The organism is Marinobacter gudaonensis (assembly GCF_900115175.1).
GTDB lineage: Bacteria > Pseudomonadota > Gammaproteobacteria > Pseudomonadales > Oleiphilaceae > Marinobacter > Marinobacter gudaonensis.
Genome location: NZ_FOYV01000001.1, coordinates 2,462,855 through 2,519,985, shown reverse-complemented (window position 1 = coordinate 2,519,985; position 57,131 = coordinate 2,462,855). Strand labels below are relative to the sequence as shown.

Genomic DNA, 57,131 nt, shown 5'->3' with positions numbered 1-57,131 from the left:
ATGCCCATGCGAGCATCTACCAGCCCAAACCAAACGCCGAAGGGGTACCCTACGACCGATGGCTGGGCAAAGTCCCTGCCCTTATCGGCCCCATCAAGGCCAATGGGCGGCTGGTCGGCTTGTTCTATGCCGACAATGCGGGGGGCGGCTATGTGCCCTCGAATGAGCAGCTGTCCGCCTTCGGCCACTTCCTCCAGAACGCCCAGCTTTGCCTGACCCTGATTTCTGGGCGGTAACCGGCCTAGAGATCGTAGAGTTTGGCCACGTGGAGTATCGGACCGCTTGGAGCGCCGGTTGGCGAACCGCCTGAGGGTTCAAGGCTGATGGCCAACGTCCTGCTACGAACAAGCTCCCTCATGGCCTGATCGGACAAGCGGATCCGGTGTGTGCCGCCTACCGGCACCACCCCGAGGGACAAAGGCGCTCCGTTCTCCGGCACGACCCACAGTTCATAGTCTTTGCTGGCACCGGCCGCTGTTGCCGAGACCGGTCTCAATCTGAGCAGGTTATCGCGACCTGCTTCGCTAATCAGCCACAGGGGGACATCGCTGCCAGACTGGACAATGGCCCCCGCCAGCTGCTGTTGGTCAACATCGGGTAAGGGCCGCTGAACCAACAATACCGCAAGCACCAGTGCAGCCGCAGTCGCCAGCAATCCCCATCCGGGCCAGAGCCAGTGTGTTCGGCTCCGGCGCTCTGCCGCCTTCGGTGCCTCTTCGGGCCACAACCGCCGGGTCACGGCCGACCAAATCTCCGCAGGCGGTTGCTCCGGTTCGGCGGAATTCGACAGCGGCCCCAGGGTATGCTCCCAGAACCAGACCTCCTGACGAACCCGGCCAGACTCCATCATCCAGCCCTCGAAACGTCGGCGCGCCTGGCCCTGCAAAGAGCCCAGCACGTATTCCGCCGCCAGTTGTTCAATGCGCTCAGCAGATTTTTTCATGGTTCCAGACACCGTTTCAGAGCAGCGAGCCCACGCCTTACCCAACTCTTGACCGTACCGATCGGTTTACTCAGTGCCGCCGACAGTTCGTCGTGCGTCAAACCGCGGTAGTACACCAACAGGATGCTGTCCCGCTGAACGTCGCTCAGCTGCTCGAGGCAGCCTGTGAGCTGGTTCGCACCGTCGCGGCGAAGGGACTCATCAAGGGGGCCGTGCCGGCCATCCTCAAGCTGCGCAAGCTGATCATCGCTGTCAGACAGCCTCGCCCTGCGTGCACGGATCAGATCCAGAGTCCGGTAGCGCGCAATGGTCATCATCCAGGCCAGTGGTGCCCCGCGGTCGCTGTGATATTCCCCCGCGTGATGCCATATCTGGATAAAACTTTCCTGAAGCGCCTCTTCGGCCAGCTCCCGCTGGTTGGCAAGCTTCAGGCACAACCCGAACATGCGTGCCGCAACCTGCCCATAGAGTGCCTCAAACGCCTGCCGATCCCTCGCCGCGACCCGTCGCAGCAAACGCATCAGCTCGTCCTGGTTCACGCTCCCGACTGACATACTTTCTCCCGGATAACAGAGCTCTCTACCTAGTACGGTCGAGGGCCAATATTAGTTGCATCCCAACTGCCAACTTTCTTTCAACGTGGCTGCATCTTTTTGCAAACCTGGCTCGTTCCCTCCAGTGCAACACCTCAGACCTTCATGAAAGGAGTTTGGTATGAACACGATTTTCAACCGCGCCGGTCTGGCCGCAGCCGTGGCGGGAGCCTGCCTGACGGCGGGCCTTGCCCATGCGTCAAGTCACCGGGAGGCACCGTTTATCACGGAGATGCCGAAAGTCGACGGCACCGATTTCTACATGTTTCGTAGTTACGAAAGCGGTCGGGAAGGCTTTGTCACACTCATTGCCAACTATCTGCCATTGCAGGATGCCTACGGTGGCCCGAACTACTTCGATCTCGACGATGATGCCATCTACGAGATCCATATCGACAACACCGGGGATGCGGTCGAGGACCTGACCTTCCAGTTCCAATTCTCCCCCGTCGAGAATCCGATCGTGCTGAACGTTGGCCCGGCAGGCGACCAGAAAGCGGTGGCCATTCCGTTGAAAGGCGCCTCGGCTGGCGTTGGCACCACACCTCAAGAAGGCGACAAGTTCCAGGTCAGCCAGGAATACGAGCTGACAGTGATCTCTGGCGACCGCCGGACTGGCACACGTCAGGCGGCCATGAATGCAACGACCGGCCAGCCCACCTTCCGCAAGCCCATCGATAACATCGGTGCGAAAACCTTCAGCGATTACGAAGCGTACGCCAACAGCCATATCTACGACGTTGCGATTCCCGGATGCTCGCCTAACGGCCGGGTGTTCGTGGGTCAGCGCAAAGAGGCGTTCGCGGTCAACCTGGGTGAGGTTTTCGACTTGGTGAACACCGACCCGATTGCGGAAACCGAGATTGAACGCAACGACGAGCAAAACGATCTGGCCGACAAAAATGTCACCAGCTTCGCTCTGGAAGTGCCCGTCGCCTGCCTCACAGGCTCTGCCATGACGGGCACCGGTGACCCGGTTATTGGCGCCTGGACCACCGCGAGCATTCGCCAGGCCCGTGTCATCAACCCGGCGCCCAAGTCAAACGACAAAGGCGCAAGCATCGAAGGTGGTGCCTTTACACAGGTTTCCCGCCTGGGCATGCCACTGGTGAACGAAGTGGTGATCGGCCTGCCGGACAAGGATGCCTTCAACGCCAGCGAACCGAAGGACGATGGCCAGTTCGCCACCTACGTCACCCATCCGACATTGCCTGAGCTGCTGGAAATCCTGTTCAGTTCAGCCGGCGCTACGGCCCCGAACAATTTCCCCCGCAACGACCTTGTTTCCGCCTTCCTGACCGGTCTGACAGGCCTCAACCAGCCCAGCGGCGTTACCGCCTCGGAAATGCTGCGACTCAACCCTGCCATTCCGGCGGTTGCTGAGAGCAGCCAGGATGATCTGGGCGCCCTCGCGGGCGACAACGCCGGCTTCCCGAACGGACGCCGTCCCGTTGACGATGTGGTGGACATCGCGCTTCGGGTTGCCATGGGCGCATTGACCACGGATGCACCGAATCGGGACGTACCCTTCACCGACGGTGTACGCGTTGATCCCCTGAACCTGCAGGAAACCTTCCCATACCTGGCAACACCGATTGCCGGTTCACCGAACGGTACGCCGTAAGCGCGGGAGGACACCATGAAAACCACCATCCACGTTCTGGCATCCACGCTGGCCGTCATGGCGCTGGCCGGCTGTTCGGACAACAGCCGTGCGCCCAGGGAGGCCTTGCCGGTCGACTTCACCTCGTTCGTAAAAACCGAGGTGCAGAAACAGGCGGTCGACCTGCAGCCGGTCAACATCAATCGGTTGGAGTTCACCTTCAATGACCAGAGCAATGAACAGGCCTACGACGATCTGTTCTTGCAATAAAAGCCACGGGCGGCACTCCTGTCTGGAAACTGCCGCCGTCGACGCTCCTGCCCGCTCGGGCAGGAGCGTTCGTTGTGGTTTTGTATTGCTCATCGGTTTGATAACTGTCGGAGCCGGCGTCAACGCGGCGCCGGCACCGATTGACACCCACTTTGCTGACAGTGAGGTGCTGATAGCACTGCCGGATGCCGCCCTGACCACCGGCGACCTGCCATCAAACCCGGAACAACTGGCCGATCGGGTCAGGCAACAGATCGATGAGGCCCGAGCCACGGGCGATCCCCGCTTCTACGGCTATGCCACCCGCGCACTGCAGCAGTGGCAAGGGCCCATGACGGATCGTCTGCTGGTACTCAGGGCCACGGTTCAGCAGAGCCTTCATAACTTCGACAATGCCCGCCGTGACCTATCCACTGTCATCAGCCGGGCCGCCAACGCCCGCCAAACCGCGCAGGCCATACTCTTACTGGCAAACCTTGAGACCGTCCAGGGCAATTACGGACGCGCCCGACAACACTGCGAAGACCTGCAAAACCGCATGCCTGGCCTGATTGCCGCGAGTTGTCTCGCCCAGGTTGACGCACGCACTGGCAATGCGCCCGGCGCCTACCGGGCTTTGGCCGGATACATGGTAACGGTGCCGTCCGACCGCACATCGCAGCTCTGGGCTGAAGGAACTCTGGGGGAAATAGCGGCGCAGCTGGGTATGCCGGAAGCCGTGGAACACTGGCAAAACGTACTGGAGGCTGACCCGGACGACCTGTACACAAGGGCTCAGTTGGTCGACTGGCTGATCCGTCAGCAACAGTTTGATCGGGCATTGGCGCTCACCAGCAACTACGAGCAAGTGGATGCATTGGCAGTGCTACGGGCCATTGCCATGCGCCAGTCTGGTCATCCGGAAGCAGACGACCTGACAGCCAGTCTGGATGAACGCTTCGCCGAAGCTCGCTGGCGGGGGAATTTGCTCCATGCCAGGGACATCGCGCGGTTCGAGCTCGACGTCAAGGGCAACGCCCAGGCCGCCGTTTCCCTGGCACTGGACAACTGGCAGGAACAGCGCGAACCGGCGGACACTCGCCTGTTGCTTCGCGCGGCAGAGGCCGCAGGCAGCCCATCCTCCGCACGTTTGGCGAGGGCCTGGCTGGCAAAGCAACACCAGGCCGACGTTCGTTATCCGGAGGAACAGCCATGAGAGGCTTCTCGCACGTACTGCGCTTTATGGCCTTCGGACTGTTACTGTCGCTAATCGCTAGCCTGGCCTACGGGCATAAGGCCAGCGACAGCTTCGTATACTACGATCAGGACGAATCGACCCTGCGTGTCGACGTGGCATTACGTGATCTGGCCCTGGTGCTTCCGCTGGATCGGAACCACGATCAGCTGCTCAGTGGCGCTGAATTGCGGGCGAGCCGAGGGAAGATCACGGGCTGGACTGAACAGGGCCTCCGGCTATCGAATGACAGCGGAGTCTGTCGCCTGAAAGGCCAGCAATGGGGGCTCTCCAGCCACAGTGACGGGCCCTACGCGGCTGCCCTTTACCAGGTAATCTGCCCAGACAACGGGATGCCCACCACGCTTCAGTACAATCTTCTTTTTGAACAGGACCCCTTGCACCGCGGCTTGCTCAGTATCGATACCGGAGCGGCAACAACACTCAAGGTGGCGACTCCGGATCAGAAAACTGTCGCACTTGCCGTCAACGGAGACGGCACAGCCCTGGCCCTGTTTGGCACGTTCCTGTACGAGGGGGTTCTGCACCTGCTGATCGGGCTCGACCACATCCTGTTCCTGCTGGTTCTGATCCTCCCGGCAACCCTCCGGAAAGGCAACGGATTTCCGGGGAGCAGACCAGGCGACACATTCCGCACGCGGCTCTGGAGCCTCGCGGGTATTGTCACGGCCTTCACGGTGGCCCACTCGATTACCCTGGGCCTCGCCGCATTCAATGTGGTTGCACTGCCGATTGCCTGGGTAGAAACCTTCATTGCCCTGTCCATCGCGCTGGCAGCCCTGAACGTGGTGTGGCCCGTGCTCGGCCGGAAGACCTGGAAGCTGGCTTTTGGTTTCGGCCTCGTACACGGCTTCGGATTTGCGAGCGTTCTCGGCGACCTGACGAATGGTGTGAGTGACCTGGCGCTGGCTCTCGCCGGCTTCAATATCGGTGTCGAGCTGGGGCAACTGGCCCTGCTGGTGGTGGCGTTCCCGGCACTTTACCTGCTGGCCAGTCACCGGGTGTATGAGAGGGCAGTCGTGCCTGTGCTCCTCGTCGCCACCGGTGCTCTCAGTCTGCTCTGGGTGGTGGAGCGTGCGCCCGTTTTCTGAGCGCACGCTGTCCCAGGTTAATGCAGCGCCCGCATCTGCCGTGGGTAGAGTGCGGCACTGACCTCGGGTTCCTCCAGAAGATTGGCCAGTTCCTGATCGACCTCGGTCTCGGCACCTTCCTCCGGCAGTGGCTCGAACAGGGTGCTGAGCCAGGACGCTACGGATGGCGCTTCGTCGCGCTTGTAATCCGTAGACAGCGCCTTGATCCGGCGGAAGCCGATGATGCGCTGGTGCTTGGGATCACGTATCTGTTCAAACCCGCGCCAGTAGACGTGGTCCCGGGTGTGCAGCTGTACGAACAGGGTATCGATGGGACCGTCCGCACCCTCGCTATCCTCCTGTGGGTCTTCCTGGGCAGCCTCGACTTCGAGATCGGGCTTCTTGTGGCGAATGGTGGTCCAGGCGGGGTAGAGCACCGCCACGGCGTCTGCTTCCACATGCTCGCGGGCGGCGCGGAGGATCAAACCCCAGCGGGCCTTGTCGGCATCGGTTTCAAGGGAATTGATGGGCAAGTCGTAGCTTTGTTCGCTGGACAGTACGATCGCCATCATCGGGGCATCAAGCTCCCCCATGGCCTCGGCCTGTGCTACTGATACCAGATCGTCGATTGCCATCGGTTGGTTCATAATACGCTCGCCTCCTCGATGCCATCAGGGTCTGTCAGGAAGAATGGGTCTTCCTGACTCACAGCATAGCCTGTTCCCGCTACAAAGATAAACGTGGAGTTTCGCCCGCCGGATCACAACCCCGGGATGGATAGTCAAAAGGCGTTGTCGAGTTTCTCGTACTGGCCGAACCAGGGACTGGCCTCTTCCAGCTGCGCCGCCAGTTGCAGCAACCGGGCCTCGCCACCATGGGGCGCGCCAAACTGCACACCCACCGGAAGCCCCGCTTTGGTCCAGTGCATGGGTACCGACATGGCTGGGGTCCCGGTCAGGTTGGCCAGCTGGGTGAAAGGCGTGCGCGCCAGGCTCTCGAGCGCCATCTGATCTACCTGGCCAGTGCGATGCACCAGCCTGCCGGCCTTCAGTTTGAGCATGATGCTGGCGGCAAACTTCAGGTGGGCCGGTGTTTCCAGTTGTCCGATGGCAGCTGGTAACTGGCCGGTGGTCGGGCACAGGTACAGATCGTACTGGCCAAAGTACGCGCCCAGGGCTCGGGCAAAATCGTTCCACTGCTGCCGGCGGCGTACGTAATCAGCCAGGGGCATGGTGTCACCCAGCATGCCGATCAGCCGGGTATCCAGCTCAAAGTCCTGGTCGCTGGCCCCGAACTGCGCCCGGGCCCGAGCCATGAGCGCAGACACTTCACCGAAATAGAGCCCCAGGTAGCAGCGGGCCAGGGCCATACCGTCGAACTCCGGCGCCGCGTATTCCACAATATGGCCAAGGCTCTCCAGAACGCGGGCGGTTTCATCCACGGCCGCGACACACTCGGGCGCCACCTCGGTGCCGTAGGGTGACGAGGTGAACACGCCGATGCGCAGATTGCCAGGCGCCTGCTGCATGAGATCGGCGTACGCCGCCACCGGCTCGGGGATCACAAACGGATCGCCAGGCGCCGCGCCCTGGAGCACGTCCAGCATGGCCGCACTGTCCCTCACCGTCCGGCTGACCACATGATCCGTGGACGCCCCGGTCCAGGCTTCGCCCACCAGGGGGCCGGAAGAAATGCGTCCGCGCGAGGGCTTCAGCCCGAACAGCCCGTTGTACGCTGCCGGTATGCGAATGGAGCCGCCGCCATCGTTGGCTCCAGCCATGGGAACAATGCCCGCCGCCACGGCCGCTCCGGATCCACCACTGGAGCCACCCGGAGTGAGCTCGGTGTTCCATGGGTTCAGAGTGGGTCCCCAGAGTACCGATTCGGTGACCGCTTTCAGACCGAACTCGGGGGTCGCGGTACGCCCCAGGAACACCAGCCCCCCGTTCCTGGCCCGGCGCACAAACTCCGAATCCCGGGTCGCAACGTTCTGCTTCAAACCACGACTGCCATAGGTACAGGGGTGCCCAGCCTGTTCCTGGGCCAGATCCTTCAGCAGCAGGGGGACACCGGCAAAGGGAGCCTGCTGCGGATACTCTTGGCTCAGGGCCTCGGAGAACTGTGGGTGGCAGATGGCGTTCAGGGTGCCGTTTACGCGGGTTGCCCGCTCCACCGCGGCTTCACAGACTTCCCGGGAACTCACTTCGCCGCGCCGGATCAGGTCGGCCAGGGCAGTGGCGTCGTATCGAAGGTATTCGGATTGCTTCATGGCGGGTTCCATTTTGTTATTCTGGTTTGGCAAACGTCACGGGTATAACGTTTATGGTCCGATTTCTCAAGCGCTTACACTGGCTGGTTCTGTTCCTTGGCCTCAGTTGCCCCATTCTGGCCTCCGGGGCTGAGCAGTCCACCGGAAACCAGGACAGGAAGGACTGGACCGATATCGTCCGAACGTCCCCCTACTGGGTCAGCCAGGGCGTCTTCGACAACATTCTCACTATACGGCGCTGGGTACTCAAGGAAACCGGCTACTGTGCCGAGAGCGACCGCCACGTGCTCTTTGACATGCGCGGGCGGTTTCTGGCCTGGATCAGCGACGGCCTGACGCGGGAGATCACCCAGCGCCGCCTTAATGAAACCCGACAATCTCTGCACGAGCGGGGTCAGGTGGATCACTGGGTGCCTGGCGACACCGGCCAGACCGGCTACCCCTTTGCCCTGGCCTGTGACCAGCCCCACGTGAACCTTGATGAAGCGGTTGCCCGCTATCTGGGCACCCTGCCGCCCGATCGGATCTGGGGCGCCTGGGATGACCTCGTCTTTGCCTCCAGCGACGCCCCCGGCGCGCTACACGAGGCGATGGTCTATGTGGTGGAACGGCGCAACAGTCAGAACCGGCTGACACTGCCAGAAGCCCTGCCCCGGTATCTGGCCGGCCAGATCCTGATTGAGAGCGGTGGCCAGGCCCGCGCCCACTCCAGGGCCAACGCCCGCGGCATACTGCAACTGTCGCCCTCAGCTCTCGCCGATTGCCAGATTGCACCGGACAACTACTGGCACCGCCTGGCCCAGATAGATTGCGCCCTGCGCCTGATGAATCAGAACGCCCGCAACCTGCAGCCGGTGTTCAACCAGCGATTCGGCCACCTGCCAGAGGACAAGCGCAATCGCCTGTTCACTCTGCTGCTGATTCAGGCGTATCATGGCGGCGCCGGTCGGGTGCAGGCGCTGCTTGAGGATCCGCTGCTGTCGAAACCAGCCGAATATTTCGCCGACAACCACGAGCGCTTCAGCGCCGGTGACATTGCCTTCGGCCTGATCTTCCACAATCTCGGGCGCGACCGGCTGGGGCTGGCCTCCCTGTACTACGTGGCCGATGTGCAGCTGGCCACCGAAGCCCTGTGTCGCACCGCCCGACTCAAATCAACGGAATTCTGTGAATGGAGCTAGCCCTCACGCCCGCAGCCTTTCTACCGGAAAGCCTGAGCCTCCCCGTTGCACTTTTCCTGCTGGCCTGTTCCACCATCACATCCATGATTACCGCCAGCCTGGGCGCAGGAGGCGGCGTGCTGCTTCTGGTTCTGATGGCCTCCTGGATGCCGCCGGCGGCGATCATTCCGGTCCATGGCATGATTCAGCTGGGTTCCAATGTCGGACGGGCGGCCCTGACCTGGCGGCATGTGGACTGGCGGGTGATTGCAGCCTTTGCTCCCGGTGTTCTGGTGGGCGCAGCAGTGGGCGCCTGGCTACTGGTGAACCTGCCCGCCCACATCTGGCAGCTGACCATCGCGCTGTTCGTACTCTACCTGTGCTGGGGGCCGCCTTTGCCCAAGGCGGCACTCGGCACCCCCGGGGTCTTTGTGGCATCGGCGCTGACCAGTTTCATCAGCCTGTTTGTGGGCGCCACCGGGCCACTGGTCGCCGCGTTTATCAAACAGATTCACGGGGACCGGTTCCGCACCGTGGCAACGTTCGCCACCGCCATGACGCTCCAACACGCCCCGAAGGCTCTGGTTTTCGGGGCGGCCGGTTTCCTGTTCTTTGAATGGCTGCCCTTTATCCTGGCAATGATTGCGTGCGGCTTTGCCGGTACCTGGCTCGGACTGCATGTGCTCAGGTCTCTGAGCAATCGGCGTTTTACTCTGATTTTCAATATCGTCCTGACAGCCATGGCGATCCGTCTGCTATGGCAGGCCAGTGCCTCAGCCAGCTGGTGGTGAAGACACAACCACCACCGCATTCCGGCCACGGGATTTGGCAATGTAGGAGCCCTCATCCGCCCGGGAAATAACCTCCCGGGGACCGCTGTCTTCGGTCGTCAGCTCGGTGAGACCAATACTCGCGGTCACGCCGAACGAGCGTCCGTCGTGCTCAATGCGCAGCCCCTCCACGGCCGACCGTATACGCTCGGCCAGTGCCTCCGCCCGGGCCAGGCCACAGGCCGGCAGAATGATCCCGAACTCGTCGCCACCCAGGCGAGCCACGGTATCGGACTGGCGCACGGACTCCCGGAACAGCTCCGCCAGGCGCTTCAGGAGATCGTCCCCAACCAGGTGCCCACCCACATCGTTCACCGGCTTGAAGTGGTCAAGGTCGATAAGCATGAGCACAGAAGAGGCGTCCTGGCGAGAAGTCTCGCCCAGGCATTTGATAAGGGATGCGTTGAAGGCCCGACGGTTCAGGAGATGGGTCAGGCTGTCGTGAGTCGCCTCCCAGGACAGCCGCTCTTCCTGCCGGCGCCGGTCGCTGTCGTCCCGAAGCACGAACACCAGGCGCTCGTCCTCCCGGCCCCGACGAATGTGCAGCATGGTCAGATCGATGGCAAAGCTCTGGCCCAGTCTATTGGCCAGCGTTACGTAAAGACTGTCGAGATCTTCACCGGCCAGGAACCTGTCCCGATGCAACGGCCCCTCCTCGTTCTCGATGGAGACAAGCTCAAAGAAATTTCTGAGCAAACACTCGCCTTCGGTACCCAGGAACCGGCAGGCCGCATCGTTCGCGTAACGGATCACACCGGTGATATCCGCCATGAGCACCCCCTCCTGCAGCACACCAAGGATCGTCTCTGCACGTTGCTGCTCGTCGCGGAGCGCCTCCTCCACCTCCAGTTCGCGGGAGATGTCACGCACCACAGTGATGGTACCGAGGGCCTTTTCCGGCGTCTGGATCGCCGCGGTCATGACATCGCCCCAGACCACCTGATCCGGGTCGGTAGTCTCCAGCCTCAGCCGCCCGCGGAACACACTCTGGTTCCGGATGGCCATCTTCCAGCCGGCTACCGCCTGCGACCGGTCGGCTTGATGCACCCGTTTCGACAGGTAGCTGTAGGTAAGCTCCTCGGCCGGCAAGCCGATGATGGCCTCGAACGCCGGGTTGGCAAATTCGATTCGCCCCAGAACGTCGGTCTGGACAATGCCGATCGGCGCGCTCTGGGTCAGTGAACGAAAGAAGGCTTCGCGCTCCGCCAACGAACCCAGTACCTCATCACGTTCGTCCATCACGGTGTTGAATATCTCCGCCACCTGGCGGATTTCGGTGCCACCGGAGACACTCACCGGCTCCGACCGCATACCCAGGTGACGCTCGCGGATCTGCTCACCAAGGGCCGTCAGCGGTGCCATCAGTCGACTGAAGCGCCAGAGTGCCAGAGGTGCGATCAGCAGGATAACCCCCAGCAATGTCCAGACAAACGCGTCCAGCGTTCGGGTGATGGGTGCCAGCGCTTCCCGGGCCGGCCAGGAGGCTGCCACAAACCAGGGCACCTGGCTCATCTGCTGCACCGAGAGAATCGTGCGTTCACCGTCAGCAGCCCGGGTTTCCAGGGTGCCTTCAAAGCCCCCCATGGCGTCCTGAAGCACCGGATTGGCCACCCTCACTGGCGACATGATCCGGCCATCCCGCTCATCGGCCACCACTATGCCGCTGCGCGTGGCCAGGCTCAGCCGCCCGGTCTCCCCGATGCGCAGACCGATGAACTGCTTCAGGAAATTGTCGCCTTCCAGGAGGATGGCCCCACCGATCATTCCGATGAACCGCTGCCTGTGGTCAAAAATCGGTGCCGCAATCATGACCGCCGGCTTGTTCTGGTAGTTGGAACGGTAGGGCTCGCTGATTACCGGTGTGAGCATGGACGACACTCGCTGGAAATACTCCCGATCACGAACACTCAACCCCGTCTGCCGGAATGCCTCCGGGTGTTCGGCCACCACGCGGCCGTTTTCATCCACCAGATAGATACCGTCAAAGAGATGCTGCAGGGCGGTTTGCCGTCGCACCAGAACCCGCGCACGGGTCTTGAGTACCTGGTCGGACATGGTGAGGCTCTGGGCCACGTGATTGAGGGCTTCCAGCCGGAGGGCCAGCTTGTCGTCCAGTTCCTCGGCCACCAGGGCGGCAATGGTCTGGACCTGGCTTTGCGCCTGCTGTTGAAGCTCCGCCCGACTCAACAGGGAGCCGGCCACCGTCACCAGCAGCGCCGAGAGCAGAATGCCGCCAATAACCAGCGCGACCGCCCGGTTGACCAGACTGCCAAACCAGCGATGTCTCAGCATGACAGCCGCACCTCAGGGCGGACCCGACAAACAGCGATGATCTGTTCCTCCTGACTGCAACGGCTTCTTGTGATCCTGATGATGGTCCAAGTCTATCCAGCAGGCGCTTGAATGTCAGGTCACAGGCTTGCATACTTAATGATAATCGTTATTATTAATATCCATTTCCGCATTTCGAGAGCGCGTCGAAACATGAACTCCCTTTTACCCCTGACCGACGGCCCTATTGCCCAAGTTATTGATATGGGAGGCCCTGTGATGGTGGTGCTGCTCGCACTTGCCGTGTTCGGGCTGGTGACTTTCGTGTATTTGATGCTCCTGGGCAGCTGTTACGCACCGCGTCTCTCCGGACGTCTTAAAAAAACTGTAATGAACTGGCAGAGCAATCCCGACTCGGTGCGCCCCGCCGAAGTCCGTAGCCAGGCCGGGCGCTGGGGCCGGATGAATCCACTCCTGCACCTGGTGACCAACACCATTGAGGCCCTGCAAAAACGCCAGGACGACCGACAGATCCGCGAGACCGCAGCGCGGGATGCCCAGCACGCCCTGGAGCCCTTCGAAGCGCCCCTGAAGATTATTGAGGTGATCGCGGCGCTAGCGCCCCTGCTCGGCCTGCTGGGTACGGTGCTTGGCATGATGGAAGCATTCAGCGCCATGGCGGCCACCGATGGCCGGGCCAACGCCACCCAGCTCAGCGGCGGTATCTACGAGGCGCTCACCACCACAGCTGCGGGTCTGGTGGTTGCCATTCCGTTTGCCGCCCTGGCCGCCTGGATTGAATTCCGTCTGCGCCGGATTCACAAGACCATCAACAGCACGCTGGTTTCCATCCTGCACATTGTGCCGGAACAGACTCTGGACGCCCCGGAATCCAGCGGCACCGCCTCAAAAAGCCGGCTTGCGGCCGAACCGGACAGCGAGCCTGCCGACAACCCTGCCGACAACTACGCCACAGCACAGGGTCAGCGATTCGCCCATGCAACTGGTTGAACCGCGGCCCAGCCGGCCGATTCCCATCCGCATCACGCCCCTGATCGATGTGGTGTTCATCCTGCTGGTGTTCTTCATGCTCACCACCCGCCTGCTGCCGGTGGATTATCTGGAACTGGCCAACGACACGGCCAGCCGAACCTCGGCAACCGGGGAACCTCTGCCGGAGCTGACCGTTATCGCATCGGGCGAAGTCCGCTGGCGGGAGCAGTCCTTCACACTCGATCGGTTGGTCAAGAGCCTGACAAGCGCTGGCATCGGGGAGGTTAACCTGGCAACCACCAACAACACGCCGCTGGGTACCTTCACCCGGACCCTGAGCGTCCTGAATGACGGTGGCATCGAAACCCACTGGCAGAGGACCAGGCCCCCGACACCATGAGCGATCTGGTTCCACCTCCGTTCACCTCCGGCAAGACACTGATGGAACGCGTAGAGGATGCGCTTCTGCCGTTGATCAATCTGGTGTTCCTGCTGCTGATGTTCTTCATTGTTGCCGGTCAGTTGGCCGACGCGCCCCTGCCGCCACTGCCGGGCACCGGACAGACCGAGGACCGCAAGGCCCCCGAGGCCGACCTGATCGTGACTGCCGAGGGCAACTGGCAGGTGGGGGAAACACCGGTTGATCGGAACTCCCTGATTGCACAACTACCGCAACCCAATGGCCAGCAGCCTCTGAAGATTGCCGCCGCAGAGAACACCACCATGGCGGATCTGGAGTCGCTGTTCAGGCTGCTGGAGCGCGCCGGATACCGGGACATTCTGTTGCTCACGGAGCCCGGCCAATGATGCCGCGGCCACCTGCCTTTCGCTGGGTGCTTTTGCTACTGGCCGGGGTTATTACCGCGGCTGGCCTGGTGCTCGCTGCACCGGAAAAAACCGTGGAGCTCCACACCCTGGGTGAGTCTGCCGTGAACACCGCACCGGCTATCCGCATCAGATTGGCCGGAGAACCGGCACCGACACCGGAGCCCGAACCAGAGCCAGAGGTGCAGCCGAAGCCAGCGCCGAAACCAGAGCCTGAGCCAATGCCGGAACCTGAACCGGAGCCGAAACCCGAACCCGAGCCAAAGCCTGAACCCAAACCCGAACCGGACCCGGAACCGGTCAAACAGCCAGAGCCGGTGCAGGAAACCACACCCGAGCCTGAAGCATCCGAGCAGGCCGGTGAGGATCCGGCTGCCACGCGCACCGAAGAGCCTCCGTCCCAGGCAACGGTTCCGCTGCAGAATGCCGGCGTGCGGTCGGCGGTCGACAACTACCTTTCTAAGCTGAGCCGACACCTGTCCCGTTATTACGAGTACCCGCGGCGGGCCCGACGCCTTGGCCAGGAAGGTACGCCGGTGATCGTGTTCGAATTCCGCCGGGATGGCTCACTGATAGGCCACAGCCTGAGAACCGGCTCCGGGCACCAGCTTCTGGACGAATCCGCGCTCGCGATGCTGGAGCAGGCAGCCCCACTGCCCCCGGTGCCAGACGACATCAGCGGCCAGAAATTCCGCTACGCTCTGCCGGTTCGCTTCAGTCTCCGCTAACCGACAGGGCCATGCGCCAGCGTGCAGCAGCCGCCGCCCAGAGCGCACCAATCAGGTGCCTCGGGCCCTCGACCCCCATCTCCCCGAACTCTTTATCGGCAACCACAACTTCGGCAATCCATTGAATTAAATATACTTTCCAGGGCTGACATTGTTCTGGCATGGTCCCTGCACTCCACCAGGTATCGAAGCCACTGGCGGTTTCGTTCACAGCGACAGATACATTCAGACGACGGCGTCTACGTGCACCTGCACTTTGCAGGCAGCAGGTAGCGCCGTTTTTTTATGGCCGGATTAGACACGCGGCCAACGAACAGAAGTCAGGGGAAACCAATATGTCCTACATCGCGCCTTCGGAATTCGTCACCAAAATGGTCGACGCCGGCGAATCCAAGATCTACATGTCCACCCGCGACACACTCATCCGGGCCTTCATGGCCGGCGCCATCCTGGCCCTGGCTGCGGCCTTTGCCATCACCGTCGCCGTAGAGACGGGCGTCTTCCTGATCGGCGCCATCCTGTTCCCGATCGGGTTCATCATGCTTTACCTGATGGGCTTCGATCTGCTCACCGGGGTCTTCATGCTCACTCCGCTGGCCCTGCTGGACAAGCGGCCGGGGGTAACGCCGGCGGCCATTCTCCGCAACTGGGGCTGGGTGTTCCTGGGCAACCTGGGCGGCGCACTCACCGTGGCGGTGATGATGGCGTTCATTTTCACCTACGGTTTTAACACCGACCCGGGTGCGGTCGGCGCCAAGATCGCCAGCGTTGGCGAGGCCCGGACACTTGGTTACGCCGAGTTTGGCGCCGCCGGCTGGGCCACCATCTTTATCCGCGGCATGCTCTGTAACTGGATGGTGTCCATGGGCGTTGTCGGTGCCATGATCTCCACCAGCGTCAGCGGCAAGTTCCTGGCCATGTGGATGCCGATCATGCTGTTCTTCTTCATGGGTTTTGAGCACTCCATCGTCAACATGTTCCTGTTCCCGTCCGCCATCATCATGGGCGGCGAGTTCTCGGTGATGGACTACCTGTGGTGGAACGAGATTCCCACCGTGCTGGGTAACCTGGTGGGCGGCCTGGCATTCACCGGCCTGACGCTTTACACCACCCACGTGCGCACGGCACCCAAGCGCCAGATACCCGGCGCCTACAATGACGGGGCCCTGGCCCGCTCCAACTGAGCCAGAGCCTGACTGGACACTCCGGCGGCGCTGCCGCCGGAGTTGTCTTTTGAAGGAAACCACGCTGACCATGGCCTCAACACTGTCGATTACCACAGGCCAGCACTCCCAGGCCGGTCGAAAGCCGGTAAACCAGGATTTTCACGGGTTACTGGTGCCGGACAATCACCAGCTGGTTACCAAGGGCATTGCCGTAGCCCTGGCCGACGGCATCAGTTCCAGCAACGTCAGCCAGGTTGCCAGCGAGTCGGCGGTGGCGGGGTTTCTCACCGACTACTACTCCACCCCCGACAGCTGGTCGGTCAAGCAATCCGCCCAGCGGGTGCTACGGGCCACCAACGCCTGGCTCCATGCCCAGACCCGACAGAGCCAGTACCGTTACGACCGTGACCGGGGTTATGTCTGCACCCTCAGCGTGATGGTGCTGAAGTCCGCCACCGCGCATCTCTTTCACGTGGGCGACAGCCGTATCTATCGGGTTCACCCGGACCGGCTCGAACAGCTCACCTCGGACCACCGGCTCTGGCTGTCCCCGGAGCAAAGCTGCCTGACCCGGGCCATGGGTATCGGGCACCAGCTGGACATTGATTACCACCAGATTGGCATTGTTCCCGGCGACACCTTCCTGCTGACCACCGACGGCGTTCACGAACACCTGGAGGATCGCACCATGGCGGCCACGATCCATGCGGCGGGTGACGAGCTGGACCAGGCCGCACAGGCGCTGGTGGCACAGGCCCTGGAAAATGGCAGTGACGACAACCTGACCGCTCAGGTAATCCGGGTCGACTCGGTGGCCTCCGACACCGACAACGCCGAACTTTTTCGTGAACTCTCGGAGCGGCCCTTTGCCGATGAACTGCGCCCGGGACAGTTGCTGGACGGGTATCGGATTCTGCGGCAGATTCATGCCAGCAGCCGGAGCCATGTCTACCTGGCCGAGGATGAGGACAGCGCCGCACGCGTGGTATTGAAACTTCCATCCATGGAACAGCGGCACGACCCGGCCTATCTGGAGCAGTTTTCCACCGAGCAGTGGATTGCCCGGCGCATCAACAACCCCCATGTGGTACGCCCGTTCGAACCGGACCGGCGCGGCACGGTACTGTACCAGGCCACCAGATTCGTTGAAGGCTGCACCCTGCGCCAGTGGATGCTGGACAACCCGAAGCCCACACTGGAGAAGGTCCGGTCGCTGGTGGAGCAGATTGCCCGGGGTCTACGGGCCTTTCATCGGCTGGAAATGGTGCATCAGGACCTGAAGCCCGAAAACATCATGGTGGATGCCCACGGCACGGTGACCCTGATCGATTTCGGCGCCACCCGGGTCGCCGGTCTGGAAGAAGCGGCACCGTCGATCAATACAGGGCCCAGGGGCGCCGCGCTTTACAGTGCTCCGGAGACTCTCTTCGGCGAACCGGCCACCTGGCTGGCCGACCAGTTTTCAATGGGCGTCATCAGCTATCAGTTGCTCACGGGTAACCTGCCGTATGGTGCTGAAATCCCCAAGGCCCGGGGTACAAGCGATTTGAAGCGTCTCAGCTACCGGCCCGCACGACAGCTGCGGGACGATGTTCCCGGATGGGTGGACCATGCCATTGCCCGTGCGGTGCACCTCCAGCCTTACAAGCGCTACCCGGCGCTGTCAGAATACCTCACCGAGCTGCGCCGGCCCGGACAGGACTGGCAACAGCGTCAGCAGCAACCCCTGATGGAACGCCAGCCTGTGGTTTTCTGGCAGACCGTCTCGGCGCTCCTGCTTCTGGCCCTGCTCACGGTATTGGCCATCCGCTGACCTACCCAGCGAGCGATTTCTTGCCCAGGCAGCAACCACTTGCCCGGTTTCCGGGTACAGGATTGCCCCGCCCGTGAGCCGGACTGCCCCGAAACAACCTAGTCAACTGTTTTAACTGAATTTTCTCAACCTGGCATGGCACTTGTAGTCATCCCCGGTGTCCAGGGAGTAACCCAGGGACTTTTTTCATTCACACGTCATGGAGCAGACTATGCCAACTCCTTGTTATATCAGTATCGAAGGCCAGACCCAGGGCAACATCACTGCCGGTGCATTCACTTCCGACTCCGTCGGCAACATCTACGTGGAAGGCCACGAAGACGAAGTGCTGGTGCAGGAATTCAGCCACGTTGTCACCGTACCGACCGATCCCCAGTCCGGTCAGCCCTCCGGCCAGCGCGTGCACAAGCCGTTCAAGTTCACCTCGGCTCTGAACAAGGCCACTCCGCTGATGTACAACGCCCTGGCTTCCGGCGAAATGCTGCCGAAGGTTGAGCTGAAGTGGTACCGCACCTCCGTCGAGGGCAAGCAGGAGCACTTCTTCTCCACCATCCTCGAAGATGCCACCATCATCGACATCAACTGCAACATGCCGCACTGCCAGGACGCCAGCAACGCCGACTTCACCCAGCTGGTCACTGTGTCCCTGTCCTACCGCAAGGTCACCTGGGAGCACGCTGTTGCAGGCACCTCCGGTGCCGACGACTGGCGCTCGCCGATCGAGGCGTAATATACACACGCCTCAGCGTTATGTTGCCCCGACCTTCGCGAGATCGTCGGGGCATTAGCTATGGGACTTCAGGAATTGAAAAACATGAGCGACACCATCACTGAGAATGATGTCGATATCATTCGGGCAATCATCGGCTCATTTTACGGACATGGAAACGCCCGTCTTTTCACATCGTCGTCGATCTCGGATGACACGATTATAAGAATTGTTGAACTACTGGCTGATATGGAGGACTGCAGCACATGGATTGATGCTGTTCCAAACCCTCAGGATCTCCTCTTGCCAGCACACAAAATCAGGAAATGGGCTTTGCGAGTTCTCAGGAAGTCGGGTGAGCCTTTTTTGCTGGGCAATGTGCGCATTAACATGATGTGCAAGCGTTTTCGCGCGGCTCAGTTCAAACCAGCTATAATCGACTCTCTAAATTGAACAGGGATGTGTTTCATGAAATCGTCTGTGGTGTGTGGTCTTTTTTTTATATGCCTCATCTCAGGTTGTGCTTCCTTTAAACAACCCACCAAGTTCCGCACTTCCAACGACATCGTGTTCAAATTGGATAGCAGCGAGTTTGACACTGTCGATATCCAACCCTCCGAGATACAGCTATGGCGCGACTCAAAACTGGTTGGATCTGTTATGACGATGGATACCAACCCAGAGTTCTCGACAGCGGTGGAAGAATTGATGGAGGGGTATCAGCAAGCGCAGAATTCTGCAGGTGATATAAGAAAACTGGTTTTGAACAAGGGTGTCTACGGTTTTTCCGCAACGATCAATGGATACACCACCGCCTTCATCGCCACGTCGAGACAACCGTCTCAATGGATTACGATCAGCGCAGATGAGGATATTTTCGATCAGGTTTTATCGACTTTAAGAGAAAATTAGGCGCTGAAAATGCCAGCATTTGAGCTGACTCGAGAAATGGAGCGAACCAAAGGCCTATCGGCTCCAGGGACCGGGCGGGTGCCAAGTCTCGCTGCGCGCATCCACGGCTTTACCCTCCATTGCAGGACCGAGAAACTCAACTATCGCTTCTACGACCTCTGAAAAGGCCTCAGTCACATGATCCTGGCCAAGGCGGTTACGGAAAGCTTTCCACTGTGGCTGTTTGCTATCCATAAAAGCGTCAGAAAAGGGATTGGTTTCAGGGATTTCTGTCCCGCGTTTCTGGAAAGTGCCGTCAACAGCACCCTTCAGGTTTTCCAACCGGAATTTGTACTGGCGGGACATCAGCCAGATATCGTAAAAGTCCTTCATCCGGCTGTTCAGATCACCCAGCTTCACCATCGCCTGGAACTTTTCGGCTATGGCCGATTCCGGCGTGTAACACTTGATTCGGGCGGCGGGAAAATCCAGTAACACCGGAAATTCCAACCAAGATGGGAACGGAAATATGGGATCTCCAAAGCCCATATCCAGTTGCATCGGAATTCTGGCGTTGTCGAGAAAACCGATGAAGGTCACCCTCAGCCCCTGGTAGTCCGCATCTTCGGTGATTGTTTCTGCCTTGAGGGTATCCGAATCGAAGTGCAAACCGTCATCCACCACCTCAGTGGCGATAATGTCCCTCACCTGAGACAGAATAGCCGCCGGTTCATTGCTGGTCTGGCCCAGCATATCGATATCCCGGGTCGGTCGGCTGGTCGGTCCCTGCATTGCCCATAGCATCAGTGCACCCTTCAGGGTATAGCAGCCACTGTGGGGCGATTGACTCAGCCGATACAGAAACCGCTCCATGGCGTAATACTGCAACAATTCTTTAAAGGGGCGCTTTTCTTGCCGGGCTTTATTCAGTAGTTTCTGACGAACGGACGCGGCAGTGTTTTTGGCCATCGTGATCTCCTTTCACTTTGGTTATTCCGTTGAAGGACTGCTTCGATTCACAACTTGGCTTCCACGTAGGGGGCCATCACATTGGCGACCCGGCAAATTCTGGCGTATTCCATCAGCTTGCCCGGCAGAAAGGTTTTACGTATGCGATAAAGCTCCAGTGCCTCCAGCACCACATCCATGCCGATGCGGTTGCGAAACTTGAAACAATCCGCCAGGGTTTTTTCTGGATTGTAAACCTTCAGCGCGATGCCATCTGCGTCGACCTGTTCAATGCCTGTACTAAAGGCCTGCCCGGAGAATCGGTACCCGGCCACCGGCGGATAATCCAGAACCGGGAGGCGAGCCTCCCGATCCACCGCCAGATGCACCTGGTGGGGAATATGCGTCGTAATGCCGTGCCAGTCCAGCGCAGAAATCAGGCAAAGCACGGCATGGGGGAAACGCGTCGCGGCGATCACCAGATCCGGGTTTTCGATAGGAGGCAGGTCCGCCAGCCGGTACAGGCCACGGCTGACCGGCTCTATCAGCCCCTCGTCCCGGAGCTGATAAAACTGATAGCGATTATAACCCTGGGCCAGTGCCTCGCTCAGGCGCAGCTGGCCGCCGCGCTGGCGGAACAGGGTTTGAAGTTGTGCTCGGGAGAATTGGGCAGAGCCGGATCCAGACAAATCGTCACCATTTATTGATATATGGTGACAGTTTGTCTGATTAACGTTGAGGGTTCAAGCGGCGGCTTCGTCGGCGCTGCCAAGCGAATCGCTGTGAGAGGATGTCGAAAACTGGATATCCAGGTTTTCCTGACTCTGGATGGATCTAATACGGGGTCAGGGTCAACCAGTCCATAGCAAACCATAAAATCGAACGTTAAGCTTATCTATTCTTACGCATCCGTGAATTGGCCAGGTACCAAGTTTGCATAAAACGCCCCTACCAACCCAGACCGCCGTCAGCCTCGGCAAACTCATGTGCGCCGTCACCCGCGACCACCTCTGGCAGCCCGCCAAAGCGTGGATTCGTGAGCGCCATCCGGGCAGCCTCCTGCACTGCCGGGTAGGCTCAGGCCAGGCTACCTATCATCGTTTCGATGCCCACACCGGGCAGCACCTGATCACCTATGGTGTCCGTATGATTGCCGCCAAGCACCGACCGGAAACTGCCAGTGGCTGGCTGTCGGGGCGGGAGATTTGCAAGCGGGGGTATTTTGACGGCGAGCTGAGCACCCTGAATCTTCTGGCCCATACCTGTTGCCATGAATTCGCCCATCTGTTGCAACAATGCGCCGGTCAGCGCTACCGGGGCTCGGTGCACAACCTGCATTTCTACACCATTCTCGATGAGCTGCACGAAAGCGGGGCAGCCCGGACCACGCGGACAGCCTTGGCGGAGCTGGCGGGCGAGCAGGGCGTGGCGCTGCCAGACACACCGTTTGCGCCCGTCGATACCCGCCAGCAACTGGCCCGCTGGCAGGTGGGCGATACCGTGCGTTTCGGCACCGGTCGCCGGGAACTGCACGGAGAGATCGTCCGGGTCAACCGCAAGACCTGCACCGTGGACGGTATTGGCCCCTCGAAAGGGGTGCGCTACCGGGTACCGGTGCAGATGCTGAGTCCACTTACACCGCCTCGGTAATGACCGGCAGCAAGCTCCGGATCTCCGGCAGGCAGGAGCCACAATTGGTACCACACCGCAACGCCTGCCCCAGGGCCTCCACGCTGTTGGCGCCCTGCTCGATGGCTTTCTGTATCTGACGGTCGCCTACCTGAAAACAGCTGCAGACCAGGTTGCCCATGTCATCGCCATCCAGGGCTCTTGCCGCCAGCAGGCCTCTGCGGGTGGCCTCATCAAGCTCCGGCAGGCTGAAACACTCTGCCACCCAGTCCATGGCTGGCAGGGCGTTCGGATCACGGTCCACCATCAGCACCGCCTCCAACTGACCGTTGCGAATCCGGGCCGCCCGGAACCGTCCCTCCCGAGCATCCTGCATCACCAGTTGCGGGGCGCCACCCAGCCAGTCTGCCACCGCCTCGGCCCAGTCCACGGTCGAATGTCCGGCCACGAACCAGCTCTCACATTGCGCGATTGGCTGGTGGGCCCAGTAATCCGCCTGCCAGCGCCTGGGCCGGTCACGACGAACCAGCAGACGACCATGCCAGCGCGCGGGCCATTCGGCGAGGGCGGCACGGCCGTGTTTGGCTTCCGGCTGACCGGACACCGGGTCCACCAGGCTGTCGGTAAGTGCGGTGGCCAGGCCCTGACCGGTGAACTGCCGGTTCCAGTGGATCGGCACAAACACTTCGCCCCGTCGCTGCTCAGGCGCCACCCGCACCCGGCCAATGAACTGACCATGGGCGCTGGTGAGTGTGGCCAGCCCGCCGGGCATCAACTGGTATGCGCGGACATCCTCCGGATGCACATCGATGAACGGCTCCGGTCGGTGAGCCAGCAAGCGTCCCGACCGTCCGGTGCGGGTCATGGTGTGCCACTGGTCGCGAATACGGCCGGTGTTGACCACCAGGGGAAACACCTCCGTGGGCGGGCGAACCGGCAGGCGAGAGCCAACCGGTATCAGTCGGGCCCGCCCGTTGCCGGTAGCAAAGCGGCCGTCCGTGAACAGCCGTTGGGCGCCAGCATCGGCGTCAGGCTCCCCACCTCTCGCCGGCCACTGGGTGGGTGCCAGTCGCTCGTATTGCCAGTCGGTGAGGTTGGCGAGGCCGGAAATGTTGAAGAAGCGCGCCCCATCGTTCTCAAAACCGGAGAGTCGGGCATGTTCCCGAAAGATGTCCGCCGGGCCCTGGTAATCAAACCCCGGGCCATGGCCCAGCGCCCGGGCCACCTGGCTGACAATCCACCAGTCCGGCCTGGCCTCCCCCGGCAGCGGAAGAAACCGGCGCTGGCGCGAAATGCAGCGCTCGGAATTGGTGACCGTGCCGTCCTTCTCGCCCCAACCCGCCGCGGGCAGCAGGATATCCGCGTAGCGCGCAGTATCGGTTTCCCGCACACAGTCCGAGACAATCACAGTGGGACATCGGGCCAGCGCCTGGCGGATACGATCGGTCTCCGGCAGACTCACCGCGGGGTTGGTCGCCATGATCCACAGCACCTTGATCTCGCCCCGTTCCACCGCATCGAACAGGTCCACCGCTTTCATGCCGGGCCCGTCCGCCACGGAGTCTGTGCCCCAGAAACGGGCCACCCGGTCCCGGGCTCCCGGGCTGTCGTAGTCCATGTGAGCCGCAAGCGTGTTGGCCAGCCCGCCCACTTCGCGGCCGCCCATGGCGTTGGGCTGGCCGGTCAGGGAGAAGGGCGCCGCACCGGGCTTGCCAATCCGGCCAGTGGCCAGGTGGCAGTTAATAATGGCGTTGCCCTTGTCGGTGCCGGCCGAGGACTGGTTGATACCCTGGGAAAACGCGGTCACGGTGCGAGGGTGCTCCGAGAACCATTCATAGAAACGGTTTACCTCCTCCACCGGCAGATCACAGAGGCTGGCCACCGCGTCCACGTTGGGCGCCACGGAGCGGGCAGCGGCGAGGCTGTCCTCGTAACCGTCGCAATGAGCGTCAAGGTAGTGCTTGTCCACCACACCATGGTGCGCGAGCCAAACCAGCAGACCGTTGAACAGAATGGTGTCGGTGCCCGGCCGCAATGCCAGGTGCAGGTCCGCCAGGTCGCTGGTGGCGGTCCTGCGTGGATCAATGACCACCACTTTGCGGCCCGGACGGGCCGAGGCCTGCATGCGCTGGTATAGCACGGGATGCGCCCAGGCTGCGTTGCTGCCAGCAATCACCAGCAGGTCGGCCAGCTCAAGGTCCTCGTAGCAGCCCGGCACCAGATCGCCCCCGAAGGCGCGCTTGTGCGCAGCCACGGCCGATGACATGCACAGGCGGGAGTTGGTGTCCACGTGCGGGGTGCGGATAAAGCCCTTCGCCAGCTTGTTGGCCACATAGTAGTCCTCGGTCAGCAACTGACCGGACAAATAGAAAGCCACCGATCCCGGCCCGTGCTGGTCCACCGACTCCCGGATCGCTCCTGCCACCTCGTTAATGGCGGTGGACCAGTCGGTGTCGCGCCCCCGGACAGACGGCTTTAACAGGCGCCCCTCCGGCGTCAGGGTTTCATGCAGAGCGGAACCTTTGACGCACAGCCGACCGCGATTCGCAGGATGGGTCTGATCGCCCTCGGTACCGGTGGCTTTGGCGTTTACTCCGCAGCCCACACCACAGTAGGGGCAGGTGGTCTTGACGGTTGCGGACGAATGATCGGTGCTGGTCACGGCGCTTCCTCATGCATCAGACACAAAAAAGCCCGCCGGATTCAGGCCGTGGGGGCCATCATGGGCGGGCTTCTTTGCCAGTGGAATCAAATTTTCTTGAACGTATTCAGAAGTACCTGCAATAACAGGGCCACCCGGCAATGTTGGCACTCCTGGCCAGCCGGGCGCGCCCGACAAGGGTTGTCCTTCGGCGCGACCCTGGCGCCGGGGTGCGCCCTGGTTTCAAATTGGTGCAAATTTACGCAATGCCGCACTAAAACAACCCGAGTCTTTGCCCGCGCTCTCCACCTGCCCTACCTCGTGATTTTATAGGTTGCTGTTTTAAATGACCTTTTAAATATGGCACAGCACGTGCAGTGTCATACACAGAGACGCGCGTTCACGATTTAACAGACAACTGATTCCCAGGCACAGGCGCCTGCTTTCCGGAGACGGAGGGCAGGCGTTTTTGCGTTTGGGCCAAACAGAATGAGGTATCGCCATGTACACACTCATACACCGAACCGCTAGAAGGCTCTGCAGTCTGCTGCTGCTGACATCGCTCTGGGGCACCACTGCCCTGGTGCACGCTGAGGTGGGGCCGGCGGAAAAGCCGGACCTCAAGCTGGGCTTTATCAAATTGACCGACATGGCCCCGCTGGCTGTCGCCTGGGAACAGGGCTTCTTTATGGACGAGGGCCTGTTCGTGGAGCTGGAAGCCCAGGCCAACTGGAAAGTGCTGCTGGACCGGGTGATTACCGGGGAACTGGACGGGGCCCACATGCTCGCGGGTCAGCCTCTGGGTGCTTCCATTGGCTATGGCACCCGGGCGGACATCATCACCGCCTTCAGCATGGACCTTAATGGCAACGCCATCACCGTGTCCAATGAGGTCTGGGAGACCATGCGCAAGCAGATCCCGGCCAACGCCGAAGGCAAGCCGCAGCACCCGATCAGCGCCAGTGCCCTGAAGCCGGTGGTAGACGCCGCCCGGGAAAAGGGCGAGCGGTTCCGGATGGGCATGGTCTTCCCGGTGTCCACCCACAACTACGAGCTGCGCTACTGGCTGGCGGCCGGCGGCCTGAACCCGGGTTTCTACGCGCCACAGCGCGGTGACACCAGCGGTACCCTGGAGGCCGACGTACACCTGTCGGTCACACCGCCGCCGCAGATGCCGGCTACCATGGAGGCCGGCACCATTCAGGGCTACTGCGTGGGCGAGCCCTGGAACCAGCAGGCGGTATTCATGGGCATCGGCGTGCCGGTGATCACCGATTACGAGATCTGGCCGAACAACCCGGAAAAGGTCTTCGGCGTGACCCGGCAATGGGCCGAGGATTACCCCAACACCCACCTGCGACTGCTGCGGGCCCTGATCCGCGCCGCCCACTGGTTGGATGAGAACAACAACGCCAATCGCGAGGAGGCTGTGAGCATCCTGGCCCGGCCCAGCTACGTCGGCGCCGATGAGGCCGTCATCGCCAATTCCATGACCGGCACCTTCGAGTACGAGAAAGGCGATGTTCGAAAGGTCCCGGATTTCAACGTGTTCTTCCGTTACAACGCCACCTATCCGTACCCGTCAGACGCCATCTGGTACCTCTCGCAGATGCGCCGCTGGGGTCAGATTCCCGAGGCCAAGCCGGACAGCTGGTACATGGAAACCGCCGCGCGCGTGTATCGGGCGGACATCTACGAGCAGGCGGCGCGCTCTCTGATCGCCGACGGCACCCTCAAGGCATCGGATTTCCCGGATTTCGAGGCCGAGAACTTCCAGCGCCCGCACCAGGGTGAGCTGATCGACGGGGTGGCCTTCACCCCGCGCACGCCCAACGCCTACATCGACAGTTTCGAGATTGGCCTGAAAGGAAGCCAGACCCCGTAACCGGGCTGGCAAGGAGGAGACGTCCCATGACCACCATCACTTCCGCCACACCGGGCGCCGAAACGCCTCGCTGGCTCAAACGCAAACTCCAGGCCCTGGGCGAGGCGTTATCGCCCGCCGGCCTGGCGGCCACAGGCCGTCAGATGCTGCTGCCCGTTATCGGTATCCTGCTGTTTGTCGGCTTCTGGCACCTGGCGGCGCCCCAGGTGGACACCTCGCTGGGCAGTTTTCCGGGGCCCGCCCAGGTCTGGGAACAATCCGGCCAGCTCTGGCAGGAACACGTCAACCAGCGCGAGCGGGCGGACAAGTTCATTGCCATGCAGGAAGAACGAAACGCCCGAATTCTGGCCGACAACCCGGAAGCGGACGTGAAGATTCGGCCCTACCCCGGAGCGCCCACCTTTCCGGACCAGATCGTGACCAGTCTGTTCACGGTGCTGGCAGGCTTCGTGCTGGCTACGGCAATCGCGGTGCCGCTGGGGATCGTGGTGGGGCTGAACCGGCACTTCCAGGCCGCGGTGAACCCGTTGATCCAGGTGTTCAAGCCGGTGTCGCCGCTGGCCTGGCTGCCCCTGGTGACCATGGTGGTGTCTGCCACTTACGTCAGCGACGATCCAATGTTCGAGAAGTCGTTCATCACCTCGATGATTACGGTCACCCTGTGCAGTCTGTGGCCCACATTGATCAATACCAGCGTTGGCGTGGCGGCGGTCAATCCGGACCTGCTGAATGTGTCCCGGGTACTGCGGCTGTCGTTCTGGACCCATGTGCGCAAGGTGGTGCTGCCGTCCTCGGTGCCGATGATCTTCACCGGGCTCCGGGTGTCGCTGGGCATTGCCTGGATGGTGCTGATTGCCGCGGAGATGCTGGCCCAGAGTCCGGGGCTGGGCAAGTTCGTATGGGATGAGTTCCAGAACGGCAGCAGCCAGTCCCTGAGCCGGATTATGGTGGCGGTGCTGGCCATCGGGTTTATCGGGTTTGTGCTGGACCGGGTGATGCTCTTGATTCAGCGAAAGGTTGCCTGGAATGAGTGATTTCTGGTTTGGAGCATGCCGCACCGGGTGGGTCACGCCTCCCGAAACACGCGGCGAGTACATCCCTGTACGCTCCGCAAAAACATCCCTGTTTTTGAGGGTCCCGGGCGGCATTGCCCACCCGGCGCTCCGCAAGCTTTAGAGGTAACAGCTATGAGCAAGACGCATTTGGAACTGACCGGTGTTGAAATGGCGTTTGATACGCCCAAAGGCCCCTTCGTGGCCCTGGACAACGTCAATCTGAAGATCCAGAAGGGCGAGTTTGTGTCCCTGATCGGGCATTCCGGTTGTGGCAAATCGACCGTATTGAACATCGTCGCCGGTTTGTTACAGGCCACCAAGGGTGGCTGTGTACTGGATGGCCATGAGGTGAATTCGCCGGGGCCTGAACGGGCGGTGGTGTTCCAGAACCATGCGCTGATGCCCTGGCTGACGGTGTATGAGAACGTGGAGCTGGCGGTGCAGCAGGTGTTTCGCAAGTCCATGGGCAAGCAGGAGCGGCGCGACTGGATTCATCATAACCTGGCGTTGGTGAACATGGCCCACGCGGCCGACAAGCGGCCGGGAGAGGTGTCCGGTGGTATGGCCCAGCGGGTGGGGATTGCCCGGGCGCTGGCCATGAAGCCCAGTGTGCTGTTGATGGACGAGCCGTTCGGGGCGCTGGATGCGCTGACCCGGGCTCATCTCCAGGATTCGCTGATGGAGATCCAGCAGGAGCTGAACAACACGGTGATCATGATTACCCACGATGTCGACGAGGCGGTACTGCTGTCGGACCGGATTATCATGATGACCAATGGCCCGGCCGCCACCGTGGGCGAGGATCTGCGCATTGAGCTGCCCCGGCCCCGCAATCGGGTGACCCTGGCGGACAACCCGGAATACGTGCATTACCGGCAGGAGGTGTTGCGCTTCCTGTATGAAAAGCAGCGCAAGCTGGAGCATCTGTCGCCCCGCCGGTCCGGAACCAAAGGGACCAGCGAGCCTGAGGAGGACAAGACCCAAACGCGCGTCGCCCGGGCCTGAGCCGGGCGGTTCAGCGCCGGAGGGTCACTGGAGCACCATCACTTCAGAACGTCCGCCATGGATACCAGGGCCCGGGCAACCTCGGGCAGTTTTCGGCCCTGGTCCATGGCCAGTTTGCGCAGCACGCGGTGCGCCTCGTCGTTGCTGATCTTGCGGTGTTCCATCAGCAGCAGCACGGCTTTTTCCTGGGTCTTGCGGTCTTCCAGGGCCTCCCGGGCGCTCTGCAGTTCGTCGGTCATTTGTTGCAGGCGCCGAGTCTGTTCCTGCACCAGGTCAAAGATGGAGCGTCCGAATTGCTGGCCAACCCCGTCGCTCTCCCAGGCGTCACCGCCTGGTTGCTCACCGCCGGAGTCGCACAGTACCAGAAGCGGCCTGGAGGCCGGTTCCCGAGCATCGCGGGCATCGAGGGAAGCGATCAGGGTTTCCTGATGCGCGAGGGAGTTTCGGGCGTCGGCGAAGCGCTCGGTACAACGTGCGTGAAAGCAGCCCTCCACCGAATCCTCCACCGTCTTCAGCTCGTCCATCCGCTCGGTCATCAGACGGAACCACTCATCGGCCAGGGCCGGGTCCAGATCCTTGAAGCGGCCAATGGCGGTGCCCCGTTGCCGGAGTTTTTCGATGTCGCTCTCGCGAGGGTTCTGGCGCAGCTTTTCCCACAGGGCCAGGGAATCGTCATCGGCGAAGCTGGTAAACACCTCGAAACAGCGCTCCTGCGCCTCAATCAGGTGCATCATGCGCTCCGACAGTGCACGATCAAACCGTCCGCTGGAGAATCCGGCCGAACCCACGGCCCGTTCCTGGCCGCAAAACTCCTTGCCATTCATCAGATGCACCATCGCCACCAGCAGTCCGGCAATGGTGGGGTCCACGGCGGTATCGGCCGCCTCGAACACCACCGCAATCAAATTGTGGATCAGGCTGCTGTAGTCTTCGGTGGCCGAGGCGGCCGTCACCTTCCGGGCAAGGACGCAACGGCGCAGCTCCGTCAGGCCGTCCAGGCCGTGCAGGGCGCTGGCCAGCTGGTTAAGCAGCCGGCTGCTGACCGGATGAGCCGTCAGCTCCCGGTGGATTTCGGTCAACGCCTGGTAGAAATCCGCCAGCAACCGGTCGGATTCAGCCACCATGCTCTCGCGCTCATTGGCGAACCGCTCACCACCGGAGCCCAGGAAGACGTTGGACGCCCCGCGCTCGCACTGGAGCGAATGCACCAGGTTGCTGATGCACTGCACCAATCTGCCCATCTGCAAAAAGTACTGGAGGTTCATCAGCTCACAGCTTTTGGACGCGATCAGATAATCGCCGGCGGTGGGTGCTTTCGCGGCAGGCGCTCGTTTGGCATTCATCACAGACTCCGGAGGCCGGAGGGCCTCAATTCCAGTGTTCGTTGGCGGTTCCGGGGCCTGGCCCCGCGTCTGAATCTTCCGCCTCTGGTCAGACCACAGCAATTACCGGGCCACCGCCCTGGCCCCAAAGCCGTGCAATCTGCCCTGTTGCAGGGCAGCAATCGCAGGTACAAATCGAACATCACCGGACTACCTAACGCCAAGTTACTGTTTTTAAAAGCCTGAAAAACCTGGCACGAAGATCGCTAATTCAAAATCATGGACGAATGTCCCGGCCAAGGATCAGGCCGGACCATCAGATCATTGTTGTTGGCATTGGCGCCGGACCATCGACTTCCCTCGGGAATAGATGCTCCGGCTTTTTTTGTTGGCCAGAAAACAGTCGGGTGCAGTGGGAAATGAGCGCAATGAAGGAACAACGGGAATCGGTACTGGTGATCTGCGGCCACGGCATGGTGTCCCAGCGGCTGCTGGAGTCACTTTGTCGCGGTCAGGACCGACCCTTCGACCGCATTGTGGTGTTCAACGGTGAACGGGCGGACGCCTACAACCGCATCCAGCTGTCTGTACTGCTGGCGGGTGACACCGACGAGGCGGCCATGACCCTGCAGTCCGAGAACTGGTTTCGGGACCGGGGCATTACCGTTTGCAACGGCGAATCGGTGGTCGCAATTGACCGCCAGTCCCGCACCGTGACCACCGCCACCGGTCGTGTCCAGCACTACAGCCACCTGGTCCTGGCCACCGGCGCCGAGCCGGCAAAGCCGCAGCTTCCGGGCGCCGACCTGCGGGGGGTAATGACTTTCCGGGACCTGGACGACGCCCGGTCCCTGATCGATACCGCCCGCTACCAGCGCCGGGCCGTGGTCATCGGCGGTGGCTTCCTGGGACTGGAAACCGCCGATGGCCTTCGCCAGCGGGGCATGGCGGTCACCCTGCTGCACCGCAGCGACCACCTGCTGAACCGGCAACTGGATCCGGTCGGTGGCGCGTTGCTGCAACAGCACATGGAGGCCCGTGGCATCAATGTGCTCACCGGAACCTCACCCAAAGCCCTGCTCGGACGCTCGCGGGTACGCGCTGTTCAGCTCGATAACGACACGTTGATCAGCACCGACCTGGTGGTGTTCGCCACCGGCATTACCCCCCGCGCGCAGCTCGCCCGGGAAGCGGGGCTGGCCTGCGACCGGGGTATTTTGGTGGATTCCCAGCTGCGCACCAGCGACCCCTTCATCCGGGCCCTGGGCGAGTGCTGCCAGTTGGAGGATGTCACCTTCGGACTGGTCGAACCCGGCTACCAGCAGGCGGATGTACTGGCCGAGGTCCTTGCTTCGACCGCGGAGGGCCGGGACTGCGGTGCTGCCTATACGCCGGTGGATACCCCGACCCGCCTGAAAATCAGCGGTGTTCCGATCTTTTCCTGCGGGCAAATCAGCGCGGACCAAGATACCGAATCGGTGATCTGGCAAGACCATGAACACAACCACTACTGCCGGCTGCTGATCCGCAACCAGCGGCTTGCCGGCGCGGTGCTGCTTGGTGATACCCGGGACGGCCCCTGGTACAGCCAGCGCATCCAGCAACAGGACGACATCTCCCGATACCGGGACCACATAGCTTTTGGCAAGCACTACTGCGAGGCGGCGGCATAAAGCCTGAGCCATCCGCTCGGAGCGCCCTTCGCCCGGAAAGAGGAAAGACCCATGACTAAGAAAACCCTGATCGTTGTCGGCAACGGTATGGTTGGCCACCACTTCCTGGAGCAGTTCTGCGCCAGCCCGGCGGCCGCCGATTTCGAGATCATCGTGTTTGGTGAGGAAAAGCAGCTGGCCTACGACCGGGTTCACCTGTCGGAGTACTTCGGCGGCTCCACCCATGCCGACCTGGCCATGGGCACCCTGGAGTGGTACACCGAGCAGGGCATTCAGCTGCACCTCAATGAGCAGGTCACCGGCATCAACCGGGAGAACCGCACCCTGGAAACGCCCCGGGGCGAGTACCGGTACGATGAACTGGTGCTGGCCACCGGCTCCTATCCGTTCGTGCCGCCGATCGAGGGCAATGACCGCCCCCACTGCCTGGTTTACCGCACCCTGGAAGACCTGGACGCCATTCGCGCCAGCGCCGAGGGCGCCCGCGCCGGTGTCGTGGTTGGCGGCGGCCTGCTGGGCCTGGAGGCGGCTAATGCCCTCAAGAGCCTGGGCCTGGAGGCCCATGTGGTGGAATTCGCGCCCCGGCTGATGCCGGTACAGCTGGACGCCGACGGCGGCGCCCTGCTGCGCAGGAAGATCGAGGAGCTGGGCGTGCAGGTGCACACCGAGAAAGCCACCACGGCGATTGTCGAAGGCCAGGACGCCCGACTGCGCATGAATTTCAGCGACGAATCTTTCCTGGAAACCGACCTGATCGTGTTCTCCGCCGGCATCCGGCCCCAGGACGCCCTGGCCCGGGCCAGCGGTCTGGAAATCGGCGAGCGCGGTGGCATCGTGATCAACAACCAGTGCACCACCTCGGATCCCCACGTTCACGCCATTGGCGAGTGCGCGCTCTGGGAGCAGAAAATCTTCGGCCTGGTGGCGCCCGGTTACACCATGGCACGTACCCTCTCGGCCGCCCTGAACAGCGACCGGGAAGCTGCGTTCACCGGCGCCGACATGAGCACCAAACTGAAGTTGCTGGGTGTCGATGTGGGTTCCATCGGTGATGCCCACGGCCAGACCCCGGGTGCCCGCAACATCCGCTTCAACGACGAGCAGGCCGGCCACTACCGTCGCATGGTGATCAGCGAGGACGGCAAGACCCTGCTCGGGGCCATCCTGGTGGGCGACAACAGCCATTATGATACCCTGCTGCAGTACGCACTGAACGGCATCACCCTGCCGGAGAATCCGGAGACCCTGATACTGCCGGAAAGCCAGGGCGGCGCACCCACCCTGGGCCCGGATGCGCTGCCGGAAACCGCGTCCATCTGTTCCTGCCACAACGTCACCAAGGGCGACATCTGCAGTGCCATCGATGCCGGCTGCGCCGACCTGGGTAGCGTGAAAGCGGAAACCAAGGCCAGCACCGGCTGCGGCGGCTGTACCGCGCTGCTCAAGAACGTGGTGGACAGCGAGCTGGAAAAACGCGGCGTCGAGGTCAGCAAGGACCTGTGCGAGCACTTCCCCTACAGCCGCCAGGAGCTGTTCCATATTGTGAAGGTGAACGGCATCCGCACCTTCCGCACCCTGATCAGCCAGCACGGCAAGGGGCACGGCTGCGATATCTGCAAGCCGGCAGTGGCCTCGATCCTGGCCACCTGCTGGAACGAGCACATCCTGGCCACCGATCACGTGCCCCTGCAGGACACCAACGACACCTTCATGGCCAACATGCAGAAGAACGGTACCTACTCGATTGTGCCGCGCATCCCGGGTGGTGAGATCACACCGGACAAACTCATTGTCTTGGGTGAGGTGGCCAAGGAGTATGACCTGTACACCAAGATCACCGGCGGCCAGCGGGTGGACCTGTTCGGCGCCACCCTGAGCCAGTTGCCGGAGATCTGGGAAAAGCTGATTGCCGCCGGTTTCGAGACCGGCCACGCCTACGGCAAGTCCCTGCGTACGGTGAAATCCTGCGTGGGCAGCACCTGGTGCCGCTACGGCGTGCAGGACAGCGTGGGCATGGCGATCCTGCTGGAGAATCGCTACAAGGGCCTGCGCGCGCCCCATAAGGTGAAGATGGCGGTGTCTGGCTGCACCCGGGAGTGTGCCGAGGCCCAGAGCAAGGACTTTGGCGTGATTGCTACCGACAAGGGCTGGAACCTCTACGTGTGCGGCAACGGCGGCATGCGACCCCGGCACGCCGACCTCTTTGCCACCGACCTGTCCGACGAGGAGCTGATCCGCACCATTGACCGGGTGGTGATGTTCTACGTGCGCACCGCCGACCGGCTGCAGCGCACCAGCGTGTGGATGGAGAACCTGGAGGGCGGCCTGGACTACCTGAAAGAGGTGGTGCTGGAGGACAGCCTGGGGATCTGCGCCGAGCTGGAGGAGCACATGGAGGGCATTGTCAGCACCTACCAGTGCGAGTGGAAATCCGCCGTGGAGGATCCGGAGAAGCGCAAGCGCTTCCGTGAGTTTGTGAATGCGCCTTCGCAAAGTGATCCGGTGCAGGAATGGACCGTTGAGCGGGGGCAGCGGCGGCCTGTTTTGGAGACTGAATCCGCGTAGCCTGAGGGTTGAGGGGCGGAGCGCAGGGGTCGGTATCTTTCCCCTCGGGAAAAAGAACTCGCTTCGCTCAGACAGCTTTTTCCTGTCGGGGAAAGATACCGACCCCCACGCTCACCAGGCCAACAGTTAACGCCTGAGTGCAACAAGCCAGAATTTTTTGAGACGAATCGGCGTAGACAGCTAGAAACGATTCGACTCATTTTAATAGCGACATTGGAGGAACATATGAAACCACGCACTCGTTGGGAAGCGGTTTGCACGGTAGACGACCTGGTGCCGGAATCCGGCGTCGCGGTCTGGACAGACGAAGGACCGGTGGCGGTGTTTTACCTGCCGCACAGGCTGCCGGCCCTGTTTGCCATCAGCCATACCGATCCGTTCAGCGGCGCCAATGTGCTGGCCCGGGGGATTACCGGGGATCTGAAGGGGGAGCCGGTGGTGGCCTCGCCCCTGTACAAGCAGCATTTCAGTCTGCGCACCGGGGTTTGTCTGGAAGATGACTCCGTGCGGGTGAAAACCTATCCGGTGCTGCTGGATGGCAACCAGATCCGTCTGGAGGTGCGTGCCAGCCAGCGCGATTCAGTGGCGGCCTGACCGCCAGCGCTCGCGCCAGCCCAGGACCATGATGGTCAGCGACGGCAGGAAGGTGACGGTCACGATGGCCGCTCCCAGCAGGCCGAACAGGACGATGGCGCCGACGCCCCGGTAGAGTTCGGTGCCTTCGCCGGGCAGGAACACCAGGGGCGAGAGGCCACAGAGGGTGGTCAGGGTGGTCATGGCGATGGGGCGCAGGCGGGTCTGCACCGCGCCGGTGACCGCCTCTACCACGGTCACGCCCTTCTGGCGCAGGTTCTGGCGGGCCTGGTCCACCACCAGGATCGGGTTGTTCACCACGGTGCCCATCAGGATCAAAAAGCCCAGCATGGTAATCATGTCGAAGGGCTGCCTGAGCGGCTGCAGGCCGATCATCGGCAGCAGGCCGCCCACCAGGTTCATCAGCGCCAGTCCCACGATGCCGCCGGCCACGCCCAGGGGGATGGCGGTCATGATCAGAAGCGGGAAGCCCCAGTGGGCGAAGATAGCCACCAGCAGCAGGTAGACGATGGCGATGGCAATGATGAAGTTGCCCGTCAGCGCTTCGCGGGTGGCGTTGAGCTGGTCGCTGGCGCCCGAGATATCCACATCCACGTTGGCCGGCAGCGCGCCGCTGTCGCGCAGGTACTGCAGCAGATCCGTCCGCACCCGGTCCACGCCGGCCTCCAGAGGCACGTCGCCCGGGGGAATGACGTTCAGGGTCACGGTCCGGCGCCCGTCCACCCGGCGCACGGTGCTGGTGTCCACGGTTTCCTCAATGGTGGCCAGGCTCGACAGGGGCAGGGTGGCGCCCTGGGGCGTGTGCACCATCACATCCGGTAAATCGTCCAGTTCCGGGTTCCGACCCTCGCTTCCGTAAACGTAGATGTCGATCTTCTCGTCATCCAGGAAGAAATCGTCCACGTAGCTGCCTTCGGTCAGCGAGGCCACCGTGAAGCCGATGCCTTCGGCACCAAGACCCAGTTCCGCCGCCCGGTCCCAGTCCGGCAGGATCTGGATCAGCGGCTGCGCCAGCGAGAGGGTGGAGGGCTGGCTCTGGATACGGGGGTTGTCGAAGATTTCCTCAGCACGTCGGTAAGCGGCGTTGGCGGCGCTGTAAACCGACACCAGGTCGGGCCCCGCGATGTCCAGGTTGATACTGCGAGTCCCGCCGTCGTTGCTGGAGATGATCGAGCCCTTGGCGGCAAAGGCCCGCATACCCGGGAACTGTTCGTAGAAGCGGGTGATCTCGTCCATCAGCGCCTCAATGTGCCTGGGGTTCAGGGTCTCGGCGATGATGCGGATCCGCGTGGGCGTCACCTGCATGTTGAGGTAGGCCATGGGCGGCACCCGGGTTTCGCCGGCGGCGTAAGCGTCGCCATCGGCGTTCACGTGGGGCAGGAAGTAGTCCTCGACCTGACGGCCTATGGCCCGCATCTCCGAAAGGTTATAGCCGGGTGGTGCCGACATGGCGGCGAAAGTCTTGGGTTCCTCCCCTTCCGGCAGGTATTCCGCCGGTGGGGTGAGCACAAAGATGATCCAGAGACTGGTCAGAGTCGTGGCCACGACAACAAACACCCGCCGTACCGATCCGTCCACCAGCCAGCGGACCGCCCCCATCACGCCCCGACTCCAGCGACCGGAGATTTCATTGCCATACTGGTCGGTGTCCGCGGCCCGCCGGCCAAAATCCAGCCGCGCACAGAGGGTGGGTATGATGGTAATGGCCACCAGCATGGAGGCGAGGATGGCCGCAGAAATGGCGATGGCCACATCGGAATAGAGCTGGCCCGCCTCCTCTTCGATAAACAGTATGGGAAGGAACACCAGGATGGTGGTGGTGGTTGAGGCCAGCACCGCCGGCCAGACTTCACGGACGCCCTTGAGGGCCGATTCAAACCGGTCCAGCCCCAGCCGGCGGTGTCGTTCGATGTTCTCGAGCACCACAATGCTGTTGTCCACCGTCATGCCAATGGCAAAGGCGATGCCGGCAAGGGAAATCACGTTGATGGTGCGGCCCATGATCAACAAGCCGATAAACGCGGCAATGGCGCACAGGGGGATACCCACCACCCCGGCAAAGGTGGCCCGCCCCGAACGCAGGAACAGGAACATCACCAGCGTCGCAAAGACGGCCCCAATGCCCAGGTTGGTCCAGACATTGGCCACGGACGCTTCCACATATCGGGCGTCGTCTGCGGTCAGGCTCAGATTCATGCCGGCCGGTTCCAGCACTTCCCGGTTGATGGCGGCCACCTCGTCCATCATCGCGTGTTTGATGTCGATGACATTGGAGCCGCTCTCCCGGCGCACCTGCAGCCCGATGACGCGCTGGCCGTTGACCAGCGACAGCTCCCGGATACGGGAATGGCCCTGCTGAACCCGGGCCACCTCGCCCAGCCGGATCACGCTGTCGCCCTCGCGCCGGACCACCAGCTGCTCCAGCGCGGCGATATCATCAAACCGCCCGACGGTGCGCAGCAGGTAACGGCGCTTGCCGGAATCGATCTCGCCGCCGGAAATATCCCGGTTACGGTCCACGATGGCATCGCGAACATCCAGCAGATTCAGACCCCGCTGGGCCAGGGCAGCTTCATCCACGATGACCTGCATCTGCCGGTCGGCACCACCGCCCACTGTTACCTCGGACACCCCAGGCACGCTCTCCATCCTGGGCCGTACCCGGTCCTCGATGAAGTCGCGCATCAGTTCGATGTCCAGCTCACGGGGGTTGCCTTCCAGGGTGGCGATCCGGAAATACATGAAAGCGTTGGAAGAAAAGGACGCCGCCACAATGCGCGGCTCGTCCACGTTGCGCGGATAGTCCGGGACCTGACTCAGGGCATTGTTGATCTGAATCAGTGTCTCGGTGATGTCCACCCCGAACGGAAACTCCAGTTCGATCTCGGCGCTGCCGCTGGAGGCGGTCGCGGTCATGCGGCTGAGATTGGGCACGTTACGCAGGAACCGTTCCTGCTCGATCAGGATGTCCTTCTCGATGTCCTGGGGCGTCGCGCCCGGCCAGCTGGTTTCCACGGTAACCGTGCGTACTTCCAGATCCGGAATCATCTGCACCGGTATCCGAAGTGCCGCTGCCGCGCCGAGAATGGCCACAATCAGCGCGACGACGGTTACCAGAGTACCGTGTCGGATGACACCGGCAAACATCAGCGGCTCTCCCGTTCGGAGATCTGCACCCTCATACCCTCGGTGAGGGATTCGTTGCCGCGTACCACGACCTTCTGCCCCTGTTCCAGGCCGCGAGTCACCTCCACCTTGCCATCAAAGCCGGCCCCCAGGTACACCCGTTTCTCGCGAACGGTCCAGGTATCGCCATCGGCCGGCTCCGCCAGCCACACGGTCACCCGGCCTTCCGGATAGCGGTTGATGGCATCCCGGGAAATGGTGAGTCCCTGCTCACCGGTGGTCACCTGCAGGGTTGCCTGCACCGCCATGCCAGGAAGCAGCCGCACCGGGTCGGGCTTGATCGCGCGCAGCAGGAACGTTCGCGCCTGGGGGTCATTCACCGGCACCAGCACGTCGATGCTCGCCGGAACCCTGTCGCCCTCAGCCTGAACGAGCAGGCGGGTGTTGTCGTCAACGCGGGCGTAGAAGTCCTGGGGCACCTGGAAATCGAGCCTCAGATTGCCGGTGTCCACCAGGGTCAGCAGTTGATCCCCGGTGGTGACCCACTCGCCGATGTCCCGGGAACGCTGACTGATCACGCCGTCGAAGGGTGCCGTGACGCGGTGACGCTCCAGCCTCACCGCCACCTGACGGCGTGTTGCCTCCAGCCGCGCCAGGGCGGCACGACTAGCCTCTACTTCACTTTCCCGGGTGCTGACTTCGGTTGCGGCAATGTTTCGACCGGCGCCCACCGAGCGGGCCTCACTGAGCCTGCGTTCGGCCTCCTCCAGCCGGCTTCGGGCTTCCTCGACCTCCGCACTCGCGGCCTCCAGCTCCCACCGGACCAGCTCATCATCCAGTGCCACCAGGGTATCGCCCCTGGCCACCCGGTTCCCGGTTTCCACCTGAACCTGTTCCAACAGCCCTGCAACCGAGGCGGAAATGCCGGACACCCGAAGCGCCGTCACTGTGCCGTTGAGGGTGACCTCCTGCCTGATGGTGCCGGGGCTCACGGTTTCCAGCTGCACGCCCGGAAGCTCCTGAGCCGCGCCACCCGGTGACCAGACGGACATGAACAGCAACACGATAACCGGGATGCCTTTCAACGGATGACCCACTGACCTCTCTCCCTGTGACGTTTCAAATGGATGCAAGTGCTAACCTTACGCTTCAGCTTACGACAGAAATGGCGCTCCGGACCTCGTCTCCTGTTGACTGCGCCTGTGCCGGCGGTTTTTAAAGAAGTCAATTCCGGCCGCCCGAATGTGCGTTACCATGAGTCTGTCACCCCGCAAACCCGCCAAACAAGGACGCCCCGTGAAGCCCCTTAGCCCTACCGATCAACTGTTCCTGTGGCTGGAAAAGCGCCAGCAACCCATGCACGTGGGCGGTTTGCAGCTGTTTTCCTTTCCCGAGGATGCGCCGGACGACTATGTTGCCCGGCTTGCCGAACGACTCAGGCAGTACACCCGGGTCACGCCGCCGTTCAACCAGCGGCTGGATTACCGGTTTGGTCAGCCGGTATGGGTGGAAGACGAGCACCTGGACCTGGAACATCATTTCCGGTTCCAGGCCTTGCCCACGCCCGGTCGGGTCCGGGAGCTGCTGTCCTTTGTCTCCGCGGAACATTCCCACCTGATGGACCGGGAACGGCCGCTGTGGGAGTTCCACCTGATTGAAGGTCTGGGGGAGCGGCAGTTTGCGGTGTACACCAAAGTGCACCACGCCCTGGTGGATGGCGTCTCGGCCATGCGCATGGCCACCCGGATGCTGTGCCACGACACCGGCGAACGGGACATGCCACCGATCTGGGCCATGCCGCCGCGCCAGTCAGGCAAACAAGAGGAGAGCGCTTCTTCCCTGTGGCGCAGCGTCGGCCACCTGCTGGGGGAATCCGGAAAACAGCTGGGAACGGTGCCAACGGTCGCCCGGGAACTTCTGCGCACCATCAACAACGCCCGCAAGGACCCGGCCTATTCGTCCATCTTCCATGCCCCCCGCAGCCTGCTGAACCAGAAGATCACCGGTTCCCGACGCTTCGCCGCCCAGTCCTACGACCTTGCACGAATCAAGGCAGTAGGCGCGGCCTACGGAGCCACCGTAAACGATGTGGTGATGGCCATGTGCGCCAGCGCCCTGAGAAGCTACCTGATGAACCAGGACGCGCTGCCGGAGAAACCATTGATCGCCATGGTGCCGGTATCCCTGCGCAAGGACGACAGCTCCGGCGGAAACCAGGTGGGGGTGATCCTCGCCTCGTTGCACACCGATGTACCGAGCCCGGTCACTCGGCTGATGCAGATCCACGAGGATGTCAAAGTAGCCAAGGAGCGCTATGCCCACATGAGCGCCGAGGAAATCATCAACTACACCGCCCTGACCCTGGCTCCGGCGGCGTTTCATCTGCTCACCGGCATGGCCCCCAAGTGGCAGACTTTCAATGTGGTGATTTCCAACGTACCGGGGCCAAAGGAGACCTGCTACTGGAACGGTGCCAAGCTGGACGGCATGTACCCGGTGTCCATCGCCATGGACCGCCTGGCCCTGAACATGACACTGCTCAGCTACGGAGACCAGGTGGAGTTCGGCCTGATCGGCTGCCGCCGCACGCTACCGAGCCTGCAGCGGATGCTGGACTACCTGGAGGAGGGCCTGGCGGACCTGGAGGCCGCCGCAGGCCTGTGAGCGCGGGCGCTCAGCCGAAACGGCGTTCTTCGTTGCGGATGGAGATCTGGTTGTTCAGTGTCCAGAAATCGTAGAGCACACCGATCAGGAACAGGCCGCCGGTGAGCAGGTAGATAATCCCGGTAATCCACTTGCCCATGTACATGCGGTGAATGCCGAACACGCCGAGGAAAGTCAGCAGGATCCAGCCGATGTTGTAGCTCACCTCGCCTTCGTTGAACCGGAGGTCTGCTTCCCGGTCCATGGCCGGAATCAGGAACAGGTCGATGATCCAGCCGATGAACAGCAGGCCCAGGGTGAAGAACCAGATGGTGCCGGTGACCGGCTTGCCGTAGTAGAACCGGTGGGAGCCCAGGAATCCGAAGATCCAGAGCAGGTAGCCGATCAGCTTGCTGTGGGTGTCTGGGCGGTCTGTCATATCTGTTCTCATCCTTCTGGAATCGTCACCGATTTGAGCTCCGGCCCCAGCCTTCGGGTGCTGGGGGCTGGCCGGGGGGAAGGAATATTTTCCCTCGGGAAAAACAACTCGCTTCGCTCAGACATCTTTTTCCTGTCGGGAAAATATTCCTTCCCCCCGTCCGTCCTCACATTGTGGCATAGGAGAGAAAAGACAAGTTAAGACAGGGCAATAAAAAAACAGGACGGCATTCTGAGCAGTAAGCAGGGTGTGGGGTGGGGTCTCAGGGCCCCACCTCAGGCGCCGGATCCGGACCACCCTCGCGAAATTCGCTGGCCGATTTGCCGGTCCATTTGCGGAACGCCCGGCTGAAGTTGGACAGGTCGGCGTAGCCGAGCTCGTAGGCAATCTCGCTGACCGACTGGTTGGTGTACCGAAGCAGCTGGATGGCCCGGTCTTTCAGCACCGACTCGAGGATTTCCCGGTAGCTGGTGTCGCGGTCAGCCAGGCGGCGTTTGAGGGTTCGGGACGACACGCAGAAGCGTTCGGCCATGGCCTCCAGCGACGGCAGTGGGCCCGGCATCATGCGAAGCATGTTGCGGATCGCCAGCACGATGTCGCCCTGCTCCTTGAGCGCCTTCTGCAACTCGAACTCGCACTGGTCCCGGGCCATGCGGGAGGCTTCGGCGTCGGCCAGGCGCATGCGCACTTTCAGCAGATCCTTCGGAAACACCATCATTTCGTCCGGCTGGCCGTATTCGAACCGCACCGGCAGCTGGTGGGCGAATTGCCGGTACCAGGGCGGCTCCGGTGCGCTCAGGCAGACGGTGACGCCAGACAGTTTGCCGTCTTCCAGGGCAAAGCCGTGTCTGGCGGCGTCGTCGCGGTCGAGCAGTTGTTCGGTCAGCAGGATCAGGGTGGCGCAGACGGTTTCGGCCAGAAACGGGTAAAGACCGGGCACTTCGAACTCGGTGCAGAGTTTGACCAGCACCTGGTCCCCGGCCTCGGACTGGCTCATGCCGAGGAACGGCACACGAAGATGCAGGTAACGGCGCACCGAGTCCAGGGCATCGGCGAAGGTGGGGCTGGTTAGGGCAGCGAAGCCCAGGGTGCCGTGAATGGTGAGTCGCAGTTCCCGCGCCAGCAAGAAGCTCAGGCCGTCCTTGCCGGCAAGCTCGAGTGCCCGTTGCGCCATGACAATGGCATCAGTAACGAACACCCGGCTGTCGTTGGTTTTCAGGTCCTCGGGGGTAAAATCGAGGCCCTCATACAGCGACCGGTCGTTGTAACCGAGCTGGCGAACCGTATCGGCCAGCACCCGCATGTATACACCGGGCACCAGGAACAATCCCAGCATCTGCCGCTCTCTGTCTGGTCCGCTTGCGCTCATTGCTGATCCTTGTTGTTGTGCTGGCCCTGACCCATGGACGGACTTTATCAGATGGCCCGGGCGGCTACAGTGGGGCCAGACGCACCACGTGGTCCGTCAGCTTAGCCAATCCTTCTCCGGGCGTTGTCCGGCTCCGGGCTGTCCCATTCTGATAGATCCCAGTCCTCTTTGCGCATTCCCGCCCGGCGTTGACTTCCCCACACTGGAGCCATGACATCCCCCAGAGTGAGGAGTACACACATGCTGAGTAACAAAACAGCAGAAAGCCGCAAGGCCCCGGCAACGCGGGCCTCGAACACGCCGGAGCAGGTCACCATCAAGCCCCAGCGTATGGGCTTTGAATTCGGCGAGCAGGTGCCGCAGTACTGGCTCGACAACAGTTATTTCCTGAGCCACATGATGAATGCCCTGTCGGTCCTGTTTCCGCAGGGTGAGCAGTTCTTCGTGGATTCTGTGCGCGCCTATCGCGACCAGATTTCCGACCCTAAGCTGAAGGCCGAGGTGCGCGGGTTTATTGGTCAGGAAGCCATGCATTCCCTTGAACACGTGGCCATGAACCAGCACGTACGGGATCAGGGTATGCCGGTGGAAGAGCTGGAGAAGCACCTGGAGGTGGTGCTGGGCATTGCCAAAAAGCTGCCCAAACGCCACCAGCTGGCCATAACCTGTGCCCTCGAACACATGACCGCCATGATGGCCGACATGCTGCTGGAGCGCAGCGACGTGCGCGAGGACATGGACGAATCCATGCGTCCGCTGTGGGTCTGGCACGCCATCGAGGAAACCGAACACAAGGCGGTGACCTACGATGTGTTCCAGCAGGTGGGCGGCACTTACGCAGAGCGCGCTTTTTACCAGGTGTTCAGTACTGCGGCCCTGGGCGTGATGGCCAGCTATTTCACCGGTCGCATGATGCTCAATGACCGCAAGAATTTCTCGTTGAAGGACAGCGCCAGGGGCCTGTGGCGAATGTGGGGCAGGAACGGCACGTTTTCGAGCCTGATTCCGACCTGGCTGGAGTACTTCAAGCCCGATTTCCACCCCTGGGATCACGACAACAGCGAGCTGATTGCGCGGTTCAAGGCGGAGATCCAGGCGCACATTGCGCCCCAGTACCAGAAGGGCAATCGGCGAACGCTTCAGTAACGCCTGTCAGTAAACTTTGGAGTTACGCGGCCAAGCAGGTGGGGAGGCCTTTGTTCCGGGAAAAACAACTCGCTGCGCTCAGACATCTTTTTCCCTGCACAAAGGCCTCCCCACCTACTCACCCGCTTGATCGGGCAACGTTGCTGCGTTCAGTTCAGCGAGTCCGACCTCACTCCACTGACTTACCGGAACGCACAACTACGCCCTTGCGCCACAACCGCCATTCCCCCGGCTGATAGATATCCCACCGCTCATCGCTGGTCAGCGGTTCGGTCACGATCACGCTGACGATGTCGTTGGGCGTGGTTTCCGATTCAAAATCCACAGTGACATCCGCGTCTTTCAAACGGGCCGGGCCAAACGGGGCGCGGCGGGTGATGCTGGCCATTTTGGTGGTGCAGTAGGTGAACAGCCAGTCACCGTTGCTGAGCAGGAGGTTGAACACGCCCTGGCTGGCGTAGGCCTGCGACAGGCGCACCAGGCGTTCGACGATGTCGTCGGTGCCGGTGTTGCGGTCGCAGTGGCTGCGCAGGTGATTAAGGATGTCGCAGAACAGCGCTTCGCTGTCGGTGCTGCCTACCGGTTCGTAAAAGCCCGGTTGCGGGCGGAAGCCGGACAGCTGGCCGTTGTGGGCGAAGACCCAGTAGCGGCCCCAGAGCTCGCGCATGAACGGGTGGGTGTTGGCCAGGCAGATCTCGCCGACGTTGGCCTGGCGGATATGGCAGATGGCCACTTCGCTCTTGATGGGGTGGGTCTGGACCACCTCGGCGATGCGGGAGCTGGCGCTGGCGTCGGCGTCGTGGAAGGCGCGCACACCCTTGCCCTCGTAGAAGGCCACGCCCCAGCCGTCCTTGTGGGGACCGGTGGCACCGCCCCGGCGGGTCAGGCCGGTGAAGCTGAAGCACAGGTCGGTGGGGGTGTTGGCACTCATGGCCAGCAGTTCACACATGGTTCGGATCAGTCTTGCAGTGGCATGGCCTTACCAGAGTACCGCAATTATCCGGTCTCGCCAGCCAGAATCTCCATCTGCCGCGGATTGGATCCGGCACCGGCCACCCGGTTGCGGCCTGCCCGCTTGCCGCTGTACAGGCAGCGATCGGCCACCCGCATCAGGCTTTCCGCCTGCCGGCCGTGGTCCGGCCACTGGGCAATGCCGAAGGAGGCGGTTACCCGGATGCGGGCCTCGCCGTAGGTCAGTTCGCTGCTGGAAATTCGCTGGCGCAGTTCGTCCATGAGCTCGAAGGCATCGGCCGGTTTCACATCGCGCAAGATCAGGCCGAACTCCTCGCCCCCTAGCCGGCCGACAAAGTCGGTACCCCGGAGGCGCTCGGTCAGGCACCGGCTGATGTTTCTCAACACGTGGTCGCCCGCTTCGTGGCCGAGCGTGTCGTTCACCACCTTGAAGTGGTCAATGTCCATCACCACCAGCGCAAACCCGGTGCCACTGCGCTCGCACTCGGCGATGGTCCGGTTCAGTGTTCCCTGGAAGTTACTGCGGTTGGCCAGGCCAGTGAGGGCATCGGTCTGGGCCATGTCCACCAGCCGCTGCTCGGCTTCCTCCCGGCGGACTTCATACAAATGCACGAACACCAGCATCAGGGCACCACACAGGACCATGTTGAGCAGGTCGATGAGCGCGTGGGGGCTGGCGACATCCTCGAGGTACAGGTAATAGAGAATGCCGCCGGCAATCATGAACGGCACACTGAGGATCAGGCCCTCGCGTTTGCCCAGCAACAGGTAGGCCAGCACCGGCATCATCAGGACCCACACGAAAGCCGCCACCGAGGCGTTGGGCAGCACAATGATGACCAGGAAAAAGCTGAACAGCGTCAGCAAGTAGGCGTAGATACAGGCCTGGAGATGGCGGGTGGTTTTCAGGCGCCAGGTGCCCACGAACAGGACGACACTCGCCGCCAGCTCCCCGAGACCGAGCCACAGGAAGCCGCTGAGAATCTGCAGGCATGCGAAAACCACCAGTGCAGAGCCGGTGGCCACAAAAAGCAGCCGCATCAGCGAGCGGCGATGGTTATCGCGCAGACCGGAGCGGCTCTGTTCCAGTGTGGCTCCCAGATCCGCATGGTGAGACGTTTTCATGCTGACACTTCCCTGAATCAGCTTTCGAGTATAGCCCTGAATACCTGTTTGTAAAATGTACAGGAGAGGCCAATGTCCGGGCCACTCCTGCCGTGTGATTCAAGTGTTATACGTACAGGTTCTTGCGGGAGAAGCGCTCCACCAGGGGCTGGTAGGCGGCGCCCAGAAGGCGATTAATGGCCTCGATGCCCCAGGCGTCCGGCCCTACAAGAATGCGGGATTCGTCCTTCAAAATGCCCTTCACGATGGTTTCCGCGGCCTTTTCCGGCGTGGTCATGGCAAGCTTGTCAAACCCCTTGCGCTGGGCCTCTGCGTTTTCAGACTTGCCCATGCGCGCGGCGTTGGCGATGTTGGTGCGGATGCCGCCCGGGTGCACGCAGCTGACCGCCACCGGCTGGTTTTCCAGTTTCATTTCCTGACGCAGGGATTCAGTAAAGCCGCGAACCGCGAATTTCGCGGCGTTGTAGGCGCTCTGCTTGGGTACGCCAATCAGGCCGAACACACTGGAAATATTCACTACGTGGCCGTCGCCGGAGGCAATCAGGTGAGGCAGAAAAGCGCGGGTGCCGTGGGCCACGCCCCAGAAGTCGATATCCATCACCCATTGGAAATCCTCATCGGTCATTTCCCGCACCGAGGCCGACAACGCCACGCCAGCATTGTTGATGATGAGATTGACCTGCCCGAAGTCGCTGGCAACCTGCTCGGCATGGGCGTATATGGCGTCGCGGTCCGCCACGTCCAGACGGTAGGTTTTTACCTCGACGCCCTTGAGGCTGCTGGCTGTCTCGGCGAGACCGGGTTCGTTCACATCGGAGAGCGCCAGGCGGCAGCCGCGCGCGGCAAGCGCCTGGGCCAGGGCCCGGCCGATACCGGAGCCGGCACCGGTCACTACAGCAACTTTGTCCTTCAGGTTCTTCATGTCACAGGCCTCTTGTTATCTGCTCTGTCAATTAAAGCAGATACTCTAACAGTTGGCTGTGAACCGGATATGGCTCTCGGGCGCGCCCGCACCGGGCGCTCCGGCCACCCACGGTCAGGACTCGCCGAGCAGATTATCAAGGGGTTGATCGTAACTCGGGGCAAACACCCGGAGAAAATAATCCACCTCAGGCAGCTCGTCTTCCTCAAGGCGGCGGCGAATCTGCGAGGCGGCCGGTCCGAACTCCTGGTTGCCGGCCCGAATCTCGGCCTGGCATTTAAGCCAAGCGGACAGGCGGTCGGCCGCCTTGATCAATTCCTTTTCCGCCGCCGGCAATCCGGATTCCCGCACATAGGGCGCAAAATCCTCCCGGAGATCCTCCGGCAACAGGGCCAGCAGTTCGCCCGCCGCCTTGTGCTCGATGTCGCCGAATGCCTCGCGCATTACCCGGGAGTGGTACTTGACCGGCGTTGGCATGTCACCGGTGATCACTTCGGTGGCATCGTGATACAGGGCGGCGGCGGCAATGCGATCAGCGTTTACCTGGCCCCCGAAATGCCGGTTACGGATCAGTGCCAGGGCGTGGGCCAGGGTGGCCACTTCCCAGGAGTGAGTGGCCACGTTTTCCTCAATGGCATTGCGCATCAGGCCCCAGCGCTTTATCCAGCGCAGGCGGGATACGTAGGCAAAAAAATGGCTGGCAGCTGTGCCCATAGTCACTGTTCCTGTTTTACAGAAGTTCATGATCTTTTGCTTCAGGTGGTCAAAACGCCCGTGGTATCCTGAACGAGTATTCAATTACTACATAACCGGTGAAAACGGTGCCCGCTCGAGACATTGCCCGGACGATTCTGTTCACACTGTTTGCCATCCTGCTGCCGGCAATAACACAGGCATCAGCGCATCAGACCACGATCACCCTTGGCGTCTACCATTTCCCCCCCATTGCCAGCGTGGGCCAGAACGGCGAAGCGGAGGGTCTGCTGGGCGATCTTCTGAAGGCTCTTGAACAGACCCACCCCGGTCTGTCCTTCCAGATTGTTCATACCTCGCCCAAGCGCCGCCACCTGGATTTTGACGCTGGCCTCTACGACGTGATCTTTTTCGAAAGCCCCCAATGGGGCTGGTCGGAAAGACCCGTTGATGTCACCGCTCCGATCCTTGAGGACGAGGAACTGTACGTCGCCCTGAACACGCGGGGCCGGGATGCCTCCTTTTTCGAGAACCTTCACCAGCGCAACATTGTCGCCATCTCAGGCTACCACTACCGCCTGACCGGCTACGAGACAGACACTGCGGTGCTGGAGGAGCAGTTCAGCATTGAATTTTCCGACAGCCACAGCCGCAACCTGAAGCTGATCATGGCTGACCGGCCTTCGGTGGCGGAAATTGCCATCGTGAGCGAGTCTTACCTGCAGCGATATCTTTCTGAGCATCCGGGTGACCGGCCAAAACTGCTGATCGCCGACGATCCGGATCAGCGCTATCAGCTCAGTATCATCGTCCGGAAGAACGCCGTTACCACGGCCGATGACTTTCTGCGTCTGCTGGCCCCGCTGGTGCTTAGCGGGCAGTACCAGCGTCTGGTTGAAAAATGGAACCTGGCCGCACCAACGGGCCTGGCGGAAGGCCTCACCGAGCGCTGATCACCGAACATCCAGCGTGAATGCCACCACGACATTCCCGCTGCTGCCGAGCTCTGCGGTGCGGGCAGGATCCAGGAGAAACAGCTGGTCTGCCGGCACGCCGTGGGTCTCCCGCAGCAGCTTGCGAATGGCAACACCCCGGGCTGACGCCAGGTTGCTCAACGCCTCCGGCGCCAGGGACCGCTCGCCGGCAAGATAAGCCTCCCGCGCCGCCTGCCAGGTTTCATCGGAAAGCGTCTTGGCACCTCCGTTGGTCAGTTCTTCGCGAAGCAACGCCAGGCCGTCGGTCTCGGGGGCCACGCTGCCACGGATATTGAGAAGCAGGTCGGGACGTTCCAGCAGCGCATCAGCCAATGCGGCAAGCTTTTCTGCCTCGCCCTCTGCCAGTCGGACACTGCCCGGTTCAAACGCCACCTTGCCAAGCTCCTCGCCACTCAGGCCCGCCAGCTCGGCGATGGAGCCCAGCATGCTGAACGGTGAGGCGGCCACCTTGGCCAGAAGATTGACAAACGCCCGCATGACCACCTTGCCGACACTGAAATCCGGATTGGCCAGATCACCGCTTATGGGCAGGTCCACTTCGATCACCCCCTTGCGATCCCGCAGAAGGGCCAGACCGAGCTTGACCGGCGCGTTGACCGCCTGATCACTGGGTACCGCTGAGCCCAGCTCCAGTTGGTCCATCACCACGAGGTTGGAAGCGTCGATGCGGGTGCCGGCAACTTCGTAATCAAGGTTCAGGTCCAGTTGGCCACTGTCGACACCGTAGCCGAGGTAGCGGCCAAAATAAGGGGACAGCACTGGCAGGGACAGATTGTCGATCAGCAGTTTCAGATCACTGACATCCTCAGTGCCCAGGGTACCGATGGTGCCCTGGAAATCGAGGTCGGCCACGCCACCAACCCGACCGCGCATGGATACCTTACCCTGTTGCGGCGAGATGTTGCTCAACCCGGTTACGGTTCCACTCAGGGATTCGAAACGGGTCGTAAACGCTGGCTGCAGGGTGCGGTCGGTGTAGGCCAGCTCTCCGTCCTCGAGCAGCAATTCACTGATCCGGAAAATGAATTCTGGCTCTTCGCCAGACGCCTGCGAGGCCCCGTCCGCCGGCCCGCCATCGCTCTTCGGGCCGGATTTACGGGCGATGCGCTCCACGTTGTGGACGCTGTCGGCGTTGCGAACCAGGTTGAAGAAGGGTTCAACCAGGGTCACCGTGCCGATTTCCAGCCGGGCCGGGTGCACGTTGTACTCGATTGGGGCCAGACGCAGGGTTTGCCAGGCCATTAACGGCTCCGGCGTCCCGGGTAGTTTCAGATCAAGCCCGGCCACCTCGGCGGTGCCGCTGAAGGTGCCGGTGAGCGGGTCCTGCTGGCCATCCAGATCGAGATTGCCATCCACAGAGAGGGTACCACTGGTAACGGCGAGGTTGGCGCCTTCGCGAAGGTAGGGCTCGAAAGCCGCGAGCGTCACTCCCGAGCCGGCAATCGCCGCTTCCAGGGTGAAGGGCGCCGGTGTCACCTGGCCTGTCAGAGACAGTTGCCCGCCACTGGCCAGAGTGCCTTTCAGCTCGTAGGTCACCGGCTCATCCAGCTGGTGGCTGATGCGCCCGGTCGACAGCGCGAGTGACGCCAGCTCAATCTCTGCCTCGGTTTCGGGCACTCTGTCCTGCCACAGCACCCGACCATTGGCGACGGACACGCCGGCCAGAGACCACCGGAAGGGTTCACCCTCCGATGGAGTTTCTTCGGCAGTGTCGGCGCCGCCGGTATCGCCCTCTTCGGTGAACGGCGTCAGCCAGTCAATCTGCCCTTCCGGCCCCCGGGCCAGCGCAACATCCAGATCCTCCAGCGCTACCTGACCCACCCGGAACTCACGGGCATTGAGATCAAACGTTATTCCATCAACCGTGAGCGCACCGTTGCTCAGACGCGCCTCTTCGGCCTCCGGGCTCGGGGCAACGGCGAGGTCTTTGAGAGTCAGCTCGCCGTTGCTGGTTTCCAGCCGGAACACCTCCCCGGCCTGTATCGCGTAGTCAGAGCTCAGGCTCACGCTCCCGCCCCGCAAATCGTAGGGCAACCAGGGCGCCAGGAAGTGCGCGAGGGTCTGGTGATCCACCGCGGAAATCCGTACAGAGCCGGTGGAATACAGCGGAGCGACACTCAGATCGCCCTGCCATTCAATGACCTGGCTGCCCAAAGCTGCCTGCAGTGAATAATCGCTGTCCTCGCCCTCCCGTCGCCAGGTGGCCAGATCGTTGAGGGTCAGGTCGAGCGGGGTGATCCGGAATTCCGCCATTTGCGGCTGGGTGAAGTCCCGGAACAGGAGCTCGCCGCCATTGACATCAATGCCGCCGAAGTAGAGTCGAGGCGGATCCCCGGCTTCAGCCTCTGGCTGCGACTTCGCCGCATCTGCAGGCTCAGGATTGGCCCGCTGCCAGTCCCGGGCAAAATTGATGTTGTAATCCTCCAGCAGGTCGAGCCGGATGAAGGGTTCCTCAAGGGCAATCTTCTCGAAGCCTACGATTCCCCGCACCAGCTGGAAAAAATTCAGGTCGACGAGCAGGCGGTCGAAACCCAGCACCTGTTCTCCGCCACTGTCAGCAGCGGACAGCGCGCCAGCTTCGACGGTAAGGGTGAAGGGATTGGTTCGAATATCGCCAACCTCAGCCTGCCAGCCCATTCGCTGCTCAAGCTGATCCGGCAAGGTTCGTTCCAGCCACCAGGGCAGCAACAGGAAACCGGCGAGGGCATAGAGAACGAGGACGGCCAGCAATGCGACCAGCAGATTCCGGGATTTGTGACTGGGTTGACGGCTCCGGGCCACGGACATCTCCTTGTAAACAAAGGGCAACGGCGAGCTTTTCGCCCGCCGTCCTGATCACAAGTGTAGTCGGGCTGAAGAAGGCTTGTCAGCTAAACTGCTGTTGATTGGGCAACACCAGCTCTGGATCAGCTGCCATGTTGTCAAATCTTCCAATATCAGACAGGTCGCGAGGAACCATAGCCGCCTTGATCAGTTTGCGTGTAGAGTTTCCGGTCACCGGAAAGGCCGACTGACCTACCCGCCAGGCGATCGGCACGGCGTCGGTACCGATCAGTTTGTCCAGCTGCCGCAAGCGTTTGTACATGAACTTATGGCGCGCATCTTCATGATCCAGCACCACGATAAAGAAAGTGCCGGCAGCGTAGCGAGCAAGAATTGCGTCGTCAGAAAGCTGTTCCCGCAGGGATGCGCTGACCTCCGACACCACTGACTTCAGGGAAGCGTCTCCCATCTGATTGGATAATTCCCGAAAATTGGCAATATCGAGATGTATCAGCGCGAAAGGATGTTTGCGAGCGTCCTTTCTGGCCAGAATATCAAGCAATGTCTGTTCGAGACCGGAGCGGTTCGGCAAACCTGTGACCGAATCAATAAAGGCAAGTTCGGCCACTCGCTGTTCCTCCTGCTCCCGTGCCTCTTCGCGTTTGCGCTGCTGTTTGACGTCGAGGGCCGTTACACCGAGCGCCGAGGCCAACAGCGCGGTGCAGAAGATCGCAAGCGGGACGCCCATCCAGTCACCTCGCAAGAGGTTGTCGGCGGCCGGTACCGCGCCTTCCGGAAAAGTCATCGCCATCATTCCGCTGTAGTGCATTCCGCAGATGGCTGTGGCCATCACCAGAGCCGCGACGAATTGCAGGAACAGAGCCTGCTGACCTTCGGCCTTCTGCACGACCCGACAGATGGCTAGCGCGCCGGCGGACGCGCCCAAAGCGATGGCCACCGAAACGGCCAGAAAACCGGTGTGGAATACCGGAGGTGCGGACATCTGCAGCGCGTACATACCCAGGTAATGCATGACCACAATACTGGCACCCATGGCAACCGTAGCACCGGCAAACAGGCCTGCGCCAAGACGATCTCGACCTATCATATGCAGTGCCACACCCGACGCCACAACCGCCGCCAGCCAGGATACCGCAGTCAAGCCCGCATCGAAGGCGAGCGGGACGTTGGAGGGCATGGCGCGCATGCCAACGAAGTGCATGCTCCAGATGCCTGTCCCCATCAGCAGGGCGCCGGCACCAAGCCAGCGCCAGCGAGCGTCGTCACCTGAGCGATTGAGACGTGCGCCAAAAAACAGGGCCGCGTACGCGGCCATCACCGCAACCACAAACGAGGCGGCTATCAACAATGGATCGTAGTTATTCATCGTCACTTGAACCCTTTTACTGAGAATTTTCGGAGGCCAGAAGCCCGCTCACTTCTCATGGAGCTCCTTGGGTGACGGTAAATACGTATGAAAAAGGGACAGGAGGCTTTCGATTTGTTGTGATTCTGTAAACCGGCACGACAGAAAGCTCGCTGACAGCCAGGCCTGAACCCGATATGCTTCCACCACGTAAAACCCGTGTCGTTTCCGCGCGAGTATGAGGACGGTATATGGATATCGGCGATATGCGTCGAGATTTCGAAAGCGAAGGCCTGGATCGTGAATCACTGGATGACAACCCCATCCGGCAGTTTGAGCAATGGTTCGGCGATGCCAGAGAGGCCGGGATTCTCGAGCCCAATGCCATGTCCCTGGCGACCACTGGCCACGATGGTATGCCGGATCTGAGAACCGTACTGTTGAAGTATTTTGATGACAGCGGTTTTGTCTTCTACACCAATTACGGCAGCCGCAAGGCCAAAGAACTGGCGGAAAACCCGCGGGCAGCGCTGCTGTTTCCATGGATCGGTTTGAACCGGCAGGTGCGCATCCAGGGCACGGTGGAGAAAGTGAGCAAAACCGAGTCCCTTCGCTACTTTGCCTCACGCCCCAGGGGCAGCCAGATTGGCGCCTGGGTGTCCGAGCAGAGCCAGGTGATCAACTCTCGGGGACTGCTCGAACAGAAGGTGGCCGAAATCAAACGCAAGTTCGGTGATGGTGACGTGCCGCTGCCCAGTTTCTGGGGTGGTTACCGCGTGGTGCCTGAGCGCATCGAATTCTGGCAGGGCAGACCCAGCCGACTCCATGATCGATTCGAGTACGTTAAGGACAGTGATGGCTGGCTCATCCAACGACTTCAGCCCTGAGCACAAGCCCTCGGTCTGGCTCTGCCACCAGACGGAGGGTGTCGAGGAGCCCGAGCCGCCCTGGCTCACCGACTATGAGCGTGCCACCGTCAGCAAGTTCAGCGGGCCGCGACGCCGGGAATATCTCTCGAGCCGGTGGCTGATTCGCCAGGCCATTGCCGGGGCGTCGGGCCAGAGTCCGTCCGGCTGTCGGCCCGTGGACGGGCGCCCGGTGGCTTCCGGCGAGCCCGGGGGCTGGCACCTATCGCTCAGCCACAGCCACGGACTGTCCGCCTGCGCCACCCTGGCCGGTTCGCCCGTCGGTCTTGATCTGGAGCCCTGCCAGCGTCATCCTCAGTGGCACAAAGTGGCCCGCCGCTGGTTTTCGGCGGTGGAACAGGAGTGGCTGTTCCGGGAAGACGATGCCAACAGCTTTCTGAAGGTCTGGACATTGAAAGAAGCCTGGCTGAAAGCCACCGGCCGGGGTATCGCCGGCAACCTGCAAACCCTGGAAGTGCGCAGGAACTTCGAGATGTATGGCGATCGCCTGGAAGAGGACTGGCAGGCCTCCTGCTGCTACATTGAAGGGTTCCTGGTCACCGTTGTGTTCCGGGGTTCCCGGCCGCTCTGGCCGGACTTTTCCCTGCTGGAACCGCCGCCTCCGGCCTTTGCTCTGGTGCAAGCAGACACCCTCGAAAGCTCCTGGGAGCCCTTGTTCCAGCGGACCATTCGCCCCAAACGCTGACCCCGTGGGAGGACTAGACATGGCAGATGCCGGCCGCTGCCCCTGGTGTGGCAACGATCCACTGTACGTGCACTACCACGATACCGTTTGGGGACGCCCCGAGCACGACGACCTGGCGCTGTTCGAAAAGCTGTGCCTCGACGGCCAGCAGGCGGGCCTGAGCTGGATCACCATTCTTCGCAAACAGGATTCCTATCGGGCGGCCTATGCCCATTTCGATCCCGAAAAGATTGCCCGGTTCGATGACGCAAAGGTGGACGAGCTGATGCAGGATCCGGGCATCATCCGCAACCGCCTGAAGGTTCACTCCGTCATCAAGAATGCACGAGCCTACCTTGCCCTGCGGGAACAAGGCATTGGTTTCAGCGAGTTCCTGTGGTCATTCGTAGACCATCAGCCGGTCCAGAACCACTGGCAGTCCCTGGAGGAAGTCCCGGTCGCCACCGACGCCTCCGAGGCCATGTCGCGGGCGCTGAAAAAGGCCGGGTTCACCTTTGTCGGGCCGGTGATTGTCTATGCCTTCATGCAGGCGACCGGCATGGTGAATGATCATCTGGTGCAATGCCCCCAACATCGGGCCTGTTATTTACTGAGTCAATGATCTCAATAGCCAAGGGGGTCGTACGTTCAGGTGAGCAATAAATCCTGGAGAACATCGTGCGTATCACTCTCGACCAGCTCCGAAGCCTTCAAAACCCGGTTATCGACCTGCTTGAGATATTGTCCCTCGAAGGTCAGCATTACATGGCCCGTCTAAGCCTGGACGGTGAGCTGTTTCTTCTTTCAGACAGACAGGGCACAACCAGTCTGTTCCGAAGTGCCTGGCAGATCCAGGACACACTGGCCTCGTTTACCGTCCGGGAAACACAGGTCGTGCACCCATCCGCCTACCATGAAATGGTGGGCATGGAACCGGCGGCGATTGAGCCCTTGCGAATCCGGGTGCAGAGGCAGAAAACGTGATTTCCGTTTCCAGACTTGCCATTCTCGTTGGCCTCGCCGGTCTTGTTCCCTTTCTTGCGGGCATCTTCGGTCTTTTCCTCGCACCCCAGCACAGCGTGGCATTACTGGGGTACTTCTACCTTTACAGCGCAGGAATTCTGGCCTTCATGGCAGGGGTCTACTGGCCCATCGCCATGCAACTGGACAACTGTTCCTATCCGTTGTCCCCGCTTATTACCATGCTGCTAAGCCAGGTGTTTTTCGTCTCTGCGGGCATCGGGCTTTTACTGCCGGTCACCGGACAGATCGTGCTGTACACAGTCGCCTATCTGGGACTGTATCTGGTGGATGCGCGCTGGATGCGAATCTACTGGCCGCAGTGGTACCTTCGTCTCCGGCTGTTGCTGACTTCGGTCGTACTGGTGTGCCAGGTGATCGCGGCGGCCTGGTTCCTGCTGTTACACGGCGCCTGACCACCGGTCAGGCGCCGAGAGCGTCCTCGGGGTTGTCATACCGGCTCTGCAACTTTCGCAGTGCCGTTTTCTCAATCTGCCTGACCCGTTCCCTGCTGATCCCCAGGTCATCGGAAATCACCTGAAGCGTCTCCGGTTCGGGTAATCCCAGGCCATAGCGGCGCGAGAGAATGTCTTTTTCCCGATCGCTCAGCTCACTCAACATCGAACTGAGGGTACGTCGGCGATCACGGTCCTTCATGGGATGGTCCGGCGCCACTGCATCGCCGGCATCCAGGCTGTCGGCGAGCGTAACTGAGCCGTCCTCCACCAGAGGCACATCCGTGGACACTTCCCGCGTGGCCAGGGCCCTGAGTTCACCAATGCGAGACGGGGTCGCTTCCATTTCCCGGGCCAGCTCGGTTTGTGAGGGGGTTCTGCCCAGGCTCTGATGGAGTCGCAACGACACCTTCTGCATCTGGCGAATCTCATCCACCACGTTCTCCGGTGTATGCACCAGGCGGGTGCCGCGCTGCAAACAGCGCTTCACTTCCTCGCTGATCCACCAGTAGGCGTAGGTGGAAAACCGGAAACCCTTGGTCGGGTCAAATCTCTCCACCGCCTTGATCAGGCCCACGTTCGCGTCCTGGATCAGGTCCGACATGGGTATGCCGTGCTGGCCGTAGCGACGGGCAATGTGCACCGCCAGACGCAGATTGCTCTGGATCAGCTTGCGGCGACAGGCGGTGGCCAGATGGAAGGCCCGGCGACATCGGGATGAAAACGCACAGGCGTCCCCAAGGCTGCCAATCACCTCCCGGAAGGTCTGCGGCGTCTCTGGCGGCAGGGCAAGGTCGGCGCTGATGATCTGGTAGCAGCGAGTGAGTTTGCGGGAGAGGCGGCGTTCGGCCTCGTCCGTCAGCAGTTCATACCGGGACGCATCCCTGAAGTACAGCCCCACCAGGGAATCCCTTTCACCGTCGTTGGGCGTTGTCGGAGACGGTCCCAGCCTGTCGATATTAGGCATGGCCAAGGTACCGGTCAGAAAATGTACCAGAAGGTACGAGCGGTGGGTGCCGATGGATTTACCGGCAGGGGATCCGTAGAAACGCTCAGGAAACGAGAGAAACGCGAAGCGGCGCCAGGGCGCCGCTTCGGTTATCGGGTTTCGGCAGGGGTGCCGATCAGGCGGCCACGATGGCGTATTCGTGATTGTGGGGCTCGATCAGGACACCGTGCAGGGCCACAATGGCCTTCTCATAGTTGTCCTCGTCCACCACAAACTGGATGTCCACCTGACGCATGCACTGGTGCAGGGCCAGTACGCTGATTTCCTCGTCAGCCAGGGCCTTGACCGAGCGGGCCAGGATGCCCGGCACTTTCATATCGCTGCCAATGGCTGACACCACCGCCACCTTGCGGGTGCTGATCTCGGCGTTGGGGAACTCTTCCTTCAACGCCTTGACAACACGCTTGACGTGCTTGAGGGTACTGCCCACGTAGTGGGTGATGGTATTGGCGTTGGTGTCCTTGGACAGGAAACGCACCTTGAAGCGGGCCAGCACGTCCAGGATCCGGCGATCAGACCCGGGCTCACCCTGCATGTCCTGGTCGAACACTTCCACTGCAAACACGCCCTTGGCCCCGGCAATGATCTCCACCTGGGGCTTTTCACTGACGTAATCGCCAGTGATCAGGGTGCCGGTGTGCTCTGGCTCGAAGGTGTTCATGACCCGCAGCGGAATTTCGTTCTGGCGCATACCCTTGCCGGCGCGGGGGTGAATCGCCTCCATGCCGAGGTTGGCCAGCTGGTCGGCCACGTCGTAGTTGGTGCGACCGAGCGGCACCACCTTGTCTGCACCCACGATGTTGGGGTCGGCGG

At 61.6% G+C, this 57,131-nt stretch carries 53 protein-coding genes (2 of these 53 running past the window's edge); 31 read left to right on the top strand and 22 right to left on the bottom strand.

The features are described from left to right. On the top strand, nt 1-236 hold the end of the coding sequence (locus BM344_RS11350; RefSeq protein WP_091989760.1) for an HDOD domain-containing protein. 1,186 nt of this gene lie to the left of the window's left edge; 236 of the gene's 1,422 nt are visible here — the last part of the coding sequence; its start codon lies beyond the left edge, outside the window; it ends in the stop codon at nt 234-236. 5 nt (nt 237-241) lie between these two features. Here BM344_RS11350 and BM344_RS11345 read toward each other — a convergent pair whose 3' ends face one another. Both BM344_RS11345 and BM344_RS11340 read right to left on the bottom strand, forming a co-directional pair. Continuing rightward, complete coding sequence (locus BM344_RS11345) at nt 242-943, bottom strand: anti-sigma factor (protein WP_091989757.1); 702 nt, start codon at nt 941-943, stop codon at nt 242-244. Further along, nucleotides 940-1,497 carry a sigma-70 family RNA polymerase sigma factor gene (locus tag BM344_RS11340; protein ID WP_091989755.1) on the bottom strand — a complete coding sequence of 186 codons (558 nt, stop codon included), beginning with the start codon at nt 1,495-1,497 and terminating at the stop codon, nt 940-942. The genes BM344_RS11345 and BM344_RS11340 overlap by 4 nt, the downstream gene beginning before the upstream one ends. Nucleotides 1,498-1,657: 160 nt before the next feature. Between BM344_RS11340 and BM344_RS11335 the strand changes: the two genes are divergently transcribed. The 4 genes from BM344_RS11335 (at nt 1,658) to BM344_RS11320 (ending at nt 5,734) form a co-directional block, all read left to right on the top strand. Next, the gene (locus BM344_RS11335; RefSeq protein ID WP_091989752.1) at nt 1,658-3,160 is read left to right on the top strand and encodes a DUF4331 domain-containing protein; all 1,503 of its coding nucleotides are present in this window, start codon (nt 1,658-1,660) and stop codon (nt 3,158-3,160) included. A gap of 15 nt (nt 3,161-3,175) precedes the next feature. Then, nucleotides 3,176-3,409: a hypothetical protein gene (locus BM344_RS11330; protein WP_228143606.1), complete on the top strand. Its 234-nt coding sequence runs from the start codon at nt 3,176-3,178 to the stop codon at nt 3,407-3,409. Nucleotides 3,410-3,494: 85 nt separating this feature from the next. After that, nucleotides 3,495-4,604, top strand: coding sequence for a tetratricopeptide repeat protein (locus tag BM344_RS11325; RefSeq protein ID WP_228143605.1), 1,110 nt, complete (start codon nt 3,495-3,497; stop codon nt 4,602-4,604). Then, on the top strand, nt 4,601-5,734 hold the full coding sequence (locus tag BM344_RS11320) for a HupE/UreJ family protein (RefSeq protein ID WP_091989749.1): 1,134 nt from the start codon (nt 4,601-4,603) through the stop codon (nt 5,732-5,734). The genes BM344_RS11325 and BM344_RS11320 overlap by 4 nt, the downstream gene beginning before the upstream one ends. Nucleotides 5,735-5,751: 17 nt before the next feature. Here BM344_RS11320 and BM344_RS11315 read toward each other — a convergent pair whose 3' ends face one another. After that, nucleotides 5,752-6,360, bottom strand: coding sequence for a hypothetical protein (locus BM344_RS11315; protein WP_091989746.1), 609 nt, complete (start codon nt 6,358-6,360; stop codon nt 5,752-5,754). Nucleotides 6,361-6,494: 134 nt separating this feature from the next. Then, complete coding sequence (locus BM344_RS11310) at nt 6,495-7,982, bottom strand: amidase (RefSeq protein WP_208603393.1); 1,488 nt, start codon at nt 7,980-7,982, stop codon at nt 6,495-6,497. Nucleotides 7,983-8,035: 53 nt separating this feature from the next. Here BM344_RS11310 and BM344_RS11305 point away from each other — a divergent pair, with 53 nt between their 5' ends. Continuing rightward, nucleotides 8,036-9,163 (top strand): transglycosylase SLT domain-containing protein, encoded by a 1,128-nt coding sequence (locus BM344_RS11305; RefSeq protein WP_091989740.1) that lies wholly within the window; start codon nt 8,036-8,038, stop codon nt 9,161-9,163. Beyond that, on the top strand, nt 9,154-9,933 hold the full coding sequence (locus BM344_RS11300; protein ID WP_091989737.1) for a sulfite exporter TauE/SafE family protein: 780 nt from the start codon (nt 9,154-9,156) through the stop codon (nt 9,931-9,933). The genes BM344_RS11305 and BM344_RS11300 overlap by 10 nt, the downstream gene beginning before the upstream one ends. Here the strand turns inward: BM344_RS11300 and BM344_RS11295 are convergent. Further along, a complete protein-coding gene (locus tag BM344_RS11295) occupies nt 9,916-12,264 on the bottom strand; it encodes a sensor domain-containing diguanylate cyclase (protein ID WP_091989735.1) in 2,349 nt (782 codons plus the stop codon). The genes BM344_RS11300 and BM344_RS11295 overlap by 18 nt on opposite strands. Before the next feature lie 192 nt (nt 12,265-12,456). On the opposite strand from BM344_RS11295, the gene BM344_RS11290 reads away from it, so the two are divergent. The 4 genes from BM344_RS11290 to BM344_RS11275 are packed head-to-tail and all read left to right on the top strand — an operon-like array spanning nt 12,457 to nt 14,789. Beyond that, nucleotides 12,457-13,254: a MotA/TolQ/ExbB proton channel family protein gene (locus BM344_RS11290; protein WP_091989732.1), complete on the top strand. Its 798-nt coding sequence runs from the start codon at nt 12,457-12,459 to the stop codon at nt 13,252-13,254. Then, entirely contained in the window at nt 13,241-13,636 is a 396-nt protein-coding gene (locus BM344_RS11285) for an ExbD/TolR family protein (RefSeq protein WP_091989729.1), read from the top strand. The genes BM344_RS11290 and BM344_RS11285 overlap by 14 nt, the downstream gene beginning before the upstream one ends. Then, complete coding sequence (locus BM344_RS11280) at nt 13,633-14,043, top strand: ExbD/TolR family protein (RefSeq protein WP_091989726.1); 411 nt, start codon at nt 13,633-13,635, stop codon at nt 14,041-14,043. The genes BM344_RS11285 and BM344_RS11280 overlap by 4 nt, the downstream gene beginning before the upstream one ends. Continuing rightward, nucleotides 14,043-14,789: an energy transducer TonB gene (locus BM344_RS11275; protein ID WP_228143604.1), complete on the top strand. Its 747-nt coding sequence runs from the start codon at nt 14,043-14,045 to the stop codon at nt 14,787-14,789. Before BM344_RS11280 ends, BM344_RS11275 begins: the two co-directional genes overlap by 1 nt. Here BM344_RS11275 and BM344_RS17570 read toward each other — a convergent pair. Then, nucleotides 14,776-14,952, bottom strand: coding sequence for a hypothetical protein (locus BM344_RS17570; RefSeq protein WP_167363235.1), 177 nt, complete (start codon nt 14,950-14,952; stop codon nt 14,776-14,778). The genes BM344_RS11275 and BM344_RS17570 overlap by 14 nt on opposite strands. Before the next feature lie 172 nt (nt 14,953-15,124). Between BM344_RS17570 and BM344_RS11270 the strand changes: the two genes are divergently transcribed. The 5 genes from BM344_RS11270 to BM344_RS11250 all read left to right on the top strand — a co-directional run bounded on the left by BM344_RS11270 (nt 15,125) and on the right by BM344_RS11250 (nt 19,389). After that, entirely contained in the window at nt 15,125-15,973 is an 849-nt protein-coding gene (locus tag BM344_RS11270) for a formate/nitrite transporter family protein (protein WP_091989721.1), read from the top strand. A gap of 70 nt (nt 15,974-16,043) precedes the next feature. Continuing rightward, nucleotides 16,044-17,768, top strand: a complete 1,725-nt coding sequence (locus tag BM344_RS11265) for a bifunctional protein-serine/threonine kinase/phosphatase (protein WP_091991050.1) — start codon at nt 16,044-16,046, stop codon at nt 17,766-17,768. A gap of 211 nt (nt 17,769-17,979) precedes the next feature. Continuing rightward, nucleotides 17,980-18,498, top strand: coding sequence for an Hcp family type VI secretion system effector (locus BM344_RS11260; RefSeq protein WP_091989719.1), 519 nt, complete (start codon nt 17,980-17,982; stop codon nt 18,496-18,498). Nucleotides 18,499-18,582: 84 nt separating this feature from the next. Then, entirely contained in the window at nt 18,583-18,930 is a 348-nt protein-coding gene (locus tag BM344_RS11255) for a hypothetical protein (protein ID WP_091989716.1), read from the top strand. 15 nt (nt 18,931-18,945) lie between these two features. Beyond that, nucleotides 18,946-19,389, top strand: coding sequence for a hypothetical protein (locus BM344_RS11250; RefSeq protein WP_091989714.1), 444 nt, complete (start codon nt 18,946-18,948; stop codon nt 19,387-19,389). Between the two features lie 54 nt (nt 19,390-19,443). On the opposite strand, the gene BM344_RS11245 is transcribed toward BM344_RS11250, so the two are convergent. Beyond that, entirely contained in the window at nt 19,444-20,337 is an 894-nt protein-coding gene (locus BM344_RS11245; RefSeq protein ID WP_091989711.1) for a nucleotidyl transferase AbiEii/AbiGii toxin family protein, read from the bottom strand. Nucleotides 20,338-20,384: 47 nt separating this feature from the next. Further along, a complete protein-coding gene (locus BM344_RS11240) occupies nt 20,385-21,005 on the bottom strand; it encodes a type IV toxin-antitoxin system AbiEi family antitoxin domain-containing protein (RefSeq protein ID WP_228143603.1) in 621 nt (206 codons plus the stop codon). Nucleotides 21,006-21,300: 295 nt separating this feature from the next. Between BM344_RS11240 and BM344_RS11235 the strand changes: the two genes are divergently transcribed. Further along, complete coding sequence (locus BM344_RS11235; protein WP_091991044.1) at nt 21,301-21,966, top strand: hypothetical protein; 666 nt, start codon at nt 21,301-21,303, stop codon at nt 21,964-21,966. On the opposite strand, the gene BM344_RS11230 is transcribed toward BM344_RS11235, so the two are convergent. Next, nucleotides 21,950-24,607 carry a nitrate reductase gene (locus BM344_RS11230; RefSeq protein ID WP_091989708.1) on the bottom strand — a complete coding sequence of 886 codons (2,658 nt, stop codon included), beginning with the start codon at nt 24,605-24,607 and terminating at the stop codon, nt 21,950-21,952. The genes BM344_RS11235 and BM344_RS11230 overlap by 17 nt on opposite strands. Before the next feature lie 481 nt (nt 24,608-25,088). On the opposite strand from BM344_RS11230, the gene BM344_RS11225 reads away from it, so the two are divergent. The 3 genes from BM344_RS11225 to BM344_RS11215 all read left to right on the top strand — a co-directional run bounded on the left by BM344_RS11225 (nt 25,089) and on the right by BM344_RS11215 (nt 28,531). Beyond that, complete coding sequence (locus tag BM344_RS11225) at nt 25,089-26,471, top strand: CmpA/NrtA family ABC transporter substrate-binding protein (protein ID WP_091989705.1); 1,383 nt, start codon at nt 25,089-25,091, stop codon at nt 26,469-26,471. Between the two features lie 26 nt (nt 26,472-26,497). Next, a complete protein-coding gene (locus BM344_RS11220) occupies nt 26,498-27,505 on the top strand; it encodes an ABC transporter permease (protein ID WP_091989703.1) in 1,008 nt (335 codons plus the stop codon). Nucleotides 27,506-27,658: 153 nt separating this feature from the next. Beyond that, complete coding sequence (locus tag BM344_RS11215; protein ID WP_091989700.1) at nt 27,659-28,531, top strand: ABC transporter ATP-binding protein; 873 nt, start codon at nt 27,659-27,661, stop codon at nt 28,529-28,531. A gap of 38 nt (nt 28,532-28,569) precedes the next feature. On the opposite strand, the gene BM344_RS11210 is transcribed toward BM344_RS11215, so the two are convergent. Next, complete coding sequence (locus BM344_RS11210; protein WP_091989697.1) at nt 28,570-29,874, bottom strand: nitrate- and nitrite sensing domain-containing protein; 1,305 nt, start codon at nt 29,872-29,874, stop codon at nt 28,570-28,572. Between the two features lie 398 nt (nt 29,875-30,272). Between BM344_RS11210 and BM344_RS11205 the strand changes: the two genes are divergently transcribed. The 3 genes from BM344_RS11205 (at nt 30,273) to nirD (ending at nt 34,685) form a co-directional block, all read left to right on the top strand. After that, the gene (locus BM344_RS11205; RefSeq protein WP_228143601.1) at nt 30,273-31,526 is read left to right on the top strand and encodes an NAD(P)/FAD-dependent oxidoreductase; all 1,254 of its coding nucleotides are present in this window, start codon (nt 30,273-30,275) and stop codon (nt 31,524-31,526) included. A 51-nt stretch (nt 31,527-31,577) separates the two neighbouring features. After that, nucleotides 31,578-34,091, top strand: coding sequence for a nitrite reductase large subunit NirB (gene nirB, locus BM344_RS11200; RefSeq protein WP_091989694.1), 2,514 nt, complete (start codon nt 31,578-31,580; stop codon nt 34,089-34,091). A 225-nt stretch (nt 34,092-34,316) separates the two neighbouring features. Then, nucleotides 34,317-34,685, top strand: a complete 369-nt coding sequence (nirD, locus tag BM344_RS11195) for a nitrite reductase small subunit NirD (RefSeq protein WP_091989692.1) — start codon at nt 34,317-34,319, stop codon at nt 34,683-34,685. Here nirD and BM344_RS11190 read toward each other — a convergent pair. Together BM344_RS11190 and BM344_RS11185 are read right to left on the bottom strand one after the other, a co-directional pair. Next, nucleotides 34,671-37,832: an efflux RND transporter permease subunit gene (locus BM344_RS11190; protein ID WP_091989689.1), complete on the bottom strand. Its 3,162-nt coding sequence runs from the start codon at nt 37,830-37,832 to the stop codon at nt 34,671-34,673. The two genes, nirD and BM344_RS11190, sit on opposite strands and share 15 nt — an antisense overlap. After that, nucleotides 37,832-38,908, bottom strand: coding sequence for an efflux RND transporter periplasmic adaptor subunit (locus BM344_RS11185; RefSeq protein ID WP_228143600.1), 1,077 nt, complete (start codon nt 38,906-38,908; stop codon nt 37,832-37,834). Before BM344_RS11185 ends, BM344_RS11190 begins: the two co-directional genes overlap by 1 nt. Before the next feature lie 199 nt (nt 38,909-39,107). Between BM344_RS11185 and BM344_RS11180 the strand changes: the two genes are divergently transcribed. Then, entirely contained in the window at nt 39,108-40,475 is a 1,368-nt protein-coding gene (locus BM344_RS11180) for a WS/DGAT/MGAT family O-acyltransferase (protein WP_091989686.1), read from the top strand. Nucleotides 40,476-40,485: 10 nt separating this feature from the next. Here BM344_RS11180 and BM344_RS11175 read toward each other — a convergent pair whose 3' ends face one another. Beyond that, nucleotides 40,486-40,893, bottom strand: coding sequence for an NINE protein (locus tag BM344_RS11175; RefSeq protein WP_091989683.1), 408 nt, complete (start codon nt 40,891-40,893; stop codon nt 40,486-40,488). Between the two features lie 262 nt (nt 40,894-41,155). Then, complete coding sequence (locus BM344_RS11170; RefSeq protein WP_091989679.1) at nt 41,156-42,262, bottom strand: helix-turn-helix domain-containing protein; 1,107 nt, start codon at nt 42,260-42,262, stop codon at nt 41,156-41,158. Between the two features lie 240 nt (nt 42,263-42,502). Here BM344_RS11170 and BM344_RS11165 point away from each other — a divergent pair, with 240 nt between their 5' ends. Further along, on the top strand, nt 42,503-43,408 hold the full coding sequence (locus BM344_RS11165; RefSeq protein ID WP_091989676.1) for a metal-dependent hydrolase: 906 nt from the start codon (nt 42,503-42,505) through the stop codon (nt 43,406-43,408). Between the two features lie 169 nt (nt 43,409-43,577). On the opposite strand, the gene BM344_RS11160 is transcribed toward BM344_RS11165, so the two are convergent. The 4 genes from BM344_RS11160 to yfbR form a co-directional block, all read right to left on the bottom strand. Next, complete coding sequence (locus BM344_RS11160) at nt 43,578-44,357, bottom strand: class II glutamine amidotransferase (RefSeq protein ID WP_091989673.1); 780 nt, start codon at nt 44,355-44,357, stop codon at nt 43,578-43,580. A gap of 47 nt (nt 44,358-44,404) precedes the next feature. Beyond that, nucleotides 44,405-45,505 carry a GGDEF domain-containing protein gene (locus BM344_RS11155; protein WP_091989670.1) on the bottom strand — a complete coding sequence of 367 codons (1,101 nt, stop codon included), beginning with the start codon at nt 45,503-45,505 and terminating at the stop codon, nt 44,405-44,407. A gap of 106 nt (nt 45,506-45,611) precedes the next feature. Then, a complete protein-coding gene (locus BM344_RS11150) occupies nt 45,612-46,427 on the bottom strand; it encodes an SDR family NAD(P)-dependent oxidoreductase (RefSeq protein WP_091989667.1) in 816 nt (271 codons plus the stop codon). A 114-nt stretch (nt 46,428-46,541) separates the two neighbouring features. Beyond that, entirely contained in the window at nt 46,542-47,141 is a 600-nt protein-coding gene (gene yfbR, locus BM344_RS11145) for a 5'-deoxynucleotidase (protein ID WP_091989663.1), read from the bottom strand. A 107-nt stretch (nt 47,142-47,248) separates the two neighbouring features. On the opposite strand from yfbR, the gene BM344_RS11140 reads away from it, so the two are divergent. Then, entirely contained in the window at nt 47,249-48,073 is an 825-nt protein-coding gene (locus BM344_RS11140) for a substrate-binding periplasmic protein (RefSeq protein ID WP_228143599.1), read from the top strand. On the opposite strand, the gene BM344_RS11135 is transcribed toward BM344_RS11140, so the two are convergent. Both BM344_RS11135 and BM344_RS11130 read right to left on the bottom strand, forming a co-directional pair. After that, nucleotides 48,074-50,902, bottom strand: a complete 2,829-nt coding sequence (locus tag BM344_RS11135) for a DUF748 domain-containing protein (protein ID WP_091989660.1) — start codon at nt 50,900-50,902, stop codon at nt 48,074-48,076. A 79-nt stretch (nt 50,903-50,981) separates the two neighbouring features. Then, nucleotides 50,982-52,265: an MHYT domain-containing protein gene (locus tag BM344_RS11130; protein WP_091989657.1), complete on the bottom strand. Its 1,284-nt coding sequence runs from the start codon at nt 52,263-52,265 to the stop codon at nt 50,982-50,984. Between the two features lie 230 nt (nt 52,266-52,495). Between BM344_RS11130 and pdxH the strand changes: the two genes are divergently transcribed. Genes pdxH through BM344_RS11105 form a run of 5 tightly spaced genes read left to right on the top strand, consistent with a single transcriptional unit; the run spans nt 52,496 to nt 55,270 of the window. Then, nucleotides 52,496-53,131, top strand: a complete 636-nt coding sequence (pdxH, locus tag BM344_RS11125) for a pyridoxamine 5'-phosphate oxidase (RefSeq protein WP_091989654.1) — start codon at nt 52,496-52,498, stop codon at nt 53,129-53,131. After that, nucleotides 53,100-53,855, top strand: a complete 756-nt coding sequence (locus tag BM344_RS11120) for a 4'-phosphopantetheinyl transferase family protein (protein WP_091989650.1) — start codon at nt 53,100-53,102, stop codon at nt 53,853-53,855. The genes pdxH and BM344_RS11120 overlap by 32 nt, the downstream gene beginning before the upstream one ends. 19 nt (nt 53,856-53,874) lie before the next feature. Continuing rightward, complete coding sequence (locus BM344_RS11115; RefSeq protein WP_091989647.1) at nt 53,875-54,456, top strand: DNA-3-methyladenine glycosylase I; 582 nt, start codon at nt 53,875-53,877, stop codon at nt 54,454-54,456. A 56-nt stretch (nt 54,457-54,512) separates the two neighbouring features. Beyond that, a complete protein-coding gene (locus BM344_RS11110; RefSeq protein WP_091989644.1) occupies nt 54,513-54,818 on the top strand; it encodes a DUF6482 family protein in 306 nt (101 codons plus the stop codon). Beyond that, nucleotides 54,815-55,270 (top strand): DUF3429 domain-containing protein, encoded by a 456-nt coding sequence (locus BM344_RS11105; RefSeq protein WP_091989641.1) that lies wholly within the window; start codon nt 54,815-54,817, stop codon nt 55,268-55,270. The genes BM344_RS11110 and BM344_RS11105 overlap by 4 nt, the downstream gene beginning before the upstream one ends. Before the next feature lie 7 nt (nt 55,271-55,277). Here the strand turns inward: BM344_RS11105 and BM344_RS11100 are convergent, their stop codons facing one another. Both BM344_RS11100 and BM344_RS11095 read right to left on the bottom strand, forming a co-directional pair. Continuing rightward, nucleotides 55,278-56,276, bottom strand: a complete 999-nt coding sequence (locus BM344_RS11100) for a sigma-70 family RNA polymerase sigma factor (protein WP_091989638.1) — start codon at nt 56,274-56,276, stop codon at nt 55,278-55,280. Between the two features lie 157 nt (nt 56,277-56,433). Beyond that, nucleotides 56,434-57,131, bottom strand: the 3' portion of a protein-coding gene (locus BM344_RS11095; protein ID WP_091989635.1) for an aspartate kinase. 745 nt of this gene lie beyond the right edge of the window; only the last 698 of its 1,443 coding nucleotides appear in the window; the start codon falls outside the window, past its right edge; the stop codon is at nt 56,434-56,436.

Bases quoted from the DNA above. Each gene is read 5' to 3' on its own strand.
- BM344_RS11275 (WP_228143604.1), top strand. From the start codon at position 14,043: ATGCCGCGGCCACCTGCCTTTCGCTGGGTGCTTTTGCTACTGGCCGGG.
- BM344_RS11310 (WP_208603393.1), bottom strand. From the start codon at position 7,982: ATGAAGCAATCCGAATACCTTCGATACGACGCCACTGCCCTGGCCGAC.
- BM344_RS11335 (WP_091989752.1), top strand. From the start codon at position 1,658: ATGAACACGATTTTCAACCGCGCCGGTCTGGCCGCAGCCGTGGCGGGA.
- BM344_RS11345 (WP_091989757.1), bottom strand. From the start codon at position 943: ATGAAAAAATCTGCTGAGCGCATTGAACAACTGGCGGCGGAATACGTG.
- BM344_RS11295 (WP_091989735.1), bottom strand. From the start codon at position 12,264: ATGCTGAGACATCGCTGGTTTGGCAGTCTGGTCAACCGGGCGGTCGCG.
- BM344_RS11210 (WP_091989697.1), bottom strand. From the start codon at position 29,874: ATGAATGCCAAACGAGCGCCTGCCGCGAAAGCACCCACCGCCGGCGAT.
- BM344_RS11225 (WP_091989705.1), top strand. From the start codon at position 25,089: ATGTACACACTCATACACCGAACCGCTAGAAGGCTCTGCAGTCTGCTG.
- BM344_RS11305 (WP_091989740.1), top strand. From the start codon at position 8,036: ATGGTCCGATTTCTCAAGCGCTTACACTGGCTGGTTCTGTTCCTTGGC.
- BM344_RS11205 (WP_228143601.1), top strand. From the start codon at position 30,273: ATGAGCGCAATGAAGGAACAACGGGAATCGGTACTGGTGATCTGCGGC.
- BM344_RS11215 (WP_091989700.1), top strand. From the start codon at position 27,659: ATGAGCAAGACGCATTTGGAACTGACCGGTGTTGAAATGGCGTTTGAT.
- BM344_RS11265 (WP_091991050.1), top strand. From the start codon at position 16,044: ATGGCCTCAACACTGTCGATTACCACAGGCCAGCACTCCCAGGCCGGT.
- BM344_RS11285 (WP_091989729.1), top strand. From the start codon at position 13,241: ATGCAACTGGTTGAACCGCGGCCCAGCCGGCCGATTCCCATCCGCATC.
- BM344_RS11175 (WP_091989683.1), bottom strand. From the start codon at position 40,893: ATGACAGACCGCCCAGACACCCACAGCAAGCTGATCGGCTACCTGCTC.
- BM344_RS11190 (WP_091989689.1), bottom strand. From the start codon at position 37,832: ATGTTTGCCGGTGTCATCCGACACGGTACTCTGGTAACCGTCGTCGCG.
- BM344_RS11245 (WP_091989711.1), bottom strand. From the start codon at position 20,337: ATGGCCAAAAACACTGCCGCGTCCGTTCGTCAGAAACTACTGAATAAA.
- BM344_RS11220 (WP_091989703.1), top strand. From the start codon at position 26,498: ATGACCACCATCACTTCCGCCACACCGGGCGCCGAAACGCCTCGCTGG.
- nirD (WP_091989692.1), top strand. From the start codon at position 34,317: ATGAAACCACGCACTCGTTGGGAAGCGGTTTGCACGGTAGACGACCTG.
- BM344_RS11290 (WP_091989732.1), top strand. From the start codon at position 12,457: ATGAACTCCCTTTTACCCCTGACCGACGGCCCTATTGCCCAAGTTATT.
- BM344_RS11250 (WP_091989714.1), top strand. From the start codon at position 18,946: ATGAAATCGTCTGTGGTGTGTGGTCTTTTTTTTATATGCCTCATCTCA.
- yfbR (WP_091989663.1), bottom strand. From the start codon at position 47,141: ATGGGCACAGCTGCCAGCCATTTTTTTGCCTACGTATCCCGCCTGCGC.
- BM344_RS11235 (WP_091991044.1), top strand. From the start codon at position 21,301: ATGTGCGCCGTCACCCGCGACCACCTCTGGCAGCCCGCCAAAGCGTGG.
- BM344_RS11340 (WP_091989755.1), bottom strand. From the start codon at position 1,497: ATGTCAGTCGGGAGCGTGAACCAGGACGAGCTGATGCGTTTGCTGCGA.
- BM344_RS11255 (WP_091989716.1), top strand. From the start codon at position 18,583: ATGAGCGACACCATCACTGAGAATGATGTCGATATCATTCGGGCAATC.
- nirB (WP_091989694.1), top strand. From the start codon at position 31,578: ATGACTAAGAAAACCCTGATCGTTGTCGGCAACGGTATGGTTGGCCAC.
- BM344_RS11155 (WP_091989670.1), bottom strand. From the start codon at position 45,505: ATGAAAACGTCTCACCATGCGGATCTGGGAGCCACACTGGAACAGAGC.
- BM344_RS11260 (WP_091989719.1), top strand. From the start codon at position 17,980: ATGCCAACTCCTTGTTATATCAGTATCGAAGGCCAGACCCAGGGCAAC.
- BM344_RS11150 (WP_091989667.1), bottom strand. From the start codon at position 46,427: ATGAAGAACCTGAAGGACAAAGTTGCTGTAGTGACCGGTGCCGGCTCC.
- BM344_RS11315 (WP_091989746.1), bottom strand. From the start codon at position 6,360: ATGAACCAACCGATGGCAATCGACGATCTGGTATCAGTAGCACAGGCC.
- BM344_RS11170 (WP_091989679.1), bottom strand. From the start codon at position 42,262: ATGAGCGCAAGCGGACCAGACAGAGAGCGGCAGATGCTGGGATTGTTC.
- BM344_RS11120 (WP_091989650.1), top strand. From the start codon at position 53,100: ATGGCTGGCTCATCCAACGACTTCAGCCCTGAGCACAAGCCCTCGGTC.
- BM344_RS11100 (WP_091989638.1), bottom strand. From the start codon at position 56,276: ATGCCTAATATCGACAGGCTGGGACCGTCTCCGACAACGCCCAACGAC.
- BM344_RS11270 (WP_091989721.1), top strand. From the start codon at position 15,125: ATGTCCTACATCGCGCCTTCGGAATTCGTCACCAAAATGGTCGACGCC.
- BM344_RS11165 (WP_091989676.1), top strand. From the start codon at position 42,503: ATGCTGAGTAACAAAACAGCAGAAAGCCGCAAGGCCCCGGCAACGCGG.
- BM344_RS11135 (WP_091989660.1), bottom strand. From the start codon at position 50,902: ATGTCCGTGGCCCGGAGCCGTCAACCCAGTCACAAATCCCGGAATCTG.
- BM344_RS17570 (WP_167363235.1), bottom strand. From the start codon at position 14,952: ATGCCAGAACAATGTCAGCCCTGGAAAGTATATTTAATTCAATGGATT.
- BM344_RS11330 (WP_228143606.1), top strand. From the start codon at position 3,176: ATGAAAACCACCATCCACGTTCTGGCATCCACGCTGGCCGTCATGGCG.
- BM344_RS11115 (WP_091989647.1), top strand. From the start codon at position 53,875: ATGGCAGATGCCGGCCGCTGCCCCTGGTGTGGCAACGATCCACTGTAC.
- BM344_RS11160 (WP_091989673.1), bottom strand. From the start codon at position 44,357: ATGTGTGAACTGCTGGCCATGAGTGCCAACACCCCCACCGACCTGTGC.
- pdxH (WP_091989654.1), top strand. From the start codon at position 52,496: ATGGATATCGGCGATATGCGTCGAGATTTCGAAAGCGAAGGCCTGGAT.
- BM344_RS11280 (WP_091989726.1), top strand. From the start codon at position 13,633: ATGAGCGATCTGGTTCCACCTCCGTTCACCTCCGGCAAGACACTGATG.
- BM344_RS11130 (WP_091989657.1), bottom strand. From the start codon at position 52,265: ATGAATAACTACGATCCATTGTTGATAGCCGCCTCGTTTGTGGTTGCG.
- BM344_RS11320 (WP_091989749.1), top strand. From the start codon at position 4,601: ATGAGAGGCTTCTCGCACGTACTGCGCTTTATGGCCTTCGGACTGTTA.
- BM344_RS11300 (WP_091989737.1), top strand. From the start codon at position 9,154: ATGGAGCTAGCCCTCACGCCCGCAGCCTTTCTACCGGAAAGCCTGAGC.